The 54,925-nt window shown below is 46.7% G+C and carries 60 protein-coding genes, 1 tRNA gene and 5 pseudogenes; 50 read left to right on the forward strand and 16 right to left on the reverse strand.

From position 1 onward, the window contains the following. Window positions 1-271 precede the first annotated feature (271 nt). The 6 genes and pseudogenes from pstC to ACZYR9_RS14650 all read left to right on the forward strand — a co-directional run bounded on the left by pstC (window position 272) and on the right by ACZYR9_RS14650 (window position 6,786). On the forward strand, window positions 272-1,207 hold the full coding sequence (gene pstC / locus ACZYR9_RS14625; protein ID WP_488979230.1) for a phosphate ABC transporter permease subunit PstC: 936 nt from the start codon (window positions 272-274) through the stop codon (window positions 1,205-1,207). Then, on the forward strand, window positions 1,204-2,061 hold the full coding sequence (gene pstA / locus ACZYR9_RS14630; RefSeq protein WP_488979231.1) for a phosphate ABC transporter permease PstA: 858 nt from the start codon (window positions 1,204-1,206) through the stop codon (window positions 2,059-2,061). The genes pstC and pstA overlap by 4 nt, the downstream gene beginning before the upstream one ends. A 2-nt stretch (window positions 2,062-2,063) precedes the next feature. Beyond that, window positions 2,064-2,825, forward strand: coding sequence for a phosphate ABC transporter ATP-binding protein PstB (pstB, locus tag ACZYR9_RS14635; RefSeq protein WP_488979232.1), 762 nt, complete (start codon window positions 2,064-2,066; stop codon window positions 2,823-2,825). Between the two features lie 33 nt (window positions 2,826-2,858). After that, window positions 2,859-3,518 carry a phosphate signaling complex protein PhoU gene (gene phoU / locus ACZYR9_RS14640; protein ID WP_488979233.1) on the forward strand — a complete coding sequence of 220 codons (660 nt, stop codon included), beginning with the start codon at window positions 2,859-2,861 and terminating at the stop codon, window positions 3,516-3,518. Window positions 3,519-3,579: 61 nt separating this feature from the next. After that, window positions 3,580-4,740, forward strand: a pseudogene (locus tag ACZYR9_RS14645) (arsenic transporter); the annotation flags it as partial. A 225-nt stretch (window positions 4,741-4,965) separates the two neighbouring features. Next, window positions 4,966-6,786 carry a GGDEF domain-containing protein gene (locus ACZYR9_RS14650; RefSeq protein ID WP_488979234.1) on the forward strand — a complete coding sequence of 607 codons (1,821 nt, stop codon included), beginning with the start codon at window positions 4,966-4,968 and terminating at the stop codon, window positions 6,784-6,786. Here ACZYR9_RS14650 and ACZYR9_RS14655 read toward each other — a convergent pair. Further along, the gene (locus ACZYR9_RS14655) at window positions 6,762-7,526 is read right to left on the reverse strand and encodes an HAD family hydrolase (protein WP_488979235.1); all 765 of its coding nucleotides are present in this window, start codon (window positions 7,524-7,526) and stop codon (window positions 6,762-6,764) included. The two genes, ACZYR9_RS14650 and ACZYR9_RS14655, sit on opposite strands and share 25 nt — an antisense overlap. A gap of 198 nt (window positions 7,527-7,724) precedes the next feature. Here ACZYR9_RS14655 and polA point away from each other — a divergent pair, with 198 nt between their 5' ends. From polA to ACZYR9_RS14680, 5 genes are all read left to right on the forward strand, one after another. Continuing rightward, window positions 7,725-10,424: a DNA polymerase I gene (polA, locus tag ACZYR9_RS14660; protein WP_488979236.1), complete on the forward strand. Its 2,700-nt coding sequence runs from the start codon at window positions 7,725-7,727 to the stop codon at window positions 10,422-10,424. A gap of 20 nt (window positions 10,425-10,444) precedes the next feature. Further along, window positions 10,445-11,299 carry a DNA-formamidopyrimidine glycosylase gene (gene mutM, locus ACZYR9_RS14665; protein ID WP_488979237.1) on the forward strand — a complete coding sequence of 285 codons (855 nt, stop codon included), beginning with the start codon at window positions 10,445-10,447 and terminating at the stop codon, window positions 11,297-11,299. Between the two features lie 103 nt (window positions 11,300-11,402). Then, window positions 11,403-12,083, forward strand: a complete 681-nt coding sequence (gene ytaF / locus ACZYR9_RS14670; protein WP_488979238.1) for a sporulation membrane protein YtaF — start codon at window positions 11,403-11,405, stop codon at window positions 12,081-12,083. Between the two features lie 37 nt (window positions 12,084-12,120). Next, on the forward strand, window positions 12,121-12,717 hold the full coding sequence (gene coaE, locus ACZYR9_RS14675; protein ID WP_488979239.1) for a dephospho-CoA kinase: 597 nt from the start codon (window positions 12,121-12,123) through the stop codon (window positions 12,715-12,717). Then, the gene (locus tag ACZYR9_RS14680) at window positions 12,714-13,289 is read left to right on the forward strand and encodes a lytic transglycosylase domain-containing protein (RefSeq protein WP_488979240.1); all 576 of its coding nucleotides are present in this window, start codon (window positions 12,714-12,716) and stop codon (window positions 13,287-13,289) included. Before coaE ends, ACZYR9_RS14680 begins: the two co-directional genes overlap by 4 nt. A gap of 87 nt (window positions 13,290-13,376) precedes the next feature. Here the strand turns inward: ACZYR9_RS14680 and ACZYR9_RS14685 are convergent, their stop codons facing one another. After that, window positions 13,377-13,601: an alpha/beta-type small acid-soluble spore protein gene (locus ACZYR9_RS14685; RefSeq protein WP_488979241.1), complete on the reverse strand. Its 225-nt coding sequence runs from the start codon at window positions 13,599-13,601 to the stop codon at window positions 13,377-13,379. A 97-nt stretch (window positions 13,602-13,698) separates the two neighbouring features. Between ACZYR9_RS14685 and nrdR the strand changes: the two genes are divergently transcribed. Both nrdR and ACZYR9_RS14695 read left to right on the forward strand, forming a co-directional pair. Continuing rightward, on the forward strand, window positions 13,699-14,181 hold the full coding sequence (gene nrdR, locus ACZYR9_RS14690; RefSeq protein WP_488979242.1) for a transcriptional regulator NrdR: 483 nt from the start codon (window positions 13,699-13,701) through the stop codon (window positions 14,179-14,181). A gap of 167 nt (window positions 14,182-14,348) precedes the next feature. Beyond that, window positions 14,349-14,421 (forward strand) — tRNA-Ala (locus ACZYR9_RS14695). 688 nt (window positions 14,422-15,109) lie between these two features. On the opposite strand, the gene ACZYR9_RS14700 is transcribed toward ACZYR9_RS14695, so the two are convergent. Together ACZYR9_RS14700 and ACZYR9_RS14705 are read right to left on the reverse strand one after the other, a co-directional pair. Continuing rightward, window positions 15,110-15,394 (reverse strand): hypothetical protein, encoded by a 285-nt coding sequence (locus ACZYR9_RS14700; protein ID WP_488979243.1) that lies wholly within the window; start codon window positions 15,392-15,394, stop codon window positions 15,110-15,112. Between the two features lie 37 nt (window positions 15,395-15,431). Continuing rightward, window positions 15,432-15,830 carry a hypothetical protein gene (locus tag ACZYR9_RS14705; protein WP_488979244.1) on the reverse strand — a complete coding sequence of 133 codons (399 nt, stop codon included), beginning with the start codon at window positions 15,828-15,830 and terminating at the stop codon, window positions 15,432-15,434. A gap of 111 nt (window positions 15,831-15,941) precedes the next feature. On the opposite strand from ACZYR9_RS14705, the pseudogene ACZYR9_RS14710 reads away from it, so the two are divergent. The 3 genes and pseudogenes from ACZYR9_RS14710 to ACZYR9_RS14720 form a co-directional block, all read left to right on the forward strand. After that, window positions 15,942-16,040, forward strand: a pseudogene (locus ACZYR9_RS14710) (transcriptional regulator); the annotation flags it as partial. Then, window positions 16,017-16,268 (forward strand): annotated as a pseudogene (locus ACZYR9_RS14715) (hypothetical protein). The pseudogenes ACZYR9_RS14710 and ACZYR9_RS14715, both read left to right, overlap by 24 nt. Before the next feature lie 104 nt (window positions 16,269-16,372). Next, a complete protein-coding gene (locus ACZYR9_RS14720; RefSeq protein WP_488979245.1) occupies window positions 16,373-16,837 on the forward strand; it encodes a DUF8821 family protein in 465 nt (154 codons plus the stop codon). A 265-nt stretch (window positions 16,838-17,102) separates the two neighbouring features. Here the strand turns inward: ACZYR9_RS14720 and ACZYR9_RS14725 are convergent, their stop codons facing one another. Beyond that, window positions 17,103-17,564, reverse strand: coding sequence for an Hsp20/alpha crystallin family protein (locus ACZYR9_RS14725; RefSeq protein WP_488979246.1), 462 nt, complete (start codon window positions 17,562-17,564; stop codon window positions 17,103-17,105). 240 nt (window positions 17,565-17,804) lie between these two features. On the opposite strand from ACZYR9_RS14725, the gene ACZYR9_RS14730 reads away from it, so the two are divergent. From ACZYR9_RS14730 to ACZYR9_RS14745, 4 genes are all read left to right on the forward strand, one after another. Next, a complete protein-coding gene (locus ACZYR9_RS14730) occupies window positions 17,805-18,098 on the forward strand; it encodes a hypothetical protein (protein WP_488979370.1) in 294 nt (97 codons plus the stop codon). Window positions 18,099-18,173: 75 nt separating this feature from the next. Continuing rightward, window positions 18,174-18,422: a hypothetical protein gene (locus ACZYR9_RS14735; protein WP_488979247.1), complete on the forward strand. Its 249-nt coding sequence runs from the start codon at window positions 18,174-18,176 to the stop codon at window positions 18,420-18,422. A 13-nt stretch (window positions 18,423-18,435) separates the two neighbouring features. Beyond that, window positions 18,436-18,669, forward strand: a complete 234-nt coding sequence (locus tag ACZYR9_RS14740; protein ID WP_488979248.1) for a hypothetical protein — start codon at window positions 18,436-18,438, stop codon at window positions 18,667-18,669. A 28-nt stretch (window positions 18,670-18,697) separates the two neighbouring features. Further along, complete coding sequence (locus tag ACZYR9_RS14745) at window positions 18,698-18,934, forward strand: hypothetical protein (protein ID WP_488979249.1); 237 nt, start codon at window positions 18,698-18,700, stop codon at window positions 18,932-18,934. A 104-nt stretch (window positions 18,935-19,038) separates the two neighbouring features. On the opposite strand, the pseudogene ACZYR9_RS14750 reads toward ACZYR9_RS14745, so the two are convergent. Beyond that, window positions 19,039-19,860: pseudogene (locus ACZYR9_RS14750) on the reverse strand (alcohol dehydrogenase catalytic domain-containing protein); the annotation flags it as partial. 260 nt (window positions 19,861-20,120) lie between these two features. Between ACZYR9_RS14750 and ACZYR9_RS14755 the strand changes: the two are divergent. Together ACZYR9_RS14755 and ACZYR9_RS14760 are read left to right on the forward strand one after the other, a co-directional pair. Beyond that, the gene (locus ACZYR9_RS14755; protein ID WP_488979250.1) at window positions 20,121-20,306 is read left to right on the forward strand and encodes a LacI family DNA-binding transcriptional regulator; all 186 of its coding nucleotides are present in this window, start codon (window positions 20,121-20,123) and stop codon (window positions 20,304-20,306) included. Window positions 20,307-20,477: 171 nt separating this feature from the next. Further along, window positions 20,478-20,861, forward strand: a pseudogene (locus tag ACZYR9_RS14760) (substrate-binding domain-containing protein); the annotation flags it as partial. 104 nt (window positions 20,862-20,965) lie between these two features. Here the strand turns inward: ACZYR9_RS14760 and ACZYR9_RS14765 are convergent. Continuing rightward, window positions 20,966-21,055, reverse strand: a complete 90-nt coding sequence (locus ACZYR9_RS14765; protein ID WP_488979371.1) for an armadillo/beta-catenin-like repeat-containing protein — start codon at window positions 21,053-21,055, stop codon at window positions 20,966-20,968. A gap of 214 nt (window positions 21,056-21,269) precedes the next feature. Here ACZYR9_RS14765 and ACZYR9_RS14770 point away from each other — a divergent pair, with 214 nt between their 5' ends. The 7 genes from ACZYR9_RS14770 to ACZYR9_RS14800 all read left to right on the forward strand — a co-directional run bounded on the left by ACZYR9_RS14770 (window position 21,270) and on the right by ACZYR9_RS14800 (window position 30,465). Next, complete coding sequence (locus ACZYR9_RS14770; protein WP_488979251.1) at window positions 21,270-22,283, forward strand: TAXI family TRAP transporter solute-binding subunit; 1,014 nt, start codon at window positions 21,270-21,272, stop codon at window positions 22,281-22,283. A 66-nt stretch (window positions 22,284-22,349) separates the two neighbouring features. Then, window positions 22,350-24,323 carry a TRAP transporter permease gene (locus ACZYR9_RS14775; protein WP_488979252.1) on the forward strand — a complete coding sequence of 658 codons (1,974 nt, stop codon included), beginning with the start codon at window positions 22,350-22,352 and terminating at the stop codon, window positions 24,321-24,323. Window positions 24,324-24,462: 139 nt separating this feature from the next. Then, window positions 24,463-25,200, forward strand: a complete 738-nt coding sequence (locus ACZYR9_RS14780) for a GntR family transcriptional regulator (protein ID WP_488979253.1) — start codon at window positions 24,463-24,465, stop codon at window positions 25,198-25,200. After that, window positions 25,197-26,405 carry an iron-containing alcohol dehydrogenase gene (locus ACZYR9_RS14785; protein WP_488979254.1) on the forward strand — a complete coding sequence of 403 codons (1,209 nt, stop codon included), beginning with the start codon at window positions 25,197-25,199 and terminating at the stop codon, window positions 26,403-26,405. Before ACZYR9_RS14780 ends, ACZYR9_RS14785 begins: the two co-directional genes overlap by 4 nt. A gap of 89 nt (window positions 26,406-26,494) precedes the next feature. Continuing rightward, a complete protein-coding gene (locus ACZYR9_RS14790) occupies window positions 26,495-27,679 on the forward strand; it encodes a mandelate racemase/muconate lactonizing enzyme family protein (protein ID WP_488979255.1) in 1,185 nt (394 codons plus the stop codon). A 44-nt stretch (window positions 27,680-27,723) separates the two neighbouring features. Further along, a complete protein-coding gene (locus ACZYR9_RS14795; protein ID WP_488979256.1) occupies window positions 27,724-29,172 on the forward strand; it encodes an aldehyde dehydrogenase family protein in 1,449 nt (482 codons plus the stop codon). Window positions 29,173-29,415: 243 nt separating this feature from the next. Beyond that, window positions 29,416-30,465, forward strand: a complete 1,050-nt coding sequence (locus ACZYR9_RS14800; RefSeq protein WP_488979257.1) for a YeiH family protein — start codon at window positions 29,416-29,418, stop codon at window positions 30,463-30,465. Window positions 30,466-31,032: 567 nt separating this feature from the next. Here ACZYR9_RS14800 and ACZYR9_RS14805 read toward each other — a convergent pair. Next, window positions 31,033-31,524, reverse strand: coding sequence for a phage lytic cycle repressor MrpR family protein (locus ACZYR9_RS14805; RefSeq protein WP_488979258.1), 492 nt, complete (start codon window positions 31,522-31,524; stop codon window positions 31,033-31,035). Window positions 31,525-31,743: 219 nt separating this feature from the next. Between ACZYR9_RS14805 and ACZYR9_RS14810 the strand changes: the two genes are divergently transcribed. Then, window positions 31,744-32,301 (forward strand): NUDIX domain-containing protein, encoded by a 558-nt coding sequence (locus ACZYR9_RS14810; RefSeq protein ID WP_488979259.1) that lies wholly within the window; start codon window positions 31,744-31,746, stop codon window positions 32,299-32,301. Between the two features lie 49 nt (window positions 32,302-32,350). Here the strand turns inward: ACZYR9_RS14810 and ACZYR9_RS14815 are convergent, their stop codons facing one another. Further along, on the reverse strand, window positions 32,351-32,566 hold the full coding sequence (locus tag ACZYR9_RS14815) for a hypothetical protein (protein WP_488979260.1): 216 nt from the start codon (window positions 32,564-32,566) through the stop codon (window positions 32,351-32,353). A gap of 436 nt (window positions 32,567-33,002) precedes the next feature. Between ACZYR9_RS14815 and ACZYR9_RS14820 the strand changes: the two genes are divergently transcribed. Beyond that, window positions 33,003-33,368 carry a group I truncated hemoglobin gene (locus ACZYR9_RS14820; protein ID WP_488979261.1) on the forward strand — a complete coding sequence of 122 codons (366 nt, stop codon included), beginning with the start codon at window positions 33,003-33,005 and terminating at the stop codon, window positions 33,366-33,368. Window positions 33,369-33,471: 103 nt separating this feature from the next. Next, the gene (locus tag ACZYR9_RS14825; protein ID WP_488979262.1) at window positions 33,472-34,455 is read left to right on the forward strand and encodes a zinc-binding dehydrogenase; all 984 of its coding nucleotides are present in this window, start codon (window positions 33,472-33,474) and stop codon (window positions 34,453-34,455) included. A gap of 116 nt (window positions 34,456-34,571) precedes the next feature. Here ACZYR9_RS14825 and ACZYR9_RS14830 read toward each other — a convergent pair whose 3' ends face one another. Next, window positions 34,572-34,766: a CDGSH iron-sulfur domain-containing protein gene (locus ACZYR9_RS14830; protein WP_488979263.1), complete on the reverse strand. Its 195-nt coding sequence runs from the start codon at window positions 34,764-34,766 to the stop codon at window positions 34,572-34,574. Window positions 34,767-34,910: 144 nt separating this feature from the next. Between ACZYR9_RS14830 and ACZYR9_RS14835 the strand changes: the two genes are divergently transcribed. Then, entirely contained in the window at window positions 34,911-35,240 is a 330-nt protein-coding gene (locus tag ACZYR9_RS14835; protein WP_488979264.1) for a winged helix-turn-helix transcriptional regulator, read from the forward strand. A gap of 58 nt (window positions 35,241-35,298) precedes the next feature. On the opposite strand, the gene ACZYR9_RS14840 is transcribed toward ACZYR9_RS14835, so the two are convergent. Next, complete coding sequence (locus ACZYR9_RS14840) at window positions 35,299-36,003, reverse strand: polysaccharide deacetylase family protein (protein WP_488979372.1); 705 nt, start codon at window positions 36,001-36,003, stop codon at window positions 35,299-35,301. A 160-nt stretch (window positions 36,004-36,163) separates the two neighbouring features. After that, window positions 36,164-37,180 (reverse strand): aldose 1-epimerase, encoded by a 1,017-nt coding sequence (locus tag ACZYR9_RS14845; protein WP_488979265.1) that lies wholly within the window; start codon window positions 37,178-37,180, stop codon window positions 36,164-36,166. 464 nt (window positions 37,181-37,644) lie between these two features. Between ACZYR9_RS14845 and ACZYR9_RS14850 the strand changes: the two genes are divergently transcribed. The 13 genes from ACZYR9_RS14850 (at window position 37,645) to ACZYR9_RS14910 (ending at window position 48,967) form a co-directional block, all read left to right on the forward strand. After that, the gene (locus ACZYR9_RS14850) at window positions 37,645-37,977 is read left to right on the forward strand and encodes a metal-sensitive transcriptional regulator (protein ID WP_488979266.1); all 333 of its coding nucleotides are present in this window, start codon (window positions 37,645-37,647) and stop codon (window positions 37,975-37,977) included. Window positions 37,978-37,989: 12 nt separating this feature from the next. Then, complete coding sequence (locus tag ACZYR9_RS14855; protein ID WP_488979373.1) at window positions 37,990-38,190, forward strand: copper ion binding protein; 201 nt, start codon at window positions 37,990-37,992, stop codon at window positions 38,188-38,190. 46 nt (window positions 38,191-38,236) lie between these two features. Further along, a complete protein-coding gene (locus ACZYR9_RS14860) occupies window positions 38,237-38,392 on the forward strand; it encodes a hypothetical protein (RefSeq protein WP_488979267.1) in 156 nt (51 codons plus the stop codon). A 488-nt stretch (window positions 38,393-38,880) separates the two neighbouring features. Next, entirely contained in the window at window positions 38,881-40,107 is a 1,227-nt protein-coding gene (locus ACZYR9_RS14865; RefSeq protein ID WP_488979268.1) for a GTP-binding protein, read from the forward strand. Window positions 40,108-40,140: 33 nt separating this feature from the next. Then, window positions 40,141-40,290 (forward strand): 50S ribosomal protein L33, encoded by a 150-nt coding sequence (gene rpmG / locus ACZYR9_RS14870; protein WP_488979269.1) that lies wholly within the window; start codon window positions 40,141-40,143, stop codon window positions 40,288-40,290. Window positions 40,291-40,372: 82 nt separating this feature from the next. Then, the gene (locus ACZYR9_RS14875; RefSeq protein WP_488979270.1) at window positions 40,373-40,759 is read left to right on the forward strand and encodes a (2Fe-2S) ferredoxin domain-containing protein; all 387 of its coding nucleotides are present in this window, start codon (window positions 40,373-40,375) and stop codon (window positions 40,757-40,759) included. Window positions 40,760-40,834: 75 nt separating this feature from the next. Further along, complete coding sequence (locus ACZYR9_RS14880) at window positions 40,835-41,521, forward strand: response regulator transcription factor (protein ID WP_488979271.1); 687 nt, start codon at window positions 40,835-40,837, stop codon at window positions 41,519-41,521. A 4-nt stretch (window positions 41,522-41,525) separates the two neighbouring features. Further along, on the forward strand, window positions 41,526-42,605 hold the full coding sequence (locus ACZYR9_RS14885) for a sensor histidine kinase (RefSeq protein WP_488979272.1): 1,080 nt from the start codon (window positions 41,526-41,528) through the stop codon (window positions 42,603-42,605). Window positions 42,606-42,754: 149 nt separating this feature from the next. Further along, window positions 42,755-43,855, forward strand: coding sequence for a GntR family transcriptional regulator (locus ACZYR9_RS14890; protein ID WP_488979273.1), 1,101 nt, complete (start codon window positions 42,755-42,757; stop codon window positions 43,853-43,855). 81 nt (window positions 43,856-43,936) lie between these two features. After that, entirely contained in the window at window positions 43,937-44,632 is a 696-nt protein-coding gene (gene araD / locus ACZYR9_RS14895; protein WP_488979274.1) for an L-ribulose-5-phosphate 4-epimerase, read from the forward strand. Between the two features lie 16 nt (window positions 44,633-44,648). After that, on the forward strand, window positions 44,649-46,319 hold the full coding sequence (locus ACZYR9_RS14900) for a ribulokinase (protein ID WP_488979275.1): 1,671 nt from the start codon (window positions 44,649-44,651) through the stop codon (window positions 46,317-46,319). Window positions 46,320-46,484: 165 nt separating this feature from the next. Beyond that, window positions 46,485-48,260, forward strand: coding sequence for a stalk domain-containing protein (locus tag ACZYR9_RS14905; RefSeq protein WP_488979276.1), 1,776 nt, complete (start codon window positions 46,485-46,487; stop codon window positions 48,258-48,260). A 224-nt stretch (window positions 48,261-48,484) separates the two neighbouring features. After that, window positions 48,485-48,967 carry a hypothetical protein gene (locus tag ACZYR9_RS14910; protein ID WP_488979277.1) on the forward strand — a complete coding sequence of 161 codons (483 nt, stop codon included), beginning with the start codon at window positions 48,485-48,487 and terminating at the stop codon, window positions 48,965-48,967. 43 nt (window positions 48,968-49,010) lie between these two features. Here ACZYR9_RS14910 and ACZYR9_RS14915 read toward each other — a convergent pair whose 3' ends face one another. Then, window positions 49,011-49,961 carry an SPL family radical SAM protein gene (locus tag ACZYR9_RS14915; RefSeq protein ID WP_488979278.1) on the reverse strand — a complete coding sequence of 317 codons (951 nt, stop codon included), beginning with the start codon at window positions 49,959-49,961 and terminating at the stop codon, window positions 49,011-49,013. A 119-nt stretch (window positions 49,962-50,080) separates the two neighbouring features. Between ACZYR9_RS14915 and ACZYR9_RS14920 the strand changes: the two genes are divergently transcribed. Then, the gene (locus ACZYR9_RS14920) at window positions 50,081-50,359 is read left to right on the forward strand and encodes an alpha/beta-type small acid-soluble spore protein (protein ID WP_488979279.1); all 279 of its coding nucleotides are present in this window, start codon (window positions 50,081-50,083) and stop codon (window positions 50,357-50,359) included. Window positions 50,360-50,528: 169 nt separating this feature from the next. Then, on the forward strand, window positions 50,529-51,824 hold the full coding sequence (locus ACZYR9_RS14925) for a diguanylate cyclase domain-containing protein (RefSeq protein WP_488979280.1): 1,296 nt from the start codon (window positions 50,529-50,531) through the stop codon (window positions 51,822-51,824). A gap of 51 nt (window positions 51,825-51,875) precedes the next feature. Here the strand turns inward: ACZYR9_RS14925 and ACZYR9_RS14930 are convergent, their stop codons facing one another. Beyond that, a complete protein-coding gene (locus ACZYR9_RS14930) occupies window positions 51,876-52,004 on the reverse strand; it encodes a DUF6254 family protein (RefSeq protein WP_488979281.1) in 129 nt (42 codons plus the stop codon). Window positions 52,005-52,196: 192 nt separating this feature from the next. Between ACZYR9_RS14930 and ACZYR9_RS14935 the strand changes: the two genes are divergently transcribed. Beyond that, a complete protein-coding gene (locus ACZYR9_RS14935) occupies window positions 52,197-53,411 on the forward strand; it encodes an MFS transporter (protein ID WP_488979282.1) in 1,215 nt (404 codons plus the stop codon). 44 nt (window positions 53,412-53,455) lie between these two features. On the opposite strand, the gene ACZYR9_RS14940 is transcribed toward ACZYR9_RS14935, so the two are convergent. Next, window positions 53,456-53,635, reverse strand: coding sequence for a hypothetical protein (locus tag ACZYR9_RS14940; RefSeq protein ID WP_488979283.1), 180 nt, complete (start codon window positions 53,633-53,635; stop codon window positions 53,456-53,458). A 208-nt stretch (window positions 53,636-53,843) separates the two neighbouring features. Here ACZYR9_RS14940 and ACZYR9_RS14945 point away from each other — a divergent pair, with 208 nt between their 5' ends. Beyond that, window positions 53,844-54,320, forward strand: coding sequence for a DUF2062 domain-containing protein (locus tag ACZYR9_RS14945; protein ID WP_488979284.1), 477 nt, complete (start codon window positions 53,844-53,846; stop codon window positions 54,318-54,320). 15 nt (window positions 54,321-54,335) lie between these two features. On the opposite strand, the gene ACZYR9_RS14950 is transcribed toward ACZYR9_RS14945, so the two are convergent. Continuing rightward, complete coding sequence (locus ACZYR9_RS14950) at window positions 54,336-54,767, reverse strand: MarR family winged helix-turn-helix transcriptional regulator (protein WP_488979285.1); 432 nt, start codon at window positions 54,765-54,767, stop codon at window positions 54,336-54,338. Window positions 54,768-54,925 lie beyond the last annotated feature (158 nt).

The following is a 54,925-nucleotide window of genomic DNA, read 5'->3' on the forward strand; positions in this document are numbered from 1 at the left end:
AGGGCTGAGAAGTTTGCTTTCTCGTTATTTAGAGCTTTGTTAACCTTTTGGAACCGCCGTATGCGGACCCGCATGTACGGTGGTGTGAGAGGTCGGGGGCTAGGCGCCCCCTCCTACTCGATTTATAAGCATTCTTTTGTAATAAAGTAAAAATTTATATCATCCTACGCGAAAATTTTACATTAGCTTAACAATTGTATGGTTTTGCCCTTACATTTCTACACTATGATTAAGAAGTTCATTTGACTTAGGATTGAGGGGGTATAGGCTGATGGGTTTAGTTTCCGACCAGCTATCAGAACAACAGAAAGAAAAAAGAGATAGGAAAAACGTCCGATGGACAAAGAATCAAAATCGTACCGATCACTTGATGAGGTGGATCTTTATCGCCAGCGCCGTTCTGGTGTCGGCTATTATTTTCTCTATTATCGCCTTTGTAGGTTGGCAGGGCGTTAAAACCTTCACGGACGTGTCCCCGATGGAGTTCTTTTTCTCAACCGACTGGACACCGTCCCAGGATAAATTCGGAGCATTTTCTTTTCTTTACAGCACCATTGTGTTAACGCTTCTCTCCGTTCTGATGTCTGTACCTCTTGCACTTTCAGGAGCTTTATTCATGGCCAAAATCGCTCCTAACTGGGTGCGTGAAATTTTAAGACCGGCAACGGATCTGTTTGTAGGCATTCCATCCGTCGTTTACGGCTTAATCGGCCTGACCGTGATCGTTCCTTTTCTGGCCCAATTTAATGAAGGGTTCGGCTATGGCATTTTGCCTGCAGCCATTATTTTGGCTGTGATGATTTTACCTACAATCCTTTCAATATCGGAGGATGCCATTCGTGCTCTTCCGGACCGGCTGGAGGAAGCTTCTCTTGCCTTGGGAGCCACGCGCTGGCAAACCATTTGGAGAGTTATGCTTCCTGCGGCAAGACCAGGCATCCTGACGGCTATCATTCTTGGTATGGGACGTGCTATCGGAGAAACCATGGCTGTATTTATGGTTATCGGCAATTCGCCGCAGATGCCCAAATCGCTCCTCGATTCCGCAACGGTGCTGACGACCGCCATCGTAAAGGATATGGGGAATACCCATTACGGCAGTACGTGGAATAATGCGCTCTTTTTGATGGCGTTAGTACTGCTGATCATCTCTTTGGTTTTGATCCTTATCATCCGAATCGTGGCTAAGAGGAGTGAATTGAAATGACAAGTAAAATGACAGACCGCTTGGCAACACTGTACTTTTGGGTGACAGGCTTGGCGATCATTCTTATTCTTGCGTGGTTTCTTTTCAGAATATTGGGCGATGGGCTTCACATGCTTACATGGGATTTTATAACGGGGAAGCCCTCGGAATTAATGGCCGGCGGCGGTGTTGGCCCGATGCTTTTTAACTCGTTTTATATTCTTTTTCTATCGCTGCTTTTTTCGCTGCCGATCGGCATTGGCGCGGGTATTTATTTGGCTATTTATGCAAAGAAAAACCGTTTTACGGATTTAGTGCGGATCTCAGTCGAAGCCTTGTCTTCGGTTCCTTCTATCGTCTTCGGCTTATTCGGTTTCCTGCTATTCGTGAATTGGATGGATCTGAAATTTTCCATCATTGGCGGTGCAGCCACATTGGCGCTGCTTAACCTGCCGATTCTCGTGCGGGTAACGGAAGAAGCGATCCGTTCCGTACCGGAATCGTATTGGGAGGCTTCTCTTGCGCTCGGCTCCACTCGCTGGCAGGCCATTCGCAAGGTTTTGATTCCGGCATCGCTGCCAAGCCTCATTACGGGAATTACGCTGGTTGCAGGAAGAGCGTTGGGTGAATCGGCGATTCTCATCTATACGGCAGGTTTATCGGTATCCCGGTTCTTCCCTGATTTTAATCCTCTTAGCATGGGAGAAACCTTGGCTGTTCATTTGTGGTATGTACAATCCGAAGCGATCGTTCCTGATGCACAGGATATTGCAAAGGGAAGTGCGGCGCTGCTGCTGATCGTAGTGCTGTTGTTTAACCTGTTGATTGCTATTCCAAGCCGTATTCTGCAGAAAAAATTATCCGGGGGGAAATGATCATGTCCGAATCGCATAAAATTAAAGTAGACCAGCTAAATTTATATTACGGCGAAAATCACGCTCTGCATAACATTGGTCTTACAATAGAAAAGAACTCGATTACTGCTTTAATCGGACCTTCCGGCTGCGGAAAATCCACTTTTCTGCGTACGTTGAACCGGATGAACGATTTGATTGATAATGTTCGCATTACCGGGAGCGTCTTTGTGGACGGACAAAATATTTATGGTTCGGATACCGATGTCGTTTCCCTTCGCAAGAAAGTCGGTATGGTATTCCAGCGTCCGAATCCGTTTCCTATGAGCATCTACGACAATATCGCATATGGGCCAAGGATCCACGGGATCAAGAAAAAAGCGGTACTGGATGAAATCGTAGAGAGAAGTCTCGTTCAAGCGGCTCTCTGGGATGAAGTAAAGGACCGGCTTGGCAAATCGGCATTGGGCTTATCGGGAGGGCAGCAGCAGCGTCTTTGTATTGCCCGATTGCTTGCGGTAGAGCCGGATGTAGTGCTTATGGATGAGCCTACCTCCGCACTGGACCCCATTTCCACTCTGAAGGTGGAGGAGCTTACCCAAGTGCTGAAAGAAAAATATACGATTATTATCGTAACCCATAACATGCAGCAGGCAGCGCGTATCTCAGATACGACTTCGTTTTTCTTGAATGGGATTTTGGTGGAAACGGATAAGACCGATAAAATCTTCACTACTCCTTCCGATCAAAGAACGGAAGATTATATTACCGGACGCTTCGGTTAATAAGACACGACCAAAAAAGGGAGAGTGTAAAGTATGGATAATCGGATCAACTTCCATCAATCATTGGATAATCTGCAGCAGGACCTGTTACATCTGGGAAAGCTAGTAGAACAATCGATCCATCAAGCGGTGGATGCCCTGGCGAGAATGGATGAAGGCTTGGCCAGACGAACGGTAGAGCAGGATGATCAAATTGATGATCTGACTGCAAAAATCGAAGAAAATTCGTTGAGATTGATTGCGCTGCAGCAGCCGATGGCCAGTGACCTCCGCATCATTAGTATGGCGATCAAAATTGCAACGGATCTGGAACGGATCGCGGATCATGCTGTGGATATCGCCAAAATCTGCATTCGGATGAACGGTCAAGAGCTGGTCAAACCGCTTGTGGACATTCCACGAATGGCTGAATTGAGCAAAACGATGCTTCGTGAAAGTCTGCTCGCTTATACGGAGCAAAACATTCACCGTGCCGCGGCACTGGCGGAGAAGGACGATGAGGTCGATAAGCTCTACAGTTATGTGGTGAATGAACTCATCGGGCTGATGGGCAGCGATTCAAGCCAAAACCGTCAGCTTTCCCAGCTGATGCTGGCTGCATTATTCCTTGAGCGTGTGGCGGACCATACGACGAACATCGGGGAAGGCGTCATCTACATGGTTACAGGAAAACGTAAAGATTTGAATATTTAAAAAACAGCCGGTTTTCCATAGATATGGAAGCCGGTTAATTTTTTATCCCGCTGGAGCGGGCAATGACGTGTGGATCGTAACCGATATGGTCTGGAATGCTACATTGGCCTTTGTCGCCATTATCATGATTTCACTGCTGCTGGATGAAATCGGTTTTTTTGAATGGTCCGCGCTGCATATGGCCCGGTTAGCCAAGGGCAACGGTAAGCTTATGTTTGTTTATGTCATCCTGCTGGGAGCCGCAGTATCGGCTTTCTTCGCTAATGACGGTGCGGCGCTGATCTTGACGCCGATCGTTTTAGCTATGGTCAGGGCATTGAAGTATGACAAGAGCATGATCCTTCCTTTCGTGATCGCCAGCGGGTTTATTGCTGACACGACTTCGCTTCCGTTTACGGTAAGCAACCTGGTCAATATTGTGTCGGCGGACTATTTCGGCATCGGCTTTATTGAATATGCCAGCCGAATGATGGTTCCCAACGTGTTCTCGCTTGGCGCAAGCCTTCTTGTGCTTTACTTGATGTACAGAAAACAAATACCTGCATGCTATGATGTCTCTGAGCTGAAAAAGCCCGCGGATGTCATTAAGGATGTCAAGCTGTTTCGCTTTTCCTGGGTTGTGCTGGGGCTCTTGCTGTTAGCGTATCTGACAAGTGAGTTCCTGAACATTCCCGTATCGATCATTATCGCAACGGTAGCCCTCATCTTTATTGCAGCGGCGCGCGGAAGCCGCACCGTCCAAGCGGGACAAATTCTCAAGGATGCGCCATGGACGGTGGTGGTGTTCTCTATCGGGATGTATGTTGTGGTTTACAGTCTTAAAAATGTGGGTTTGACCGATACGCTTGGATGGGTTATAGAGCAATTCACGGAATATGGCTTGCTTGCCGCCACATTAGGCATGGGCTTCTTGTCCGCGGTACTGTCTTCGGTTATGAATAATTTGCCGACCATCATGATTAACGCCTTGGCGATCCAAGGAATACATCCGACCGGTACGATGCGGGAGGCCCTGATTTACGCTAATGTGATCGGATCCGATCTGGGACCGAAAATCACGCCGATCGGTTCATTGGCCACCTTGCTTTGGCTGCATGTGCTTTCGAGAAAAGGAGTTGCGATTACATGGGGCCAATATTTCCGCATAGGTATCGTACTGACCATTCCAACCTTATTCATCACGTTAATCGGTCTATATTTGTGGCTTGTATGTATAGCGTAATTCATAAAAATCAGGCCAGAACAGATGGAAAAGATCTCGAAAACGCTTTGCTCTCATTGATTGTTACCCGTAGGAGAATTTACTATTACGGGTATTTTGTCTGCCCGGCTTAACGGCTGTATCGTACTGTACAAAGTTTAACAATTCGACAGCTTGAATTTAACATTGGGATGAAATACCTATGTTATTCTTTAGAAAAAGAAACCGGATAAGTAGGGATGGATCATGTCAATAGATATTATGGCTGAAGTAGAAAAGAAAAACCGGGAAAACCGGCGCACAGAGCTGCTAAATATAATACAAAACCGAACGATACTGTCAGTATATCAGCCTATTGTTTCGTTGAGCGACGGACATATCATAGGTTATGAGGCTCTAACCCGGGGGCCGGAACACAGCATGCTTAATTCACCGCTGAATTTGTTTACCGCGGCGGAAGAGGAGGGCCTGTTATATCCCCTGGACCGGCTGGCGAGAACCAAAGCGATTGAGGGAGCCTTTACCGGAACACAGGATCAACTCCTGTTTCTGAATGTATCGGCCGAGATTTTGAACGATCCGGATTTCGTGCCGGGAAAAACTCTGGAGCTCTTGGAAAAACGCGGACTATCTCCGGGAAATGTTGTTTTTGAAATTACGGAACGGAGCTCCATTGAAGATTTTGCAGCAGCCAAGCACATTCTCGACCACTACAGGAAGCAGGGCTACCGTATTGCTATCGATGATGCCGGCGCGGGTTATTCCTCGCTTCAAGCGATTGCAGAGCTGCAGCCTGATTTTATTAAAATGGATCGTTCGCTTGTACATAACCTTCATCGGAACAAAACGAAAGAGTACATTCTTGAGACGATGCTTACTTTTGCGCAAAAGCTGGGTGTTTATTTGATTGCTGAAGGTATAGAAACGCATGAGGAGCTGATGAAGCTTACACGCATGGGGATTCATTACGGACAAGGCTACTTGCTGGGCCGCCCCGGAAGGGAGGAGACCGTTTTGCCCTCCGAGCTGTTTGATCATATTATGCTGCACCGTAAAGTTCTTGAATCGGCTGGCGGCGTCTGGACGATCGGTGACATCTGCGTACCGTGTCAAACCTTTGAATACAGGACTTCGATTTCTGTCGTAGCGAATTATTTTAAGCGTAATACAGATACTGTAGGTGCAGTAGTCGTTAATGAGAATCGGCCGGTCGGCTTAATTATGAGAGATCGGCTGTTTCAACAGTTGGCGGGCCAATATGGCTATTCCTTATTTTGGAACCGACCGATCGATCAGCTGATGGACCCTCACCCGCTCATTGTGGATGAGCAGGCTCCGATAGAACAAGTATCTCAGGACACGACCTCTCGAGATATCCAAAACTTTTATGATTTGGTCATCATAACATCGGAGGGGCATGTGAGGGGGACGGCCTCCATTCGTTCCATTCTGGAGTGTATCACCACCGCAAAGATGGAAAGGGCGAAGGTGGCTAATCCCCTCACCGGCTTGCCCGGAAATATGCAGATTCACCGGGAGATGAATAAACGGACCCTCGATAACGAGAGTTTCTCTGTTATCTATGGGGATATTGATTATTTTAAATGGTTTAATGACCGGTACGGATTTCACAGGGGAGATCAGCTTATCCAGTTTACTGCAGACTGTTTTCAACAGGCGATTGGTTTGCTTGGTACCCCTTATGATTTTGTAGGTCATATCGGGGGCGATGATTTTATCGCCATTACCGGCAGCACTTCCCCCGAAAAGCTTTGCGAAGAAATGCTTCGGCGTTTTGATCTGGGAGCAAAAGCTTTCTACGATTATGATGACTGGATATACGTTGAGGACCGGCAGGGCAGACGCATGGAAAGTGAAGGGGTTACTTTGTCGCTTTCTCTTGTGATTTGCCATTCGTGCGCAGGTATAAGTCCGGAGCAAATTTCCCGCACCGCAGCCATGGTAAAGAAGCGTTCAAAGGCACACCGCGGCAGCGTCTACTTCTGTGATTTTGTTGGTATGCCTTTCGAAAAAAAGAGTGCTCAAGGAAACAAATCAGACAACTGATCCAATCTCCGGATCAAATATACCTTTCGCTTGCCCAGCCGCTGCTGGGTTATTTTTTTGGTGTCTGGATCTGATGAGAATTCTGATGTGTTTAACCAGACGGCGTCCAGACCCGCTTTTACTGCGCCGCATACATCGTGTTTCCAGGAATTCCCGACCATGACGGCTTGCTTGGGGGAGAGCTGCATCATTTTGAGCGCTCTTTTGAATAAATATGGAGCCGGTTTTTTGTCGGCCGGCTTCAATGCAGTAAATACATTCTCGGGGGGAAAGAACGTGTCGAGATTAAACCGCTTGAGCATCTGCAGCACTTCAGACCGGGGACTATTGCTGATAATGGCCAGCCGGTAGCTGCGGGACAACGTCTCCAGCATCTCCCGCGTACGCGGAGGCATGGTTTTGGCTTCCAGCTGAAGCCGCCTGATTTCCTGTATAAAGCCGCGCGTTAAAGCGCCGGTTACCGGAATGTGCATCGCTTCCATCGCTTCCTTTAAGCACTGCTGCTGGAGCTCATCGAGCTGCTTGAAGGTGATCCTCGACTTTTTTTGCTGCTGCCATCTGCAGATGTACTGGGTCCACACTTGCTCTGCCTTTGGTTTCTCATCCTGCGACCATCTGCCGGTGAAATGCTCCCATGCAAGCCGAAAGCCTTCCTCGAAGCTTAAATTTTGCTGCACTAACGTTTGATTTACATCGAAAAAAATAATGCGTTTGCCGGTCAGTCGTACGGTTTCATTCATAGGACGGTTCCTCCGATCTCCCTTTCATGCTTTGTACTTGCCGTTCATGCAGACGGGTAGGGATCAAAGTTACTACATTTTATGCGGCAACAAAGGCGCACACTCCTTTTTTCAGGAAGGAAGCTAAGGTTTTTTTCTGTGGCCGTCCTATGCTATCATGTAAGAAGCAGATAGTTTCACGAAAATGGGGTGTAGTCTTTGTCCAAGTTGATTTTGATTGATGGCAACAGCATCGCGTATCGCGCGTTTTTTGCGCTGCCGCTGCTCAGTAATTCGAAGGGATTGCACACGAATGCGGTCTACGGCTTTACGACGATGCTGCTTAAACTGATAGAAGAACAAAAACCGACGCATTTTCTTGTGGCGTTCGATGCCGGGAAAACGACGTTTCGACATAAAGGCTACGCAGATTACAAGGGGGGAAGGGAAAAGACCCCTCCCGAGCTTTCCGAGCAGTTTCCCGTTTTGAAGGAGCTGCTGGAATCGTTTGGCGTCCGGCAATTTCAATTGGACGGCTATGAAGCCGATGATATCATTGGCACACTAACGCGTACCGCGGACGGGCAGAACGGTATGGAAGTGCTTGTAGTGACCGGCGATAAAGACATGCTGCAGCTTGCTTCAGATAACGTAAAGATTGCGCTGACACGCAAAGGGATCAGCGAGGTGGAGCTGTACGATCCGGCTTATATCGAAGAAAAATACGGGCTGAAGCCGGTTCAAATTATTGATCTCAAAGGTCTTATGGGGGATACCAGCGATAATATTCCCGGCATCCCGGGTGTGGGAGAGAAGACGGCCCTGAAGCTCCTGCACGAATACGGATCGGTGGAAAAGGTGCTTGAGAATGCATCGAACATCAAAGGAAAGATGGGCGAGAAGGTCGCCGCTCACGCTGATGATGCGCGGATGAGCAAGGAGCTGGCGACGATTTTCCGCGAGGTTCCGGTAGATATTCCTTGGGACGATCTGGCGTACGGCGGATACAATGAACAAGCTTTGGGGGACATGTTCCGCAAGCTGGAATTTAAATCGCTGCTGGAGCGGCTGAACCTGCCTAATGGAGGAGGCCAAGACGTTTCGGCGGACGCTGCAGGCTCGTCCCAGGCAGAGGCTAAGATTCAAGCTATTCAGGTTACGCCGGAGGGGCTGGGAGAACTGGTCGAAGTGCTGCCCGGCGTTCGGGCGCTGCACGTTGAAGTGATCGGGGATAACCCGCATACGGGAGAAGTGCTCGGCTTGTCCTTTTATACCGAGACAGACGCCGATATGGAACCGACAGGCTATTATTTGCCGTTTGAGCTTCTTAAACAGGAGACGGATGGGGCTGACAGCGTGCGTCAGTGGTTGGCGGACGAGAAGAAATCCATCGCCGTATACGATCTTCACCGCGCGGTGGTGGCACTCTTTTGGCAGGGGCTGGAGCTGCGCGGCGTAAGCTTTGATGTGCTGCTTGCCGGTTATTTGCTTGATCCTACGGAGTCTGCGCTGACCTTGCACGGACTTTCCGCCCGTTACGGCAAGTCTGCGATCCCCGCCGATGAGGACGTATTCGGCAAAGGCGCCAAATTCAAGCTTCCGGAGGCGGATGTTCTGAGCAGCTTGATGTGCCGTAAGGCATTAGCTGTGCAGCAGTTGGCCGAGACACTGCAATCCGAGCTTGAGTCCAGCGGAATGAATGAGCTGTTTCACGAGCTTGAGCTTCCTTTGGCGCTGGTGCTTGCCTCGATGGAACGCAAAGGGATTAAAGTGGACGTCGAGGAGCTCAAAGCTTACGGCGCGGAGCTTGGCAAACAGCTGGAGAAGATCATGCAGTCGATTTATGATGAGGCAGGGGTGGAGTTTAACATCAACTCTCCCAAGCAGCTGGGGGAAATCTTGTTTGAGAAGCTTCAGCTTCCGGTGATCAAGAAAACGAAGACAGGCTATTCTACCGATGCGGAAGTGCTCGAAAAGCTCGAGCCCTATCATCCGATGGTCGGACATATTCTCCATTACCGGACGTTGGCCAAGCTGCAGTCCACTTACGTGGAAGGCTTGCTCAAAGAGGTCCGCCCGGAAACCGGGAAAGTGCACACTTACTATAGACAGACCATTGCAGCCACCGGCCGTCTGAGCAGCCAATATCCGAATCTGCAGAATATTCCGATCCGCTTGGAGGAAGGACGTAAAATCCGCAAGGTCTTCAAACCCTCAGAATCCGGATGGCGTATTCTGACCGCGGATTATTCGCAGATCGAGCTGCGTGTGCTGGCTCATATCTCTCAGGATGAGAAGCTGATCGAAGCGTTTCGCGAGAACATGGACATTCATACGAAAACGGCGATGGATGTATTCGGCGTGCCGGAGGACGGCGTCGATTCGAATATGCGCCGCCAGGCGAAAGCCGTCAATTTCGGCATTGTTTACGGCATCAGCGATTACGGTTTGTCTCAGAATTTGAATATTACCCGCAAGGATGCGGCGAAGTTTATCGAGCAGTATTTTGCCGTTTTCCAAGGGGTTCGCCAATATATGGACGATATTGTCAAGCAAGCGCGTGAGGATGGGTATGTGACCACACTTCTCCACCGCCGCCGGTATTTACCGGAAATTAAGGCTTCCAATTTCAATCTTCGTTCGTTCGCTGAACGGACCGCAATGAATACGCCGATCCAAGGCACTGCGGCGGATATTATCAAGCTGGCCATGGTGCAGCTGGACAAGCGGATGAAGGAAGAGGGAGTCAAGAGCCGGCTGCTGCTTCAGGTGCACGATGAATTGGTGCTCGAGGTGCCTGAGGATGAGCTGGAGACCATGAAGAAGATGGTTGCCGAAGTGATGGAAAACGCGCTCGAGCTCGATGTACCGCTGAAGGTAGATGTGGATGACGGAGTCAACTGGTACGAGGCGAAGTAAACGCAGGGAGGGAAGACATCATGCCAGAGCTGCCGGAGGTAGAAACGGTCCGGAGGACGCTGAATCAATTGGTGATCGGAAAGACGGTGGAGCGGGTTTCGGTTAGGCTGCCGCGAATTATTCAGTATCCTTACGATATTGAGGAATTTCAAATGCTCCTGAGTGGAGAAACCATCCAGTCGGTGGAACGCAGAGGCAAATTTCTGCGGCTTATGTTCGACCATTATACGCTCGTCTCGCATCTTCGCATGGAAGGCAGATATGGTCTGTATCGAAGCGATGAGCCGATGGAGCTGCACACGCATGTCGTGTTTTATTTTACAGACGGCACCGAGCTGAGATACAAGGATGTGCGCCAATTCGGTACGATGCATCTTTATCCGAAGAATCAGGATTTGCTTGAAGTTCCGTTAAAAAAGCTGGGGCTGGAGCCTTTGGACGAGGCCTTTACATTTGAGGCGTTCCGGGACAGGATCGGGTCGCGTCCCACCAAAATTAAGCCGCTGCTCTTAAATCAGGAATATATTGTGGGGATCGGGAATATCTATGTGGATGAATCGCTGTTTCTGGCCGGTATTCATCCCGAGAGGGAAGCCCGCAGCTTGAACAAGCTTGAGATGGCCAAACTGTATGAGGCGATCGTGACGACCTTGAAGGAGGCCGTGGCTGTAGGCGGCTCTACCATTAAATCGTATGTGAACGGTCAAGGCGAAATCGGCATGTTTCAGCATCAGTTTAAAATGTACGGCCGCAAAGACGAGCCCTGCTTTCAATGCGGACACCACATCGAAAAAATGGTTTTAGGGGGACGAGGGACCCACTATTGCCCCCAATGCCAGCCTTTAAAACGCAGAAGGAGTAAACGGACTTTATAGCTTAAAGTGTTATGCACTATAGGAAGGATGCCCGTTATGCACCCCCCGCCCAGATCCTCCATATAGTATGGAGTAAAGTTGATCTGATGAGGGAGGAAAGAGCATGCTGCCTGTCGTCTCATTGATGCTATTGGCGTTTGCCGTCAGTTTGGACGGATTCGGAGTCGGAGTGATGTATGGACTTCGTAAAATTCGTATTCCCCTGCTGTCGATTGTCATAATATCGTTTTGTTCCGGCCTGATTATTTATACATCCATGCAGGTCGGCGTGCTGATGAGTCGATTCGTCGATCCAGAGGCCGCCAAATATGTCGGAGCTTTTATCCTAATGGGCATCGGCGTGTGGGCGGTATATCAAATGTTTTCGGACAAAAAGGATGAAGAGACAAACGACGAAGCCGAGAGAGCGCCTATTGTGGCAGAACCTGCATCCGTACCGGCCAAAGCCATATGGTATATTGAGCTGAAAAGGCTCGGGCTTGTCATCCAAATCTTACGGACACCGTCCATTGCCGATGTCGACCGGTCGGGCAATATCTCGGCATACGAAGCTGTACTGCTGGGCGTCGCTTTGTCTCTGGATGCGTTTGGTGCCGGGATCGGGGCCGCACTTCTTGGATTCACACCGTGGCTCACCGCGGCAGTCATTGCATTGGCCAGCGGTATGTTTCTTGGCTTAGGCCTACAGATCGGATTCCGGTATGCGGAGCTGAAGTGGATTCGCAAGCTTTCTATTTTACCCGGATTTCTACTGATCTTGATGGGCATCATGAAATTATTGTAACGGTTACTGCACTTATTTTGGTTTAGGGGGAGACCCATTGAACATCGGATTAACCGGGGGCATCGCCTGCGGCAAAAGTACAGTGGCTGCTATGCTTGTCCGCCGCGGAGCGCTGTTGATCGATGCGGACCGCATCGCCAGAGAAGTGGTGGAGCCAGGCACCCCCGTCTTAACTCAAGTCATCGAACGATTTGGAGCCGACCTTCTGAGAAAGGACGGCTCCCTAGACAGGAAAAAGCTTGGAGAACGCGTCTTCGGAAATCCGGATGCGTTAAAGGATCTCGAAGCTTTGCTGCATCCGCCGATTCGTGCGGCGATGCGCGAGCGGATGCAGGCTTACGAGACGCAGTATCCGGACAAGCTGGTCGTTGTGGATGTTCCGCTTTTGTACGAATCGAATTTGCAATCGATGTACAAGCAGGTTATGGTAGTTTATGTGCCTCGGCGCGTTCAAATGGAACGTTTGATGAAGCGGGACGGGTTAACCGAGGAACAGGCGATGAAACGGCTGAACTCACAAATGCCGATTGAAATGAAAAAAGAATTGGCCGATATCGTTATTGATAATTCAGGTACGATGGAGGAAACAGATCAGCAGATTGAACAATTTTGGTCGGAGAGGGGACTATCATGAGCTTTTTACGCAAAAAGCGAGTGTTCGCCCTGCTTCTGCTGACGTTTTTGTTATTTTTGTTTCTAGGCACGAATATCTTGGGGCGTTTTATGTACCCGATTCATTATAAGGATGAAATTCGCCAAAGCGCAGAGAAGTACCAGCTTGATCCTTTTCTAATTGCTGCCGTGATACGGGTAGAAACCAACTATAAGCCTGATGTGACCTCCAGTAAAGGCGCATACGGTCTTATGCAGTTGATGCCGGATACCTCGGATTGGATTATAGAGAGAGCTTCATTTCCTAGTACGTTCAAAAATCGGTTGGACGTGCCTGAAGTTAACATTGAGTTGGGTTCATGGTATTTGAACTGGCTGTTTAAGCAGTTTAACGGCAATACGTTTGCCGTCCTTGCCGGTTACAATGCAGGACACGGTAAAGTAAGCCGTTGGCTGCAGGAGGGAAGATGGGACGGAACGCTCGATAATAGCGAGCAAATTCCTTATGGCGAGACCAAGCGCTATGTACAGCGTGTCACGTATTATTATGACAAGTATTACAAAACCTATGCGGAGGATTGGGGAATCCGTTGAACTTTAAATAAAAGAAGTGCCGGACAAGGACTCCTTAAGGGGAGCATTGTCCGGACTGCTTCTTCTCGTATGCTTCAAAACGTGTTATTATTTGAATTGACCAGCGATTTGCTGCTCGGCGATTTGCACCAGGCGGCGGGTAATATGACCACCGATCGCACCAGTATCACGAGTAGCCATGTTACCGTAGTAGCCATCTTGAGGAATGGCAATACCCAGCTCTTGAGCTACTTCGTACTTCATTTGATCCAAAGCGGCATTTGCTTGAGGCACTACCAATGCATTGCTGCTGCGGGATTGACCTGCACCCATGTCTGTTCACCTCCTTGTCGTTGGTAAACCTATTATGTGCGTTTACACGAATCTCATGTCAGGGAGCTGTTGGGAATTATGGAAAGGAGGAAAACCGATGAAATGTCCATATTGCGATTATCCCGGCACCAAAGTGTTAGACTCGCGTTCTGCAAATGAGAATAAATCGATCAGACGCCGCCGCGAGTGCGAGAAATGCCAGAAGCGCTTCACCACTTTCGAAATGGTTGAAGAAACCCCGTTAATTGTCATTAAGAAAGACGGCAGCCGTGAAGAATTCAGCCGGGAGAAGATGCTCCGTGGGCTTATCCGCGCTTGCGAGAAACGGCCGGTGTCCGTGGAAAGATTGGAAATGATCGTCTCCGAGGTTGAGAAGCAGATGCGTAACACCGCCCAGGCTGAAGTAGACAGCCGCGAGATCGGCGAGATCGTCATGTCTGAATTATATCCCGTTGACGAGGTAGCCTATATTCGTTTTGCTTCCGTTTACCGGCAGTTTAAAGATATCAATATGTTCATGAAGGAGCTAAATGAGCTTCTCTCCAAGCATCAAGTAGGCGGGAACGGCGGCCGAAATTAACATTCGAAAAAAATGTTGACAAGCCCCTTCCCGTTGTGGTATCTTTATTTTTGTCGCCGCTAGAGAACATGACGACAAAACATCACGGTGCCATAGCACAGCCGGGCGCACGTCGTTACCGGTTTGACTACCCGGAAAATTGAATACCAGCAGCACTTTTATGGTGTGGGGAATTAGCTCAGCTGGGAGAGCGCGTCGCTGGCAGCGACGAGGTCAGGGGTTCGAGCCCCCTATTCTCCATAAGAGTTTGGCGGAAGAACGGCAGAGTTGTCGTTCTTTTTGTTTATAATCATGCTACCGTACTCTACGCATGTAGAGTGCTGTGTGTCGCTGGTGAGGGTAAGATAGATAGGAAAATTAATACAATTAAATTATTTATGGAAGTAATCGAGGTCAGGGGTTCGAGCCCCCCAGGGTCCACCAACCATTTAAACCAAAACGGCAGATATGTCGTCTTTTTTGTTGTTAACTCCATTAAATGGGTCTCTAAAATTAACTGTGTAAACTCTCCAATCAATCTATTATTCATTCTGGATTATCTAACTGGGGACAAATCTTGCTCCAGTTCTCGGTATTCTTCCCTGACCGAATTGGCCCCCATTTACCGTAACGTGATTCGCAGGGTTTCTTTAGGAGTGTTTACACCAAATTCTTGACAGACTCCATTAAATTCCCACTGCATCTCCAAGACGATGGTAAAGCAGCCTTTTTCCAAACGCATTTTGTTTTTGCATACTAAGTGATTCTTAGGTATTGCTTGTCCAACGAATGAACGGAAACATGCACACGGCCAGCGCAATTGCTTTTATTGGCAATTTCGCACCCAACTCACGATTACCTTATTACTTCAAAGATGAAAACCTGTAGGCACTGTTCCTGATGAAAGGTTGCCTACAGGATGATTGCAAGGAAATTGCCGACAATTATGTTAGTTGTTTTTTGTAATTTTAATGTTTAATCGAGGAGGTTCCTCGTCTGTTGAAACATGGATGAAACCGGTGGCTAAAGGCACTTCTTCATGTTGTAGAAAATTTATTTCTGTTGTTTCTTCCTTTTTATTTACATTATAAGAATCTTTTTCTAGCCCCCTTTGTTTTATAACGTTAATTACCTCATCTAATTTATTTAATAATTCTTTGCCGATTTTTAGTTGATAGCAAATGGTCGTCGTGATTACGCAGAGCAAACAGAGAACTAAAATTTGCATAAGCATAAAAACCCTGCCTTTTTAGAGTTTCTAATTATTTGCCTCAAGGGGTTCCAGTTGGAGGTGCATCAATTGGCGGATAAGTGCTTACAAAGTTTGTAGCTGTTGTGCTGTAGTTGTCGCTGACAAGCTTGAAGACTTTCCATACAATTGTAAAAGGCGGTTCAAAAGGACCTGCAAGGAAATGACCACAGTCGTCTGTGATTGCATGTCCAATCGGTGTCAGATCGCACGTGAAACGCGGATCGCCACTATTTGCGCGGAAAAATTTCACGATTGCACAAGGAACAGGAAGACTAGTCTGATCATCGACGACAGTACCGCAGATTACTTTTCTTGGGTCATGAGGCAATCTAATTGTTAAGTCGAGTTGTTGCTCATTATGCGGAAAATCGCCAAACTGTGTTGGCGAAACAACGTTGCGAATTAATCGATATCCCATTTTTTTCACCTCCTTGTCTTCAGATGCTGTCTCGTATGAAATGCAGTGAAGCTTGGTCATCGACTCTAGCTTAATTTATAGAAAAATAGGTTCTAATTATATAAGTATATTTATAGACTAATCGCCTATCCACTCAGAGAAATTCAAGGTTGGGTGGCTTTCTACAGCAAGTTCTGGAGTGCGAATATGTTGCGCTTGAACCAACTATTAACCTTATCTATGGATTTTCAGTTCACGGCTTCGATTGAAAAGCTTTGGTCCGCCTTAACCGACTCAAGCAAGCTTGCCAAGTGGGTGGCCAATATCCAAACCGGTGAGGGGATGGAAAATAATTTCATCTCGAACAAACGGGAATCTCAAACGCTCAAGCACTCAATGGAGCTAAGTATGGATGGGGGAAATGGTACGGCGAGCTTTGAAAAGGTGTTGGAGCAGTAACCGCATTCGGCAATACAAATAAGATGGTGCAACGAAACGGCTTTGTTTTTGATGAAATGTGGATTCCTCTTGTTTAGGAAAAAAGGATACAAGGAGAGATGGAATTGTCTTGCATCGTTGATTTCAAAAATGTGTCTACGGTTGGTTTTGATTCTTCACCTGTAGCAGAAGCTCTTGCTGGTTTACGTGCTAATGAAGCCCGATACTTTATGAACAAATACAAGCATGAATTTACGGTTGTGCCAGCCAGCGAAAGTCAGGAGACCCTAGATTATGTGAATCGAATTTTGAAAGAAGAACGTCATATTGAGTTTTCAAGCAAGCCTTTAGAAACGTCGCGTTTTCAAGTGGAAAATATCAAATGGGCCTTCGTCTTTTATGAGGATGGTCTAGAGGTCAACGTCATGTATACGGCTGATGATCCTAAGAAGCGGGCCGTTGGTTTTAAGCTTTCTGAGGGGATGGAGGTACCTAAGGAGTTAGAAGAAAAGTTTAAGTTTGCTAGACAGAAGTCTAAACTAGCTGGAACAATTCGAGGCTCGTTTTTTGTAATTAAAGGAGAATATTAAAGTAAGCTACAATCTCGCTCCACCCGATTTCCAGCTTTTATTTATGAGTGTTCGCCCGCGCGGAGGAGTGCAGCGTACCTCGTCCCCGGTCTATTTTGTTTTTTTAACCTGGGGCGGCATTTGGTTGAGTAATGATCCATCGAGTAAACTCATTCCTTTTGAAAAGGTACAGGGAATTTGGGCATACCTCTATGTTTCAATGGCTTGCCAAATGCGGGAAAAGTCGCACAGTACGAGCTGACAGCCGATTTAAAGAAACCAAGAGCTAATCGATGATTATTTTTTCATTAGATCTGTAGGTTCTGGGAATTCTAATGACAATGGTGCCTTTAGCGAATTTGGCTGTAATGTTCGTCTCCGGTCCGACCGGCTCAGGCAAAGTAATCGTTCGGTCAAACTTACCGTCGAACCTCTCTCTATGAACGGTTTTCAAATTACCGTAAACGCCATTCAAAACACCCGTAATGTTTAAATTATAATCAGCGACTGATAACTCCACGTCTTCTTTTCGAACTCCCGGAAGATCCATTACGATAATCCATTCCTGTTGACTTTGAAAGATGTCCACAGGAGGAAATAAAGGTTTGGACGGCGCTTCGGCCGATGAAGTCGTCAACTGATCCATCATTTGTTTTGTATAGTCGGTATCAAATACATCGTCCCAAAAGGAGCCTTGTTGAAACTGTTTGGCAAGCTCCATCCATTTTTTCATTTTTTCAAACTCCATACGTTCTTTCCCCCTGCTTCAGGTCTCGATGATCGATTGAGTTATAGAATGAAAATCATGTCATGGGGTGGGCTATAACTATAGCACTAACGATATTTTATTAGAAATCTAGTCATTAAATGCTTAAAACTCACAAAAATTTGCAATAAATATATACCGGTCCAATATAATCGGGCTGATTTATGTATGAAGTTTATGGTCTCTTTCATATTCGTCGATGAAGGGGAATATATATATGGAATGGAGGCTGCGTTTAAAATATCAGCAAGGGAGGTAAGCAAAGTGTCCTTTCCTGTTCCCCAAATTGTGATCAATATTAATATCATTAAAGTCAACTCCTTCGAAAATGCGTCAGCTATAAATGTCGGTCAAAACTTATTGGCGGAATGGCATAATTCTGATAAAAAGAATATGGGTTTAGGACAGAATATGGGGGACGGAAGCAGCTTTTACGGAACTAGAAGCTTTGTGGATGATCGAGACCAAATCGATTCAGCCTCGTCATTTGAGTCGGAGCGGACACCGTTACCTTAAATGAATGATTTTACATGCTAAAGGCATCATCGTTGCTGGCTATAAATGATACGTCAACAATAGAAAGGAACATGGATGATGTTCTTCAAACCTACAAGTGTAAATATAGGCTTTATGAAAATTAATAATACGGATCAGTTAAGCAGCATTTCTTTTGGATCGACCTTTAAATTTAATCGCAATGTAAGCGCAAAAAAAACACAGGGTTTTGGTCAGCAGCACGCGGATTTGACCCTTCAATTTGATACGGTTCAGATGGTGTTGGATGAGGACGTATTAGATAATCCAGCGATAAAAAACAACCGGTTATCAACAATATTGTGAAGGGGGATACACAATGACCTTTGCTCCGATGGAGATCAATATGCTTGGTTTAAAAATCAATGCTATAGATAATTCGGCGGTCGTGAATATGGGACCCAGTCAGCATATTGATTTGTTTGTGTCATATAAACGAAACCAAGGGATTGGGGAACAAAACGGAGATCTGTCGCCGATAATTTTTCCGCTTTCTTGGGTTTCCGATGCGGATATAAGTGATTCAAAAACGGTGAAGAACAGTATTGTATGAGTTGATAACCAAATGAGGGGTGACAGCTATGCTTTTCTTTACTCCAACTGCAGTTAATATACTGGTTGCTAAAATCAATGCGGTTGATAATGCATCGGTAGTCAATACAGGAGCGATTCAGATTATCGACAAATTAGTATCCTATAAGCGGAATTCGGCGGTAGCGGAGTTAAACGGAGATCTTTCTCCATTAAGCTTACCAATCTCCAGCATTGTCGATCCGGATATAGTAGATAGCGCGACCGCTAAAAACAGTGCAGTCTAAACAAATTCAAATCATCAAAAGCCGGTCACTTCAACCTAGAAGCGGAGCGGCTATTTTTCATTTTAAAGACATTTGAAATAATCAAAGCAATGTCAATTCCCCCTTAAATGGCCGAGCATGAATTGATTATACTTGGACCCATAAACGCCATTCAGCTGGATCGTGCCGAATTTTTTCACTGCATTCATTGGGATTTGAATTGCGCTTAAGGTTCCTCCAACGAGTTTAGCCTTCCACTCTTCCTCTTCCAATGGTGTCCTTTTGCCATCCATTCCAACACAATCAATGACCACATCCGCCCCGCCGCTTGTATGTTCTCTAATATGCTTGTCCATATCGCTGAATTCTACAAAGTTGAACAATTCAACGTTATTCATTTTTTTGCATGATACAAGCGGTAAGGAAGATGATCAATGGCAATAACCCTTTTTGCGCCCTCATCGAGGAAAACTTTTGCGCCATAAGGCCAACAGGGCCGCAGCGAAGGACCACAACCGTATCCCCTTGCTTCATGACCGAATTGTCCACACTCCAATAAGCCGCAGGCAGCACATCGGACAAGAAGAGAAGCTTTTCATTTTCCAATTTGACAAAAGGCATGAAGCTGCCGTAAGGTGCATGCAAAAAGTTCAGCTTGTCCCCCTGGATGTCGATATCGACTTCCGGATTGGAATTGGAATTATCACACTGGCTGCATGAGATATTAAAAGGCAAAACAACCCGATCACCTTTCTTCACCCGGGTTACCTCGGTTCTTTAACGATGTCCATCGATTCATGACCACTCACTTACTCCGGGTACAGCGGGGATGGCTCCCTGATAAATGTGAAGATCAGAACCGCAAATGGCCGTTGATGTAACCCGGACAATAATATCGTCTTTCTTCTGTAGCGTCGGATCGGGTTCTGCTTCACTTGCATATTCATATGGCCATGAAAAGTAATGGCTTTCTCACAAACATCCTCCTAATATGGAATTGTTGGCTCAGACCCATATCTTCCGGTTTTGATTTTAAGGCGCGCTTTATTTTGGTAATGATGCTGTAGAAATATACCTAACGGGCATACAGATTGACGTCATATTATTGGCTAGGTATAATTACGAACGAATATGATCTTCTTCAGACCGTTTTTGACCTGAAGAGGATTTTTTAATGATTACAGGCAAAAAGGGAGGGGACTGCACATTGAAGAGAACGACGCTTAAAGAGGTGGCGGTACTCGCTGGGGTATCTACGGCTGCGGTTTCTAACGCATTAAACGGTAAAAGATACGTTAGCCAAGAAACGAAAGAAAAATCAATAATGTGCCATACAGGAACTGAATTATCAGCCAAACATTCTGGCGAAAAGTTTGCGTGTAAAGGAATCTAGAATTATTGGCATTTTAATTTCCGATATTGCAAACCCCTTCTTTGCGAATGTCGTTCGCGGGATCGAAGAAGAGCTTTCCCAAAAAAATTACGGCATCTTGCTTAGTAATACCGATTCTTCCGTAGAGAAAGAACGTAAGTATCTAAAGATGTTAATCGGCCCCAAAGAGTAGACGGGCTGATCGTTTCATTTGCAGGCAATACGGGCGATTATTTCAAGTCGATCGATAAAACCGGCATACCTATTGTTTTTTTGAACCGTTGTCCGGAATTCATGAATTCCGATGTTATTATGACCAACAATATCCATGGGGGTTATTCGGCCACCGAGCATTTAATCCGTCATGGTTATAGCAAAATTGCGATTATAACAGGTCCGCCAAGTATTAGCACCGGTAAAGATCGTTTGACCGGCTATAAGAGTGCTTTGGAGGATTATGGGGAAGCCGAGTCGGAAGAACTTATCAAGCAAGGTCAATTTGACATTCAAAGCGGCTATGACAAAAGGAAAGAACTCATGGAGCAGGAATTGAAGCCGGCCAAGAGAAGCGGGTGACTATGATCACTTTTCAAGGATGAGTCGTAACAGTTGCAAAAAAAGATTTAGACATAAAAAATTTGACTGAATCGCGTTATAATGGCTTCCATATATAACGAGGTTCATTTTTTTATGCACAAATGGGATAAACACCAACATGAATTGGTGGTTAATGAATTGGACTTCGATTGTAATAACGGATAAAAATATATTCATTATTGACAAATGCCAAGTAGTATTAAATAATAAAGTGTATACAGAACATCGTACATTACATACAATTTGATCGAAGCTTTAAAAAATTCATTTTTAATTGGAGGTGAAGGGAAAGTTCTCTCTATTTATGGTCGGGGTGTAGGGCAAGAAACAGGTAAAGAATTTTTTCAGGAAGGAATGAAAGCGTTTTAATAAAAAGGAGGTAATCTTTTGAAAAAGTTTGTGTTCATGTGTTTGGCGGTGGTGCTTACCATAGCTGCAGGATGTTCCAATTCTGCATCCAACGGTCCTGATGCTAATCAGGCGTCAGGTTCAGATAAAGGGAATTGGCCCAGAGGAATAACTGTAGCTACCAGTTCTATTGGTGGAATTTATCATGCGTGGGCAGGTGCTTGGTCAAGTGTAGTTAGCAACCCGGTAGGAATACCCATGTCGTTAGAGGTTACCGGCGGCGGGGTGGATAATGCCAAGCTAGTTGAGAGCAAACAAGCTGATATTGGTTTGGCTGCGGATGGGATCATTTATGCCGGATTAGAGGGTACAGAGTGGACTAATGGTTCGAAGCATAGTAATTTAAGGGCTCTATTCCCTATGTATCCAGGTTTTTTTCAACTTCACACCTTAACAAAAACAGGGATCAAAAGCATTCACGATCTTAACGGAAAACGATTCGTACCTGGCCCTGCCGGAAGTTCGGCCGATTCGTATTGGAGAATGGTACTAGATCATTTCGGAATTAAAGCCAATATCATCAACAGCGGGTACGCAGATGCCACAGGACAGATGAAAGACGGATTAGTTGACGTTATCGGGCTTGCTCCTACCGGAGTTCCGCATCCATCGACCTCGGAAATCGCAGCGACGGATGACGTTACAGTTTTCGGGATCAGTAAGGAGGATATACAAAATCTGCAAAAAAAATATCCTTATATGCAGTTGGGGCAAATTCCGGCCGGAACGTATAACGGACAAAAAGATGCGGTGGATACGGTTGTTTTATGGAATGTGATGTTCGGACATAAAGACATGCCCGAAAGTCTTGCTTATGAAATTGTAAAAGCAACCTACAGTAATCACGAAAAGCTGGTGAAGGGGCATGCTTCGGCAAAGGATACTATGGAAGAGAATATCATTAATTTAAGCGTGCCACTTCATAAGGGAGCTTATAACTATTTTAATGAAAAAGGATTGGAAGTGCCCAAACAAGCCATGCCTCTGGAATAAAAATATTGATTACTATTTTCAAAAAAATTGCATTCCAAAGAGAATCTAATTCTGGGGTGAGAGTGCATGACTAAAGAAGCAAATACTCAAGAATCAAACAACAAAGAAAGTATTCCAGAATTTACTGAAACCTCTGAAGAAACAGGACTTTATCGTAATCTTCAAGGTTGGTCTAATCAATTTGTATATTGGGTTGGCATCGCATTCGCGATTTTTGAATTAATTACATTGATATGGAAGCCTATTGATCCGTATTATATGAGAAGTGTGCATCTATTTTTTGCATTGATCCTCATTTTTTCTCTAGTCCCTTTTAGAAGAAGCTCCGCTACAAATAAAATTGCTTGGTCTGACTATCTGTTTATCATTATGAATGCGGTAGTATTGGGATATTTGTTAATTGAGTTTAAAGAATTGATCTATAGGATCACTACAACTCCTACAACCATGGATGTCATCATCAGTTTGCTCCTGGTCATTCTAGTGTTGGAAAGCGCACGAAGACTGCAAGGCTGGTCACTTCCGATTATTGCAATTATTTTTATCGTATATGCTTTAGCGGGAAACTTCCTTCCAGGACTATTATGGCATAAAGGTTATGATCTCGACCGGACATTAGGGTTTATTTTCAGCACGAATGGTATCTTAGGCATACCTTTAGGTGTATCAGCGACTTATGTGTATATATTTATTTTATTTGGGGCATTTTTGCAGGTTTCCGGTGCATCTAAGGTTATTATAGATTTTTCACTCGCATTAGCTGGAGGACGTCGTGGGGGACCGGCGAAAGTGGCTGTTATATCTAGCGCATTATTTGGTACTATTAGCGGAAGTTCAGTAGGTAATGTGGTGACTACCGGAACGTTTACTATTCCTTTGATCAAACGTACAGGTTATTCAGCCCGGTTTGCAGGTGCTGTGGAAGCAGTAGCTTCGACTGGGGGGCAGATTATGCCGCCAATTATGGGAGCGGGTGCCTTTATGATGGCGGAATTTTTAGGAATCCCATATCTTTCGGTAGCTTTAGCTGCAACGATCCCGGCATTGCTTTATTTTTGGTCCGTTTTTGTTATGACGGATTATGAAGCGGTAAAGCGTGGGTTGGTGGGCTTGCCAAAAGAAATGCTGCCGGATTTTAAGAAGCTGCTTTTGAAAGAAACTTATTTATTAACACCGATACTTGTTTTGTTATTTGCATTGTTCGTGCTTCAAATTACTCCACTAAAGGCTTCCTTTTACGCCATGATTTCAATACTTATTATTAGTGCTTTTCGTATAGCGACACGGTTTAATCTGAGAAAAATATTGGAAGCTCTTTATTTAGGATCCAGAGGTGCAATGGATATTGCGGCTACAACGGCTGTAGCGGGCATCATCGTCGGAATCATTTCTTTAACGGGGCTAGGTACAAGATTCTCCATGATCATTATTTCGTATTCCAATGGAAATCTATTGTTAGGACTTATCTTAGCTATGATTATTACGATTGTTCTTGGTATGGGACTGCCTACCGTTGCCGCCTATGCGATTGCCGCTTCTGTGGTTGCTCCGGGATTAGTGGAACTAGGCGCAAATCCGATAGGAGCACATTTGTTTATTTTGTATTTTGCAGGATTATCCGCCATTACGCCGCCTGTCGCTTTGGCCTCCTTTGCAGGAGCTGCAATTGCACGAGCCAAACCGATGGACGTTGCTTTCACTTCAATGAAACTGGCGATAGCCGCCTATATTATACCGTTTATGTTTGTATACGGTCCTTCATTATTGATGCAAGGAAGCATGTTTGATGTGTTATTAACCTTAGTAACATCACTCATTGGTGTTATTGCTTTTTCAGGGGCAGTGCAAGGATGGTTTATCCAAAAGGCAAGTGTTATGATTAGAGCCATGCTGCTAATCGTCGGATTATTATTAATTAAACCGGGTCTCATAACAGATTTTTTAGGTCTGGCTTTGTTGATTTTAGTTATTATAATACAAAAAGGTACTGGGAAGTTTGCCCAAAAGCGCAATATGGAAAGCACTATAAATTCAGAATAAAATGAAAATTCAGCTCTTTTTTTGGCATTGCTATTGACAAATCTAAGCAGGAGTATACAATTAAATTGTATACAGTGTTCCGTGTTTTGGTTAATTGCAAATGCTAACTTTTATATAAAAAAGAAAGAGTTGATGAGAAATGATGGAAAGACAAGAGAAGCTTGCAATAGCAAAGGTTCCGCCCTTATATTTACGGATTTATCAAATTCTTAAGGAGGCCATAGTCCGTGGTGATTTTGCTCCCGGTGAACAAATGATTGAAACCAAACTTGCGGAAGAGTTAAAAGTCAGTCGTACACCGATTCGAGATGCTTTGCGCCAGCTGGCAAAAGACGGGTTAATTCTTCCCCAGGAGAACGGGATAGCGATTGTTTATTCTCCTACGGTCTTTGATGTAGCGGAAGTGTATGTTACGCGAGCCGCTTTGGAAGCGCAGGCTGCAGCCATCTTAGCCAATAATATTTCAAATCAGATGATCCAGGAGCTTCAGGATATTGTCTCGATTTCCGAAGAGGCACATGAACGAGGTGACGTTAATCAGGTAGTGAACTGCAATACGCAATTTCACGAAAAGATTATTCATGCCAGTCAAAATGAAAAAATTGTGCAAACGATCGGTGCCATGCATTTGCTGATTGTACAAGTACGCAGAACTTCATTAATTAAAGTGGAGCATCGATCTACATCTCTTCAAGAACATAACCAGATCATTCAGGCATTAAAAGGAGGAGACAGCCTAAGCTTGCAACAAATCGTTTCCCAGCATATCTTGAAAGCGGGAGGGAGACTGGTTCAAGTTATGGGTATTCCTACTAAGCCAAATCTAAGCATTCAGTATCTTTTGAAAAATATTGAAGCCGAGGTGAATGTAAAATGATAAACCCTTATTTACAAAATTTGAATTTTGAACTGAGTTTAAACATGAAGTTTGGTAAAGGAAAAATTACGGATTTAGGCCCTTATTTAAAAGAAAAAGGTTGGCAGCGCATATTGATCACTACGGACTCCGGTCTTTTAAAAAGCGGTCTATTACAGCCGGTGCTCAATCAATTGCATGAAATGGGAATGGACACCCTTGTTTTCGATCAGGTAGAACCGAACCCTAAGGATACCACAATCGAGAATGCCACGCGCATGGCTATTCATCATCAGGCCCAGGTCGTTATTGGGATTGGCGGGGGCAGTTCGATGGATACGGCCAAAGCCGCAGCCATGCTTGCAACCAATGAAGGAAGTGTACAGGATTATGACGGTTTCAATAAGGTCCGATTGGATCCTTTGCCGATTATCGCTATTCCGACAACTGCAGGAACAGGCAGTGAAGTCACAGCTAATGCTGCGATTACCGATTCAAAAAACAAATATAAAATGTCCATTCGATCTCCCAAAATCATTCCAACATTATCCATCTTAGACCCCGATCTCCTCAGAACAATACCTTCTTTCATCTGTGCGACCTCAAGTGTTGATGCATTAACTCATGCGGTAGAAGGGTACTTATCGAACCGTTCTACCACTTTTACTGACCTCATCGCTCTATCATCAATTGAAATCATATCGGCCAATATTCGTCCCTTTTATGCAGATTCGAGTCAAACTGATGCAGCCGCAAATATGCTGTATGGAAGCATGTTGGCCGGTATAGTAATAACCAATACCGGAACGGGAAATGCTCATGCTTTGGCTCGTGCCTTGGGTGGAGAATTTGATGTGGCTCATGGACATGCATGTGCGTTATTTTTACCGCCGGTCTTACGATTTAATTCCATTGCCCGCCCCCAAAAATACATGAATATGGCGAAGGTCATGGGACTGGTAGAAGACGAGACTTATATAACACCTGAAATAGCAGCAGAAAAAGTTGTTAATTATATTGAGAAGCTCTTGGATGACCTTCGAATTCCTAAATATTTGAAAGACTTGTCTATACCTGTGGAATCGTTTTCGACTCTGGCGGATATTGCGCTTAGCAACTCCGGACCCAACCCTCGTAAATCTACCAGAACAGACATGATGAAATTGCTGGAGGAAACTTATGCGCCAAGAATCGCCAAAGAGGTAGTGGGAACGGTGACTCTATAAATTTATAGCTAGTTTATTGATACTTCTCGGTTTCATAAGAATTGAAACATAAATCGTTTTAACAAGAAACGAAGGAGGCTTTATTAAAAATGAAAATTACTGATGTAGAAGCGATTAGTTTAGTTGTGCCTATGAAAGAGAAAATTCCGGCTCCGATCAGTCTGCCCTATGCGGATCAATTGGAGGATATTGTTTTTGGACAGTATCGAACAACAATAGTTAAAGTGCACACCGATGTAGGTGTAACCGGTATTGGTGAATGTATTGTACGGCTGACGCCTACGGCGACAAGAGATATTATCGAAACGATCAAACCGGTATTGATAGGCCGTGATCCTCGTGATGTAGAAGTGATCTGGGAGCTCATGTATGGCATTATGGTCAACCGTGGACATACAAAGGGCTTCTACATAGAGGCGATCAGCGGGATTGATATTGCCCTTTGGGATGCCGTAGCCAAATATCAAGGGGTTCCGGTTTGGAAATTATTAGGAGGATTGCATAACAGTCCAATTAAATGCTACGCATCTTCCTTGCGCTTCCGGGGATTGGAAACCAGTATGCAGGAAGCCCGGGATTATGTAGCCATGGGTTATGATTCGATGAAAATTAAAATCGGGAAAAATCCGAAACAGGATATCGAACTGGTGCAGGCCATCAGAGATGCAGTAGGGCCTGATATCACTCTTATGGTAGATGCCAACTGCGGTTACGATGTAGCTACGGCCATCATGGTCGGACGAAAATTAGAAGAGGCGAACATCTTCTGGTTTGAAGAACCCATTATGCCTGATGATATGGACGGGTATCGAAAGCTGTCAAACACCCTCAATGTCCCTATAGCTGCGGGTGAAACCGAATTTACACGGTACGGCTTCCGGGATCTGATTACTAAAGGCGGAATAGCGATTATACAGCCGAATGTCTCCCGGACCGGAGGATTCACAGAATGTAAGAAAATTGCAGCCATTGCCAGCGCACATCATGTGACTTATGCTCCGCACACCGGAAGTACGTCTATGGTATGTTTAGCCGCTTCGATGCAAATTGCCGCTTATGTACCAAACTTCCTGATTTATGAGTATATGAGAAGCGATTGGAACAAAAATCAATTGAATCCGCTTCGTCATGAACTCGCTACAGAGCCATTTGAGCATTTTGAAAACGGATACCTTTCCGTGCCTGATAAACCGGGTATTGGCATGGAGCTTAATGAGGAGACGGTACAGAAGTACCGGGTAGGCGCTGAATTTCCATTTGGGATAACAGTGTAAATATACAAGAGGAAGCAAGTTTACTCCAAGAAAGGGGTTAGAACATGAGTCAAGTCATTAAGATCATTAAAGAATCGGGAATGTTCATTGATGGTGAATGGAAATATCCCATAGACCGAAAAACTTTTGAAGTCTATAACCCATACAATGGTGAATTAATTGGGACTTTGCCGGAAGCTAATGCGGAGGATATAAAAGAGATTGTCGCTTCGGCCAAACGCGCTTTTGAGGCAGAGCTTTTATCGCCTCAAGAAAGATATAAGCTTCTTTCCAAAACGGCAGAGCTAATGGAAAGAGATATGGAAATCTTTATCCAGATCTTGGTTCTGGAAGTAGGGAAAACACGTAAAGAGGCGCTCGCAGAAGTAAAAAGTGCAATAGACGCCTTTATTTTAGCAGCTGAAGAGTCTAAACGAATCAAAGGAGAAGAAATCCCCATTTCAACTCCTTCAGGATCTTCACATAGAAAATTCGGGGTTATGTTAAAAGCTCCCTCAGGGCCGGTTTGTGCGATCTCTGCTTACAATGCCCCCTTAAACCAAGGGGCGCATAAAGTCGCTGCGGCTATTGCAGCTGGCTGCAGTGTTGTGTTAAAGCCTTCCCCGTTTACTCCTTTTCATGCCATTCATCTCATTGAAATTATGGTGGAAGCCGGGCTGCCTAAAGGTTTAGTACAGTTGATATACGGGGGCGTCGAAGCAGGAGAAGCTTTATTGGCAGCGGAAGAATTCTCGCGTTACATGTTTACAGGCAGTCTGCGGGTCGGACGTGAAATTTCTAAAAATGCTGGGCTGCGGCCAACCATTCTGGAAATGGGCTCTAACGCACCGAATATCGTACACCATGATGCGGATATTGACCAAGCCGTATCTGCGTGCTTGTCAGGATATGCTATTGCAGGTCAAGTATGTACGTCCGTTCAGCGATTATACGTTCACGAAGATATATTCGAAAAATTTGCGGGCCAATTTGTAGAAAAAGTAAAAAAGCTGCGTGTAGGTGATCCGGCAGATGATAAAACAGACATGGGACCGGTCCGAAATGATCAGGCAGCGGAAAGATTTGATTCTATCATGAATGAGGCCATTCATGGAGGAGCCAAAATTTTGATAGGCGGTAAGCGAAACGGGAGATTAATTGAACCCACTGTTCTTGCCGATGTTAAGCCTCACATGGCCGTTTATTGTGAAGAGATTTTTTTGCCGATTGTGAATTTAATACCTTATAACGATTTTGATGCCATATTGGCAGAGTCAAATAACTCACCTTACGGCTTGCAAGCGGGCGTATTTACATCGAATCTCCACTTGGCGTTTAAAGCAGCAAAAAAATTAAAGGTCGGCGGTATAATGGTTAACGATGCTTCTCGTTACCGTGTAGCTCAGATGGCCTATGGAGGCGTCAAGGGCAGCGGTGTGGGTAGAGAAGGTTTACCGTATGCTATCGATTTGCTAATGGATGTTTGTAATGTTGTATTTAATGTGGAAAACTAATCCGGCAAAAGCCATCATTATATTTAGAGTCTCATAAGGATAAAAATACTAAAATCAAATAAGGAGATAATTCTTCGGGATTATCTCCTCCTTTATTAGACTGTGATAATTCAGATACTTTTTCTTTCCTATAAAATATAAAGCATTTTGATGAATGACATAAGAATGTCCAATGACCGTTTGAGTTAACAATGTTATATATTAAGTCAAAGCGGTCTTATATCACCGGAAGGGTGCATGCCAATGTTGAATATCGTGACACGTTCTGCGGCAAAACCGGCTTTGAACGATTCACCTGAAAAATGGAAGGGACTGTTGAAAGGGATAGCTTTGACACTCATACTTGCAATACTTGCAGGGCGCCTAGCTGAATTTCCGGTTTTCTCCATTATGGGTATTATGATTATTTCCATCATGTTTGGCGTGATTTGGAAATCTACGATGGGAGTGCCCAAAGACGCTGGTATCGGGATCGCTTTCAGCAGCAAGTTCTTGCTTAGAGCGGGGATTATTTTGATGGGAATTCGTCTGAATTTTAATCAAATTCTGGAGGCTGGTCTTCCGGTTGTAATGATCGATGTCATCGTAATTGCGTTTACTCTTTCGGTTATGCTGTACTTAGGTAAACTTTTAAAAGTGGATCCATACTTATCGACAATGATTGCTGTAGGTACGGCTGTTTGCGGTGCAGCGGCCATCGTAGCCGTTGCACCTTTAATAGGTGCAAAGAAGGAAGATACGGCAATCTCGGTTGCCTGTATTGCTATATTAGGTACTTTAGGAGCTGTTGTTTATATAATTCTCTACCCCTACTTAGGTATGGATCCCTATTTATATGGCGTATTTGCAGGGGCTACGCTGCACGAATTGGCACATGTTATAGCAGCGGGGGTTCCCGGTGGAGATGTAGGGAGTGAGACCGCGATTCTCGTTAAACTCGGCAGGGTTGCCTTATTGATTCCTGTTGCGCTGATACTTGGTTACATATACAGATCCAGAGAGTTAAACGTAGAAGCGGACAGCAGGAAATGGACTCATTTGCCTATTCCTTGGTTCATATTTGGCTTTTTGATCATGAGTTTAATCAATACAATGGGATATATGCCCGAATCGGCTGTTCACTTTCTGATCGCCGTCAGTGTGTTATTATTGTCTGCTGCTATGGCTGGTTTAGGGCTGAATATCAACTTGGCGGATTTTAAGAAATTGGGGAAAAATGCGATCGTTGTAGCTGTTATCGGCTTTGTTGCTTTGGCGGTTCTCGGGCAGCTGCTTCTTGTGGTCTTTTATTGAATATAAGCTTTATACAAAATGGCTGCCTATCCGTTAATGGATGGGTAGCCTTTTTTGGTTTTTATAGATTAAAAGTGTGAATCCGTGTGATTAAACCATTGTTCTTGTTTGAATTCCTTATAAAAAACAAACACGCTGGCGCAAACAAGCATCCCGAAAATGATTTCATTAAGAAGCATTCAAATCACCCCTACTTATTTAATAATTCCTAGTGGAAAACTATGATTTAATTTTAAACAAATTTATGATTTTGTCAAGTGAGATTTTAATTATCCGAAGAATAAACTTCTCATGACCCTATTCTGCTTCCGATTGCAATTATCATATCTCCTAGGCCCGTGACTTAAGAGCAGACGGTCCATCTCTGGGGATAAATTCTTATTACAAAAAAAGGGGTTAAGGAAAGAACATTTCCTTAACCCCTTTGACGGCATTACAATACCGTTTTGTTTTGACAGCCAGTCCGCTAAAAGATACAGGGCCCACGATATCAGCCCTAGTATTGCTAGTGCGATTTTCTGTTGTTTCAGTGTAAGCATGATGACACTAATGGGACAACGTAACGATTCAAGCAAACGCCTTTTGAGTCAAGTCCAGCCTTACTGTAGTCAAATATGAAATTTGAGGAAGGGAAAAGAAAGTAGCCAATGTACGAAGTCTGGTGTATATCGTACGTAAAATAACAGAGTCCATCTCAATAATCATACATTCATTAGCTATGTAATCCTTTAGACAAACTCTAATGAGATAGGGGCTATCTTTTAAGGGTACAGAATTTCGCTTGGCGGGGTCGTAATCATTATAAAATAAGTATTGGGTCTGCTTGACCGCGTTTTGATAGAGTTCAGCGCATCGTTCGCTCACTTTTAGAGTTCTGGATTGCCCCAGACCATCTTTTACAGCCAGGATCCGGCTGGGCATATCCAAAGAATCTTTTTTAAGATAAACGATCTCATGAATTTCTACACCTTCCATGAGCAGACGAATGATGATGGCATCCTGGGGATTCAAGCATTGTCTTTCAATAAAGTACAGCTTTTCTAATGTGAGGTTTGGCATAAATTAAATATGTTCACCCTTTCGATTTTACAATATATGGTGTTCCGAAGTTGTATTATACAGGATAGAAACAAAAATGGAAACAGATGTAAAATGAGAGGTTTTGTCGTTATTTGCCGTGGATGAAACACGGATATTCATTTGATCCGTTATAGAGTATAATAGTCGCTGTGCAAGGAAGTTTTTTTCGCTCATTTATTGCAAAAGAGGTGTGTGTTCGTGGAAGCAAAATTTTGTATGTCGTGCGGCAGTGCATTGGAGATAAGAGAGATTGAAGGAATTTCAAGAAGGGCTTGCCCCGATTGCAGCTTCGTTCACTGGGGAAATTACAGTATTGGTGTCGGCGCGCTTGTTGTTAAAGATGAAAAAGTGCTGCTTGTTCGCAGAGCCCAAGATCCCGGAAAGGGATATTGGACCAATCCCGGAGGGTATATTGAGCAGTTTGAGAAGATCGACGAAACGATCCAAAGGGAAGTTTTGGAGGAATCGGGAGTTGAAGCCATAGTAAAAAGCGTTGTAGCAGTCCGGGATCAACCTAGAAATATACATAATGTCTATATTGCGTTTATGATGGAATATGTAAAAGGAGTGCCCGTACCGGACGGAGTAGAAGTGGATGCGGCAGGATTTTATACGCTCCAGGAAATGGAAGGAATGAATGTGGCGCCCTTCACGCGCTGGCTCGTCGATGTAGCCGTACAAGCCAAAGCCCAAGGACTTGTAGCTGATGAGCATCCGATTGTTCCCCTTGCAGGAAATGTATTATTCCGGGTTTGAAATAGAAGTACGCCACTCGCGGATGATTCCGTCGGGTGGCGTTTTGTCTTTACGATGGACTTGAACGATGTGTGCCGTGTACACCATGTGCGCCGTGAATGCCAGGCCAGCTTGGATGATAACCGCCGGTATAGCCTCCGAAGTAACCCCCGTAATAACCGCCGATCGGATGTGCTCCTGCTCCAGGGTAGTACGATGGATAGGGGGATGAATACATCGTTATTGGATAAGGAGCATATCCATATGCATAAGGCATAAAAGCCATCTCATCATCTCCTCTTGGGATTGGATGATATAACTTATGCATCACCAAAAGATCATGATGCTTGCCCTAATGATACTCAATGAAAAATGTCTACAAAGCTTTTAATGACCAGGAAAGGTAATGCACCGATAGAAACCAAAGCAAAACCTACACCTTTAGCGATTGATTTCATTGCCTCTATAACTCCCATAGTATCCTCTCCCAATCCTCTTCGAAAGTTTGTCCGTTATGTGAATATTTTAGAAAGATTCTGACAATTAGTCAATAAAAATTATTTTATAGGCTATCTATTTAATGCTAAATTTTATTGATCTAAAATGTTTTATTTTAATTTAAAAAATAATTCTTACCTTTTATAGAAAATGGAAGGCCGTATGATATTGCCGAGTTTTGGAAACCTAAATAACGTTGAATAAAGGAGAAGAGGTGCTGCCTGATGGCTGAAGAGTCGACTTTATATGCCAAGTTAGGAGGAGAGGAAGCCATTGCCAAAGTGGTGGATTATTTTTATGAGCTTATTTTGGCGGATGAAACGGTAAACTCATTTTTTATGCATACCGATATGGAAAAACAGCGAAGGCATCAAACCAAATTTATCAGCTTTGCCTTGGGCGGGCCAAATCAATATTCTGGATCGTCCATGGCCAAGGCCCATGCAGGCATGAATCTGCAGCCTGTTCATTTTGATGCCATCGTGAGGCATCTTCATGATGCCCTTGCCCGCTTTAACGTCAGCGAACAAGATATTGATCAAGTATTAAGTCATGTAGCCACCTTAAAAGACGATATCCTTTTCAAATAACGTTCCGATTGCCAACAAAGCCCGCCCTGCCCTTTCTCTTCATTTTTTAATCAATGTAAATTCTGGTACAATGAAGAAGAAAACGGAATAAAAGGAGCAGGCTATGAAAGCATTAGTATTGAACGGACCCGGGAAGCCGGATACATTGACCATATCGGAATTACCTTTGCCTCAGCCCGGAGCGGGTGAAATTCGGGTGCGTATACAAGCGGCGAGCTTGAATCCGATCGACTATAAGGTGTCGTTAAATGAACATCCCGATTGGGTATATCCTTTTGTCCTTGGTGTGGACGTAGCCGGGATAGTTGATGAGGTTGGAGAAGGAGTAACGACATGGTCTGTGGGAGACCGGGTTGTATATCTCGGGAACTTCACCAAACCGGGCGGATTTGCAGAGTATAGTCTCACAACAGCACGCACGGCGGCCGCGATTCCGGAGGGAATGTCGTTTGTGGAGGCGGCCGCTTTCCCATGTGCCGGGCTTACGGCTTATCAAGCTTTAGTAAGAAAAATGCACATGCAAGCAGGGCAGTCGATCCTCGTCCATGCCGGCGCCGGCGGTGTCGGCGGCTACGCGATCCAATTGGCCAAAGCGTTAGGCGCATCCAACATTATTACAACGGTCTCACCCGGGAATTCTGATTATGTCAAGAGTTTGGGTGCAGATGTTGCGATCGATTATAACAACGACAATGTGCATGATCGAGTTATGGAAGTCACCCAAGGATTAGGGGTCGACCTTGTTCTAAATTCGATCAACCGGGCAACGGCTCAGGCGGATTTGTCCATGCTGGCGTTTGGCGGCCAATTGGCGTGCATCGCCGGCGCTCCTGAGACGGTTGCCGATTTTCAGCCTTCCCACAAAACCTTCTCCGTACACAAATTGATGCTGGCCGGTGCTCATGTATCAGGGAATACTTTTGCCCAAAGAGATCTGGCTCAAATGGCTGATGAATTTATGAAGCTGATGTTGGATAAAAAAGTGGATCCGATGGTAAACGAGGTTATATCTTTAGAAAACGTGCCTGAAGCCCTTATCCGATTATCTCAAAGACATGTACGCGGAAAAATCGTAGTTGAGCTGTAATCTGTTTTTTATATATCAAAAAGATCGGACTGCCTTTGCAGCCCGATCTTTTTTGCTTTTGAATGAGCGATTCAGATCTTCGGAATAGGTTGCTCTCTGCCAATCGCTTCGGGCGGTTAAGCTCTAACCTTACTTTCAAATTTTCCCTGGTGCGCTCCGGTACAGAACGGTTTGTTGTCGGATAGACCACAGCGGCACAAGTATATCGTTTGTTTGGTTTGAAGCCGGCTGCCTTCGCCGTCAAGGAGTTGGATTTCTCCGTTAACGACTAAGGGCCCATGATCTGAAACCGTTATCTTAACATCGGACATGTATATCCCCCCTTTTTTTTATTTGACCCGAGTAATATTCCAATTACTTATAGTAATTAAATATAATTAAAGAAATAAATTGTTTTATGTGAGCTTGTTGTCTGGATATTTTTTGTTATAATAAATAGACAGGTGGTGAATAGTATGGAACAATCTTCATTGTGCCCCAAATTTGAAAGAGGTATGCAGATTATAAGCAAGCGTTGGATCGGATTGATTATTCATCAGCTACTGTTGGGTCCCCAGCGGTTTTGTACGATCGAGGACGCACTTCCGAATATCAGCGGAAGACTACTGTCGGAGAGATTAAAGGAACTTGAGCACGAGGGAATCGTGAAACGGGAGGTTTTTCCGGAAACGCCCGTTCGTATAGAATATTCACTAACATCCAAAGGACTAGCCTTGGAACCGGTCATCAGAGAAATCGAGCATTGGTCTAAGCATTGGATAGAACTAGAGACGTATTCCCATTGATCTATCCTTAAACCAGCCCAAAAACCTTATCCCATCAGGGATAAGGTTTTTGGGCCGGTTAGTTTTCTACAGTTGTTGATTTTCGGAAATCAAGCAATTCGGATACCGTAACGAAGCGGTATCCTTTCTCTTTTAATTGTGGCAGGATTTGCTTTAACGCTTCAAGGGTCTGGCTTTTTCCTTCAACGTAATCATGAAACAATATAATGTCGCCATTTCTGGCATTTTTGAGTACCTTGTTGACGATTTTAGATACCCCTGGCTTATTCCAGTCCTCCGTATCCTGATGCCATGACCACAATACGACCAGATAACCCGATTTTTTCGAGGCATTAACCAAGTTTTCCCCATAATAACCGCCGGGTGGGCGAAAGAGGTTGGGTTTATGCCCCGTAGTATCGAGGATAATTTGTTCAGCCTTTAAAATTTCTTCCTGAACCCTTTCTCCGGCAATTTTCTTTTTGAAATAAGGGTGGCTATAGGTATGGTTTGCGATTTCATGGCCTTCTCTGAGTTCCCTTTTGACTAATTCCGGATGTTTTTCAACACGCTTGCCGACGACAAAAAAGGTGGCTTTAGCTTCATATTGGCTCAGAAGGTCCAGGATCGCCGGGGTATCCGATGGATCGGGACCATCATCAAACGTTAAAGCGATAATTTTTTGATCGGTCGGCACTTCCCAAACGATATCTCCGCGCGCTTCATAGTATTCGCGCCCTTTCATTTGCGGCTTCGCCTCGGCATCATTCCATAGCGTGGCCATTAAACAAGTGACGATAATGATGGATTTGCTCCATATGCGCATGGTATCCCCTCCAAACGTTAACAGGATTATTATGCCATGCATACCGCCCTCTTATTTTTCCTTTATTTTCCTGGACGAAGAAGGAGTCGGATTGAACCGGCTCCTTTTATATAAGACTTTAGGCTTTGCTTTGTTCTTTGATGTAAATCCGGCTGGTTTGTTCCCAAAGATCCCCCGGCTCCAAGCTGTATAAACCGATCAGATCAGGATCTAAAGGAGCATTCAGATTGGGTGCATTCACCAGATTCACCTGGGGCTCAGGGCAGAAAAAGCCCTCCGTGGCATTGTTGTTCCAAATCATCCACTGCTTATAACCTGTTCCCGCATCGTAAACCAAGGTGATTCCTTGTTTTACGTCGGTCAGTTCCATCCTGTTGCGTCCGTTTTGCGGAGCTGCCGTGTAATGGTTGTCCATCGGTTCAAAAAACGGTGACAGCCCGCCTGCTTTCATCTGTTCCTCCTCCGGCGTCAGCGGCTGAAATTGTCCTGTCGGGAGCATTCGTTCATTGAGCTCCCAACGCTTGCCGATGGTCAGCTTAAAGCGGTAATCCGCCGCGGTGCTGCCCTGAGCGAAGGGGGCATTTATGGCGGTGTGAAAGGCAAGCAGGCAGGGCATCCTATCCTCTCCGTCATTGCGTACGGTGACATGCTGGAACAACCCAAGCCCGCTAAGCGAATAGCGAATTTTAATGGTGAAAGCATGCGGCAGATACCGGTAAACCGGATGGTCTTTGTTCACCTGAAGCGTCAGATTTACATGGCTTTGCGCATCGTCCGCCGAGAACCCTTCGGTCTGCCAAGGAATGTTATGTACGAATCCATGAAGATGATTTCCTGTCTGAGGTTCGTTTACCGGGAATTGGTAGGTCGCTGCGTTCCAGCGGAACCTTCCGTCTTCGTAGCGGTTTGGGGGAAATAGTACGGGAATGCCATGAACAATCGGATTCGCTTTGAACGAGTCCATTTCGTCCACTGCCGGTTCGTGTAAAAAACGGTAATTATTTTCCGTGTCCCGAAAGGCAATCAGATTGCCGCCGATTTCGGGCAGAACCGCTGCTTCGTATTTGCCGGCTCTGAGCCATACGGCTTTCTCTCCTTGGTATGTCCCTTCATACGCTTGTGCGTTGCGTCCCATGTTCTCCTCCTGTTGGTAAGAGTATAAGAGCTATCCTGAGCATTATTATATAATACATTACAAAATTGGAATATCATATGATAAGAAAAAAAGCTTCTTGATGAAGATGTAACGTGTTACTTCTCATTTGGACGCAAAGGTTTGTGTTGAATCAGCATCGACCCTTATAAAGTGAATGTATACATGTTAATCTATCTAAAAAAGGAATGCGGAGAGAGCTTTGGATTGCGTAAGCTGACGATTAAAGACTTGGCAAAGCATGGTGGGAGTTTCCGCCGCGACGATCTCTAGGAGGACGATGAAGCCTCTGAAGGAAGCGGGACGCCCACGTAATGCCTTACTCTGAACTCTCGGCCATAAGCGGGATTCAAACGCTTATTTCTGTGGTCCTGGCTGGAGGATACGATACGAGCTTGACATACCCCATGGGGGTATTATATTCTAAACGTAGGAGGAGATGCGCCATGGATCAAGTAAACGAAAACGCTGAGGACATCTCGTGTTGTTCCGATACGGAGGAGCGCAAGAGTCATCACTCGGATAAGACGAAAAATAATTTGATCAGCCGGTTAAATCGGATTGAAGGGCAAATCCGGGGTGTGAAAGGCATGATAGAGAAAGATACGTATTGCGATGATGTGCTGAATCAGATTGCAGCGATTCAATCAGCCTTGAACGGTGTCGGCAAGCTTCTCCTGGAAAATCACATGAAAAGCTGCGTGATCGAACGGATCCAATCGGGTGACCATGAAGTAATCGATGAAATTTTGGTTACCATGAATAAATTGATTAAATAAGGAGTGGTAATGATGCAACAAGCTACGCTGCGGGTAGAAGGAATGTCCTGCAATCATTGTGTGAACTCCATTGAAAAAGCGATAAAAGAGCTGGGGGCCGACGGGAAAGTAAACCTGGCCGGCAAATCCGTTACCGTAAATTTCGATGAGAGCAAGCTGACAATAGAGACGATTAAAGAAGCCATTGAAGATCAAGGCTACGATGTGCTTTAAGCCGTCATCGTGGTATTAGGCATAAGCCGCACTCCGGGAGGGGCGTATGCCCGGCGGCCGGAAAAAAGAATGCCAAGCAACGATTAAGCTTCCAAGAGAAGCCGATCAGCCGATCGGCTTCTCTTGGTTTAAACGGAGAGACTTAGCTTCTGCAGATCGTTCTGAAACAAAAGGGCAAGGAAAGCTGCTGCCTCTAACGTAAATCATCCATTATTGCAGGGCTTGCGGACACAAGATTCGTTAATTCACAATATGGCACTCGATTTCTCATGAATTTCGCCAATTAGCGCCTCCTCACTCTGTTAGTATCGTCGAATCGCATTGTTTTTCATATAACGTCTCCTGTGTCCGTAAATGTAATCGCGCACTTACTCGCAGCCTGAGCGGCAGCGTTCGACAGATTTCTTTTGTCTTCATTAGACTTAAACTCGGGCTTCTTTATTTATCGTAATAAATACTATTTACATAAAACCTAAGTTGATATACAATGATTTTTGATCTAACAGTAAGAATTACTTTTAAACGAATGGAAAAGTTGTGAGATTCAGCAACGCCATGACAGCTAATCGTGCAATACAGGAATCCGCGAATAATTATCAAAGGGGACTCCGGACTTTACAACCGTTTAACCTTGGTTTATATTAGTAATAATTACGATTAAATGACAAGAATAATTAAAGGAGCTTGGTTATGCCTGAAAAAGAAAATAAAATTCCCGTCACGGTGCTCAGCGGTTATTTAGGCGCCGGGAAAACAACGATATTGAATCACGTATTGAATAACCGTCAAGGGCTGAAGGTCGCGGTCATCGTGAACGACCTGGGCGAAGTGAATGTGGATGCCGATCTGATTAAGGACGGGGGCGGTCTTTCGCGTACGGAAGAGAAGCTGGTGGAAATGTCGAACGGTTGCATTTGCTGTACTCTGCGGGAGGATTTGCTCAAGGAAGTGGAGCGCCTGGCGCGGGACGGCCGCTTCGATTACATTCTTATCGAATCGACGGGAGTGGGCGAACCGGTTCCCGTGGCGCAAACCTTCACTTATATTGATGAGGAGCACGGCATCGATTTGTCACAATTTTGCCGGCTTGATACGATGGTCACGGTAGTCGACGCTTACCGGTTCTGGCACGATTTCTCTTCCGGCGAAACGCTGCTCGACCGCCAGCAGGCGGTAGGGGAAGACGATACCCGGGATGTGGTCGACCTATTGATCAGTCAAATTGAATTTTGCGACGTGTTGATTTTGAATAAATGTGGTATGGTGAAGCCCGAAGAGCTAAACGAGCTTGAACGAGTGCTGCGCAAGCTGCAGCCGCGGGCCAGGCTGATCCGGACGGATCATGGTCAAGTGAATCCGCACGACATTTTGAACACCGGCTTATTTGATTTTGATGCGGCCAGCGCCTCAGCCGGATGGATTCAGGAGCTGGAGAAGGAGCACCATACACCGGAAACGGACGAATACGGCATTTCGTCGTTCGTATATGAGCGCCGCAGGCCGTTTCATCCGGGGAGGCTGACGGAGTGGATGGCGGATTGGCCGGAGGAAATCGTTCGCGCCAAGGGGACGATCTGGCTGGCGAGTCGTAACGAGCTTGCCCAAAGCTTAAGTCAGGCAGGCCCTTCGATCCAATTCGGACCGGCAGGGTTCTGGGTCGCCTCATTGCCCGAAGATGAGCGTCAAGCGATGCTAGCCGAGGAGCCGGAGCTTTTGGAGCATTGGGATGCCGACTACGGGGACCGGATAAACCGGGTGGTATTTATCGGTATCGGTATGGATCAAGAGCGCTTCAATGCTGAACTGGATGCCTGCCTGCTGACGTCTGAAGAAATGAAATCCGATTGGAATAAGCTGAAGGATGAGCTGCCCAACGCCTCCTCCGAGCAGCTGGAAGCGGCATTTGCCCAAAAGTGACACCGTAATTTATAGCTGGAAGGAGCTATCCATATGAGAGTCATCGTAACCCTGGCCTGTACCGAATGCGGAGACCGTAATTATACGACCACCAAAAATAAGAGAAACCAGCCTGGCCGATTGGAGCTGAAAAAATATTGCCCGCGTCTGAACAAAGTGACGCTTCATCGGGAAACGAGATAAATACACCAAGTAGGGGCCGCCGACAGGAACAAGCATTGGGCGGGCTCCTCTTTTTTTGTACAATGTAAAAGGGGGGATGAGGATGACCACTTGGAATTTGTCGGGTACCCGGCATCATGTGCTGATTTGTAATGGCGGGAGCTGTATGCGTAAGGGTGGAGAAGAGGTGACCGTGGCGATCAGAGATGAAATCGCGGCGCAGGGTGCGGATGCTCAGATCCATACAACGAGAACACGGTGCAACGGGCGATGTGAGGATGCGTGCGTCGTCATCGTTTACCCTGAAGGCGTATGGTATAAAAAAATCACACCCGAGTTAGGCAGAGAGGTTGTAAAGCGGCATTTAGCGGGCGGCCCGGCGATAGAGGAGCTTATGTTATACAGCTTCGATGGGAATAGCTTCATCATGTCTAAGCAAGCAACAGAGGGAAGGGCCAAGAGCAAAGTCAAGAGGCATTCCATCGAATAATCCATATCATCTTTCTTTTGCAGGCGCTTTACAAAAAGCGTCTTTTTCCCGTATGGTTGGGATGGGGTGGTCAGAATGAAGACGGTACTGATTGTAGACGATGAGGCCAAGATCCGCGAGGTTGTCGCCTCCTATTTGCGTAAAGAGGGGTATCTTACGATAGAGGCGGGCTCGGGCTCCGAGGCTTTGGAATTAGCTGGAAAAGGAAACCTTGATTTTATGATATTGGATTTGATGCTCCCCGATATTTCAGGGGAAGAGGTATGCCGTCAGGTGCGCAGGTTCAGCCCGATCCCGGTTTTGATGCTGACGGCCAAGTCGTCGGGTGCTTCCAAAATCAACGGCTTGTCGTTAGGGGCCGACGATTATTTGGTCAAGCCGTTCGATCCGAATGAACTGACGGCCAGGGTGAGGGCCATTCTCCGGCGCTCCGGCGGGGATACCTTGCTTGCAGACCGTATATCCTTCCAGGAGGAGAGTCTGGTGCTGGATATCCCTAGCCAAAAGGTCTACGTTAACGGGACAGAAGTCAATCTCACGCCAAATGAGTACAAGCTTCTCCTGGTGATGGCACGGCATCCGCAGCGCGTATTCTCCCGGACGGAACTCGTGGAAAAGGTGCTCGGCTTCGATTTCGAAGGGGATGCACGAACCATAGACCAGCACGTCAAAAACTTAAGACAAAAGATTGAACATGATCCGAGAGAGCCTATTTTTCTTGTCACCGTGTTTGGTAAGGGCTACCGCTTTCAGGGAGGATAAAGAGATGCTGAATCGTCTATCCGTTCGATGGACATTGATTTTATTCGCTTTGACTGCATGTATTCTGCTGATTGCTTCCGCTACGCTGGCTTCGGGAATCCATTACCATTTTCAGATGTACCAAAATGAGCTTCCTGAGCATACAGGATTGACCTCTGATTGGGGCCGGCATTTGGAAATGGCGATTGTCCAGTCGATCCTATGGACCTTGCTTGATGCACTGGTTCTTGCCATGGTTGTCAGCACGTATGCGGCAAAAAAAATATCGGCGCCGCTAATCGAAATGAAGCAAGCCGCAGAAGCGATGGCACGAGGCCGATTTACCGCAAGAATCAGAAACCACAGCAGAGACGAGCTCGGACAGTTAAGCCAAGCTATCAATCATCTGGCGGAAAGACTGCAGCAGCAGGAGAAGCTCCGCGTATCCATGACCGACAACATCGCTCATGAGCTGCGTACGCCGTTGACTACCTTAAAGAGTCACATGATTGCACTGAAGGACGGAATCTGGGAGCCTACACCGGAGAGGCTGGAGTCCTGCTATGAAGAAATCGACCGGCTGGCAGGCTTGGTAAACGATCTTCAGGAGCTGAATGAATTGAAGTATCCCGAATTTGAGTTGACCTTCTCCGAGGTTCGGATGGATGAGCTGCTGAAGGCTTCAGTCGAGCTGATGAAAGCTGCCTTTGATGAGAAAAATGTGCACCTGGAGACCGGTCTGATGTCTAATGTGAGGATGAAGGCCGATCCCCAACGGATGAAGCAGGTGTTTGTAAACCTGTTGTCCAATGCCCTAAAATTTACGCCATCCGGGGGAAGGGTGCAGGTGAATTTATCTATAAGCAGCCATCACATTGAAATCAGTGTAGCCGATAGCGGAATCGGGATATCCCGGGAGGATCTTCCCTACATCTTTGAACGGTTCTACCGGGCGGACAAATCACGCGGCCGGGAGACAGGGGGCAGCGGAATCGGGCTGGCCATCGTTCGGACGATTGTAGAAGCTCATGGCGGAGAAATTTGGGCGGAGAGCAGCGGCGAAGGGAGCCGTTTTCAATTACGCTTTCCAAAGTCATTTAGATGATGAACCTGGAGGTTTAACATTCAGCCCGGCCTATCCGAATCAGAAAGATATGGCATTGAGATGCTTCAAATGCTTAGCGCGATCGTGTTGTACGTACAAAATTTAAGCTGTATAATAAAAGCAGCGTTTAGGTTTGAGAGGTGCCGATAGTGAGTAAACATCAGCTTCCGAAATACATGCAGTTAAAAATCGAGCTATTAGATTGGATCCAAAGCGGGCGGTTGAAACCCAACGATCAGGTGCCGACGGAATTCGAGCTATCGGACGCATTCGCAATGAGCCGCCAAACGGTAAGGCAAGCGATTGGAGAGCTCGTTTCAGAGGGGTGGCTGTACCGTATTCAAGGGAAAGGCACATTCGTAACCGCGGCCGCTCCCATTGGCCGTAAAGGCGAAGAAGCCATTAAGACGATCGGAATGATTACGACATACATATCGGATTATATTTTTCCGCTGATCGTCCGGGGGGCGGAAGCGGAGCTGCGCAGCAGAGGATATCGCCTGATGCTCTGCTCCACGGACAACGATAAGCAAAAAGAAAGCGAAAGCCTGGAAATGATGCTGAGCCATCCGCTTAGCGGATTAATTATCGAGCCGACAAAAAGTGCCGAAGGGAATCCGAACCTTCATTACTTTTTGTCATTGGACGTATCCGGGATTCCTTATATGATGATCAACGAACGATATTCCGAAACCGACTGCCCCTGCATCAAAGTCGACGATGAGAAGGGTGGCTATCTGGCGGCGGAGCATCTGATCAAGCTGGGGCACCGGCACATCGCGGGATTTTTCAAAACCGACGACCTGCAGGGCGTTCAGCGTCTGAAAGGGTTTATCCGCGCCCACCGGGAATATCAGGTTCCGCTGGCTCCAGACGCAGTGATCCGCTACAAGACGGAAGAGAAAACGACAACGCCGTTTCAGGCTGCCGCCAGGCTGCTGGCTTCAGCCGATAGACCGACGGCCTTTGTCTGCTACAACGACGAGCTCGCGGTCCTGCTTTTGGAGGCGGTAAGGCAAGCGGGACTTAAGGTGCCGGATGATTTGTCCATGGTCGGCTTTGACGATTCGTCGCTGGCTACGGCGACGGAGGTGAAGCTGACCACGCTGTTTCATCCCAAAACCGAAATGGGCGTCAAGGCGGCGGAGCTGCTGTTGGCCATGATTGAGAAAGAGAGCGGCCCCCTTCCCGAATCCGTATACGTATACGAACCTCATTTAATCCTTCGAAATTCAACACGGGAGCTCTAAATAAATAGGTAGTCAATTTGTACGTACAAGTATATAATAAAATGAGAAATTATATCCTTTCGTTGAAAGGGGCTGCCTTATTTGTTAGAACAACTTAAACGTGATGTGCTGAATGCCAACCTGGAATTACCCAAGCACGGGCTCGTGACCTTCACGTGGGGGAATGTAAGCGGTATTGACCGTTCCTCCGGTCTGGTGGTCATCAAGCCCAGCGGTGTTGCCTATGAGCAAATGAGAGCCGAAGATATGGTCGTGGTTGATTTGAGCGGAACGATCGTGGAGGGAGAGCTGAAGCCGTCTTCCGACACACCGACCCATTTGGCCTTATATAAGGCCTTCGCTTCGATCGGAGGGATTGTTCATACGCATTCGCCTTGGGCAACGATCTGGGCTCAAGCAGGCCGGTGTCTGCCGTCGCTGGGAACGACGCATGCGGACTATTTTTACGGGGAAATCCCCTGTACCCGGCCGCTGACGACAGCCGAAATCGAAGGAGCCTATGAGCTGGAGACCGGGAACGTCATTATCGAAACCTTTCGGAATCGGAACGTCGACCCCATGCAAATTCCAAGCATTCTCGTTCACTGCCATGCCCCGTTCTGCTGGGGGACAGATCCGTACAATGCTGTTCATAACGCCGTAGTGCTGGAAGAGACGGCAAAGATGGCCTATCATACCTTCCAATTGAATCCTAAAGCGGGTGCAATGGACCAGTCGCTGCTGGACCGGCATTTTTTAAGAAAGCATGGTGCAAGCGCTTACTATGGACAAAAATAGGAGAAGGTGGCCATCCATGAACAAAAAATACGCGATCGGCATTGATTTTGGAACAGAATCGGGACGCGCGCTGCTTGTCGATCTCTCGAACGGTGCGGAAGTGGCAACGCATGTCACTCCGTATACGCATGGTGTTATCGATGAAGAGCTCCCAGGCTCCGGGGTCCGGCTTGAGCACGACTGGGCGCTGCAGCATCCCGGCGACTATATCGAAGTATTGAAGCGTTCGGTGCCGGAGGTGATAAAGCAGTCAGGCGTAAGTCCGGACGATGTGATCGGGATCGGGATCGACTTTACGGCCTGCACGATGCTGCCGGTCGACCCCGAGGGAATACCGCTGTGCTTTAAGCCCGAACTTCAAAGCCAACCGCACAGCTGGCCCAAGCTGTGGAAGCACCATGCGGCTCAGGATGAAGCCAATCTAATCAATGAGATTGCCGAACAGCGCGGAGAAGCGTTCCTTCTCCGTTACGGGGGCAAGATTTCATCGGAATGGATGGTTGCTAAGGTATGGCAAATTCTCAATGAGGCGCCGGAAATTTATTCCCAAACGGATCGGTTTCTCGAAGCGGCGGATTGGGTCGTATCCCAAATGACAGGCCATATTCTGCGCAACAGCTGTACGGCCGGCTACAAGGCCATCTGGCATAAGCAGGAGGGATATCCAAGCAGGGAGTTCTTCCAAGAGCTGGATCCGCGGCTGACGAGCTTGACCGAAACAAAGCTTCGCGGCGAGGTAGTGCCCCTTGGCACCAAAGCCGGGGGGCTTACACCGGAAATGGCGGAGCAGATGGGACTTTGTCCGGACATAGCGGTCGCCGTCGGCAACGTGGACGCCCACGCGGCGGTGCCGGGGGTCGGAGTCGTTACTCCTGGCAAGCTTGTGATGGCGATGGGCACCTCGATCTGCCATATGCTGCTCGGCGAGAAGGAGAAGCAGGTGGAGGGGATGTGCGGTGTTGTGGAAGACGGGATCATTCCCGGTTATTTTGGCTATGAAGCGGGCCAATCGGCTGTAGGAGACATTTTTGCATGGTATGTAGAACATGGGTCTCCGGCATATGTGGCCAAGGAGGCTGAGCAGGAAGGCATAAGCGTACACGAATGGCTGGAGAAGCGGGCCGCGGCTTACCGGCCGGGGCAGTCCGGACTTCTTGCCTTGGATTGGTGGAACGGCAACCGTTCCGTACTGGTCGATACCGATTTGACGGGACTCATGATCGGATACACGCTTTCAACCAAGCCGGAGGAGATTTATCGCGCTTTACTGGAAGCGACGGCGTTCGGGACGCGGAAGATTGTCGATGCGTTCCACGATAATGGTGTAGAGGTTCACGAGCTTTATGCCTGCGGAGGCCTGCCTCAGCGCAATCGTCTCCTCATGCAAATCTATGCTGATGTGACGAACCGTGAGATTAAGATTGCCGATTCCACGCAGACGATGGCTCTTGGTGCGGCGATGTTCGGCGCGGTAGCGGCGGGATCGGCTCAGGGCGGTTATGATTCCATCGTGGAAGCGGCGGAGCAGATGGCGCGTATCCGCGAAGAAACATTCAAGCCGATTCCCGAAAATGCGGCTGTGTATGAACAGCTCTATCAGGAGTATATCAAGCTGCATGACTATTTCGGACGCGGCGGCAGCGACCTGATGAAGAAGCTAAAAGCGATCAAAGAAGAGGCGCACTAATTTTTGAAACTCCATGTTTACCTAAAGCCGTATTCCCTCGAAAAGCGGATTACGGCTCTTTATTGTTCGCAATAATCAAATTATTCGTCCGGTTCACTTCAACCTGTGCTCCCCGAGATGCGTTTGAGAATGAAGTAATGAATTCATGATTTTGGGGGGTTGAAGATGAAGACTAAAAATGTATTGGCGTGGATAACTGTGCTGGGTTTACTGGTACCCGCCTCCGCACAAGCGAACGATCCGCCGTCACCTGCAGCCGTTCACCTGAACGGAAACAGCCTGAAGCTGCAGCATGCGCCGATCGAGGAAAAGGACGGCTTTCTCATCCCGTTACGGGAGGTGCTGGAGGCGTCCGGATGGAAGATCACCTGGTACAATGAGGGTCAGACCATTACGGCAGATAAGCAAACCGGAAACCAAAACCGCTCGTTGAAGGTGAGTATCGGTTATGATCGCGGGGCATTTAATGGAAATATGCACGATTTGTCCGCTGCTCCCAGGCTGGTGGACGGAACAGCTTATCTTCCGGTCAACGCCTTGAGGCATCTGGATATGAAGCTGGATTGGGATGCGGCAAAGCGGGTCATTCTGATTGAAGACGCTTCTGATGCCCGCACGTTTGTTTATTTGAACGGCAGCCGGTATGAAGGAGAATTGTTCGGAGGCATTCCGAACGGAAAAGGAAAGCTGTACAGTGCAGAAGGACATCTGATATATGAAGGGGATATGTCCAACGGGCTTGCTCATGGTACGGGGAAGCTGTATAACCAAGACGGAAAACTGCAGTACAGCGGCAGCTTTGATCATGATCGTCTGCATGGTTGGGGCAAGGCGTACAGACCGGATGGCACACTGGAGTACTCGGGAATTTTTTCTTATGGTAAAAGAACCGGGAAAGGCTTTTCTTATCTGAGCAATGGTATGAAATGGGCTCCGGATTGGGATGACCAAGCGTTATCACCGAAGAAAACAGTCATTTATCCCAATGGAGTCAAGTTTACCGGCTCTTTCTCAGCAGGCCAGGCAGAGGGTGAGGGCAAGCTGGTCTCCTTGTTCGGGGAGATCATTGCAGAAGGGAATTGGAAGCAGGGACGCTTGGAGACGGATAGCGTATCTTCAACACAGTTGGCATCTGTGACTGACACTATCGATTACAGTCTGATTACGCGTTCTGCCGTGCTGCAGAGGTATGTAAGCAAAGCCTATGGCTTTGATGTGCGGCTTCCGCAGGCGTGGCTCGGCAAACCGCTTGAAATCAAGGAAGGCCCGGGTGAGGTCTCATTTTTCTATATCTCCCCTTCCCAGCCTGAACGAAAAATCCCTCTGCTTACCATCAAGCGGTATACCGGGCAGGAATGGCCGGCAACAAGCACCGTCGTACGTTTGAAGGAGAATAACGGTTGGATATTCGGCTATGGGATCGACCGTGAAGAGGAGGAATTGCCCGTGCAAGAAGCAGCCGATGCTTTTGCAATGCAGGAAAGCGCCAAGCAATTGCCGGAAGGCTTTGAGTTCCTCCAGCCGGAGGTCAGCCTTAGCGCACAAGATGGTAACCTATCGGATAAACCATTGTGGGAGAAATTCACACATATCGAAAAATGGACTCTGCAAACGGCCGGGGTTTATCCGGAAGGCATATGGTTAAACGAGAGCGATAAGAAGCTGATCGTCAACCGGCTTCAGGAAGTTTATGGTCCGACAGAGGCTGAACGGAGGTTTGGCTTCCAGAATAAACAAGTGGACGGAGGCTATGAACCCATTCCGATCGGTTATGCGTCCATCGCCATGATTGGAGATGATTTACAAGTAAAGCGGGAGCTGGACTCCGTCAGCAATCAGCTTCGGATTACGTTGGCGGGCAATGATGTCGAGGTTATGTACACACTGGATTCAGTAACCTACAAGATTGTGGATTACCAAATCATCAGGTCCAACTACTAGGCGGATTATGGAAAAGTCTCTAGGATCGACGTATCCTGGAGGCTGTTTTGGTTTGCAGGACCGCTATGAATAAAAAGTAACTGATCAAGCCGTAACGAAGCCTGTTTAACATTCGTGAGCAGGCTTCGGCGCGTTGTCAAATCATCGCAAGGCAGCGGCTGAATAGCATCAGTCATACAGAAGAATACTTACCTTAGATATCTGTATATTCCAAGGGAGGTATTATGAAAAAGCTTTTTCTTCTGGCTTCCATTATACTGCTGCTCTTTACTGCCCAACCGGTCCAAGCGGAGAACGTTGTACCATATGAAGAACAATGGCAGAGCACGGACTCCGGCAGTTATGGAGCCAACAGGTACAGATCGGGCAGAGGCTCCTACACAGGCGGAAGAACGGGAGGGGTGGCGCCCGGCGTGGGAACCGCTCCAAGGACGCCGGGCGATAATGTAAGAAATAACCCCAGAACCACCGTTCCGCCGGGAGGAGGTACAGCGGCACCAGGCCGCGGGACTGGCCTGGGCAGTCTGTTTGGCGGCTTTGCCGCCGGAGCTATATTAGGCAGTATTCTGAACCCGTTCGGTTTTTTCGGTGCGGGATACGGTTTCGGTACGCCGTACGGCGGCTTTTCGTTACTCGGACTTCTGTTCTGGGGAGCGATTTTGTTCTTCGTGTACCGCTGGTTTAAACGAATAAGAAGAAACAGCTAGCCTCCCAGGCTGTAAGAGGTGTTTGTCATTACAGCCTGCTGATTTAATCGAATGTAAACGATAATTGGATAGGCTCGGAGGCTTTCGTATCCATGGCCTGTGCATTGCCGTTAGGCTGCAAATACGGCTGGTATGCCGGGATATGATATTTATGAAGCAGGTCATGCAGCCGGTCAAGCGTTTCGTTTCTATACGGCTTGGGAGCGTATGCGGAACGGCTGTATAACTGTGCGAAAGGTCCCAGAAGCTTAGGATAATGCTCCCGCAGCGTACCGAAAAACCATGACTTTACTGCGCTCGTGTTCAACCGGAGCACCGATCCCATAATAAATTGAGCACCCGCGCCGGATGCATGCTTAACAACCTGCTCCAGTGAATTGGGGCTATCTGTGAGGAAGGGAAGGATCGGCGCCACGAATATGCCGGTTTCCACTCCTTCGTCGTTTAAGCTCCGTACTGCTTCCAGTCTTCGCTGCGGCGAGGGAGTCATAGGTTCAAAGTGACGCCAAATATTTTTGTCTAATGTGTTCAGACTGATATTGACGGAGCTGCCGGTAAGTTTTCGGAGTATATCCAGATCACGCAAAATGAGCGGGGAACGTGTCGTAATGCTGACCGGAATCCGGTAAGCCGCAAGGACCTCCAAGCACTGACGGGTGAGCAGCAAACGGCCTTCGAGCGGCTGATATGGATCCGTGGCCGTACCGATGGCTACTTTACCCAGCTTCTCCCGTCCGTTTTTCGAGCGGAGCATCCGGACAACCTGAGCTTCGAGAGCCTCGCGGGCATTATCTTTATACAAAATATGATGCTGAAACGTATCATCCGCATTCATGCCCAAAAAGGAATGAGTGGAACGTGCGTAACAAAAGCTGCAGCCGTGCTGGCAGCCGCGGTAGGGATTAATGGACCAGTCGAATGGCATGGACGGAGCTTTTACAGGATTGAGCATCTGTTTGGCTTGCATCGGTTCAAAAGTCGTTGGTAAAGCCAAAGCAACATCCATCCTTTCATCTGAAACAAGAACACATGTTCTATATTTTGATTATAAATAAGAACATATATTCTGTCAAATATTTAAACGATTTTGAGAAGGAAAGGAGTCATAATGAGATGACAAGAAGAAGAGGAAGAAGGCCTCTCGTTCCGGGAGCCGGACAGGGATTGGAGAATCTTAAAGCGGAAGTGATGCAGAGGGCTGGGTATGCGGTGAACAGGGACCGGCCGGATCTGGTGAAATACGAGGTGGCCCGTTCGTTAGGCGTACCCTTACGGCCCACGGATAACGGGAGCCTGTCTACGGAAGAGGCAGGAAAAATCGGAGGTCAGATCGGGGGGCGTATGGTGCGGGAAATGATCCGAATGGCTCAAGAGCAGTTGACCAAAAAATAATCAAACGCCAGCTGCTTCTCCTGACGTACAGTGTCAGGGACGCCGCAGGATCACGCCTACGGTATCTGGCTCCTTAAATCATTCATTTCTAGCAAAAATTGTTGAAAAAGATGCGTTGAAACCATATCATAGGACTATACCATCATTATCGACAAGGGAGGAGTTTTCCATGTTCAATGTATGGCTCAGACTCCTTCCTAAACATCGGTTCGGTTCCGACATTATTGAAAGCTTGACCCGTATGCTGCTCGTCCTGGGACTATTTTTTCTATTTATGATGACATTGATTAATGTTTTTTTGAATCGAATGAATGAAGAAGTCATGAAGTTGGAGAAGATCTCGAGAAATGTGCTGATTTTGCAACAAACGTTGATCGATCAGGAAACAGGACAGCGGGGTTACAGCTTGACCGGAGATGTGACGTTTTTGCAGTCCATCGAGAGTTTGTCATCGAATTATTTGGAAACGATGAGGGAACTGCAAGGCGATATCGCCGCATATCCTGAATTTATCGAACCTTTTAGACAATTATTGGAAGCCGGACTGTATTGGCAGGAAAAATACGGACCACGGCAGGCGGAAGCCTGGAGAAACGGACAGGCATTAACGTCCGAGGAGCTGCTGGGCGGAAAATTGATCATCGACGATTTTCGCAATCGGTCCATGGAGATCTCGCGCATGATTCACTCCAAGCAATCGGCCGTATCGGCAGCTTATACGTCCAGCATCACAAAAACGTTATTCGCTTCCATTATCGTATGTGCGATTGTCACAGGCTTGGTAATGTCTGACGTGGTTCAAAAGCTGCGGCGGATCATCCGTCCGATCAATGAGCTAAGCTCCGCTGTAGAAGGATATGCTCAGCAAAAGTTTGAGGTGTCTGTACCGCAGCTCAAGCAAAATGATGAGCTGGGCAAGCTTTTCGATCATATCGAGCATATGCGGCTGATGCTGAAGCATCATTTTGAACAGAGCCGACGGCAGGTGTATTTGGATGGGTTAACCGGCATCGGGAACCGGCGGTATTTTGACGAGTCACTGGATTTGGCATTGGAACGTTCGATAACAGAGGGAGAGATATTCAGCTTGATTCTGATGGACATCGACCGGTTCAAACGCTTTAACGATACCTATGGACATGCGCAAGGAGATAAACTGCTTAAGCATGTCTCCGGTGTCATGCAAAGCCTTCTGCCGGACCATATGGTGTTCGCCAGATACGGGGGGGAGGAATTTGCGGTTATTGTCCCCGGGAGCGGGAGAGGTATTGATGAAGCGATTGTCGTGGCTGAGAAGCTGCGAAGCGAGGTGGAGCGGCAAACGCTGGATTCCTTCCGGATCACGGCAAGCTTCGGTATTGCCTCTCTAAGAAAAGGCGATACCGCGGAGTCGCTTTTGGTACGTGCGGATCAGGCGCTATACACTTCTAAACATAAAGGACGAAATTGTGTCTCGACAAGATAGAAGGACGATTAAGGGACCCCACGGGCTGCGCCTCGGTGGGGTCTTCGGCTGCTATTGTTTCGGATGGTCGGCATCATACTCAGCCGAGTATTGCGCAAGAGACTTGATTTTACCGTGCGGCTGCTGAGTTTGCTTGCGGATTTTCCATTGGTTTTCCAGACGTCTTTGTGAATGGCTCATCCCTTGTCAGCTCCTTTGCGTCACGTCAAATAAAGTGGTCTTGCTTCTATAGCATGGCGGAGCTTAAGCAATTTTATGTTGGTTAAATACGGACAAGGCTGTGGCGGATATCATTGCATTGCGGGATTGATTGCTTTAAAGTGATCTACAGATGAGATCAGTATTTAAGAAGCATATGAACGGGTGGAGCAGATGAAGGCATTTTTTTGGACGGGGTGCTTGTCTTATTTGTTGATCGGATTAGCTCATGTCATTATGGGCTCTCTTCTTCCTGAAATTTTGGCTTATTACAGCAAGGATTACAGCGATGGAGGTCTTCTTGTATCCTTACAATTCTCAGGGTTTTTAATCGGAGTCCTTTCAGGGCCCGGGTGTGCCCGAACGCTTGGTAAACGGGGAGCGCTCCTGCTGTGTCTGTTCTTCTTGAGCGCTGCGCAGCTGGTCTTTTTCTCTCTGCCGGCTTGGGGGCTGGTGCTCGCGACCGCGCCTTTGGCCGGATTTGGATTCGGGATGGTGGAGGCGATCATCGGCACCTTGGTCATTCAACATATGGAAGGAAGTCAAAAAACTTCATCCATGACACGTCTGGAGGTTTTCTTCGGCCTGGGCGCTTTAGTCATGCCGCTTGTTTCCTCCGCCTTCATGGCTGCTGGCTGGTGGAGGGGCTCCTTCCTAAGCTTGAGTCTCCTTTCAATGATCGTTTTGGTTCTTTGGGCAAAGCTGCCGATGGGTAACATGCAGCGTCATATGAGCCGCCAGACCGGCGGCCATGCCGCAGTTAAGGAAGCCCGGACCCGGATGAGCATGAGCGGCAGCTCCTGGAAGCTGCTGATCTTGTTTTTGCTCATCTTTGTGGTTTATGTAGGAACAGAGATGAGCGTGGCCAACTTCATGCCGGCCATTCTTATTGAGAACGCAGGGGTTAAACCGGAAATCGGTGCGCTGGGAGTCACCTGCTTTTGGGCCGCTGTTACCGTTGGCCGGTTATTTGCCGCGCAGCTCGCGGAGAAGCTGGGTAAATCACGGTATTTGCTTATCAGCTCCATCGGGGGAGCCTTGATTTTGACCGGCTTTATCATGGTAAGCGGAGCAGTATCCAGCTTCGCATTAATCCTTCTTCTCGGACTTATGATGTCCGGCATGTTTGCCGTTGCGCTGGTTTATGCCAATGAGTTCTTCCGGGGAAGAGAGGAACGGATTACCAGCATGCTGATTGCCGCGGGAGGGGTTGGCGGCGCCCTCGTTCCTCTCTTGACGGGATGGCTTATGGAACGCCTATCCATTCAACAGGCGTTATGGGTCTTGGTTCTGTTCTATGTGCTGATGTTTGCTTTAGTGCTTCAAGCTTCCCGGCTGGGGGAAGGAAAGGGCGGCTCATCTGCTTCGGCCCCGGATTCCTTAAGTTAAGCGTAATAAAAAAGAGAAAACGGCCTGCCGAGGCCGTCTTTCATTCATGATGGCTCTTCCCTGTCGAGGTTCAGATCTTCAAGTGTATATCGATGGTTCCACAAAAATTCCATATCGTATTCTATGGAATCGCTTACAATGAATTGAAGCAAAACCGCCATAAACCCAGCGAGGATCGCTCCGAGCAACGCCAACCACATTAGAAGCTGAATCGTATGGTACATACAGACACGCTCCTTCTCGGCTTTGTTGCTATTATGGTATGAACGGTTATGGCAAAAGATGATTCTGATGAAGCGGAATGATGCAGACTTACCCTTGTCACAGACCGGTTCCGTAACTATAATGGAGAATAAGTACCATGGAAGCCCAAACGAATAGGAGCCATAGCTGCTCCTATTCGTTTTTATCAGAGGTTCAGGAGATGGAATAATGAAATGGACAAGAAAATGGAGATGGGCCCTGATCCGGTTAATCCGGGTGAAGTCGGCCGCACGTAATGTGTCTTTAGGTCTGGTTGTAGGTTTTATTCCGTGCTGGTTTCCTACGTTCGGTATCGGAGCTCTTCTTTCAGCCGCGCTGGCACGCTTGTTTAAAGCCAGTGTAGCGGCAGCTGTTCTTGCTGCGGCGCTCGGTTCTTTTCTCTGGCCGGTACTGTTCTACCTCAATTATAAAATCGGCGGGTTCGTATCTTCGCACTTCAGCAGACATGCTCCTGCAGATATCGACATTGATAAAGTGGAATATGTGGAAGCCGCAGAGAGTGTTCAAAGCTGGGCGCAGCTGGGCATTGATTTTACAGCAGGCGCCATCATCAACAGCGTGATTTTCACAGTCACAGGCTACTATGTTTTTCTGTTCGCTCTCACGAAATACCGTGTGCCGCTAATGAATAAACTGCGTTCTTAAGCGCAGTGCAGCGGTTTAAGATGTCTCTTCTCTGCTTAATATCTGATTGAAAATGCGGTTTAAATGACGTACATCCTCTTCGGGTAATTCTCCAAAGTATGCCTCAACCACTTTTTTCCTATGGGCCTTCAAGGCAGCGAGGATTTCTCTGCCTTTGTCCGTAATTTCCATCATGACCACCCTGCGGTCTTCCTCAGACCGGGTCCTTTCGGCAAACCCTCCCGCAATCAGCTTATCGGATAACGTTGTAACGGCCCCGGAAGTAATCCATAGCGCTTCGGCGATTTGGGATACCTTGAGGGGTCCCTCGCTATCCAATTTTTCCAGAATAATGGCTTGCGAAGCCGATACACCTTGCTCTTCAAATTTGGACCAGCTTGCTCTTATTCTTCGAAACAACTGTCTGAATGTTTCCTCCAACTCATATAAATCTTGCCGGCTTGTCATGGAATCCCCCTTTATACTTATCTACAGTATCCATTGTACCACGAATTGCCCAATTTCCCGAAGCCTACATTGGGAGAGGTATAAGACCTTGTCAAAATGCGGGAGGATTTTATACATGATGAATCCACTCAACCGGTATTTTTGTCAATTCAATGACG

The sequence above is a fragment of the Paenibacillus sp. F024 genome, from assembly GCF_057814255.1.

What these genes read in the sequence shown, in the direction of transcription:
- ACZYR9_RS14795 (WP_488979256.1), top strand. Translation starts at nt 27,724, where the DNA reads ATGAGTCAAGTCATTAAGATCATTAAAGAATCGGGAATGTTCATTGAT.
- ACZYR9_RS14700 (WP_488979243.1), bottom strand. Translation starts at nt 15,394, where the DNA reads ATGCTTATGCAAATTTTAGTTCTCTGTTTGCTCTGCGTAATCACGACG.
- pstC (WP_488979230.1), top strand. Translation starts at nt 272, where the DNA reads ATGGGTTTAGTTTCCGACCAGCTATCAGAACAACAGAAAGAAAAAAGA.
- ACZYR9_RS14935 (WP_488979282.1), top strand. Translation starts at nt 52,197, where the DNA reads ATGAAGGCATTTTTTTGGACGGGGTGCTTGTCTTATTTGTTGATCGGA.
- ACZYR9_RS14780 (WP_488979253.1), top strand. Translation starts at nt 24,463, where the DNA reads ATGATGGAAAGACAAGAGAAGCTTGCAATAGCAAAGGTTCCGCCCTTA.
- rpmG (WP_488979269.1), top strand. Translation starts at nt 40,141, where the DNA reads ATGAGAGTCATCGTAACCCTGGCCTGTACCGAATGCGGAGACCGTAAT.
- nrdR (WP_488979242.1), top strand. Translation starts at nt 13,699, where the DNA reads ATGAAATGTCCATATTGCGATTATCCCGGCACCAAAGTGTTAGACTCG.
- ACZYR9_RS14885 (WP_488979272.1), top strand. Translation starts at nt 41,526, where the DNA reads ATGCTGAATCGTCTATCCGTTCGATGGACATTGATTTTATTCGCTTTG.
- ACZYR9_RS14655 (WP_488979235.1), bottom strand. Translation starts at nt 7,526, where the DNA reads ATGAATGAAACCGTACGACTGACCGGCAAACGCATTATTTTTTTCGAT.
- ACZYR9_RS14900 (WP_488979275.1), top strand. Translation starts at nt 44,649, where the DNA reads ATGAACAAAAAATACGCGATCGGCATTGATTTTGGAACAGAATCGGGA.
- ACZYR9_RS14790 (WP_488979255.1), top strand. Translation starts at nt 26,495, where the DNA reads ATGAAAATTACTGATGTAGAAGCGATTAGTTTAGTTGTGCCTATGAAA.
- ACZYR9_RS14725 (WP_488979246.1), bottom strand. Translation starts at nt 17,564, where the DNA reads ATGGAGTTTGAAAAAATGAAAAAATGGATGGAGCTTGCCAAACAGTTT.
- ACZYR9_RS14880 (WP_488979271.1), top strand. Translation starts at nt 40,835, where the DNA reads ATGAAGACGGTACTGATTGTAGACGATGAGGCCAAGATCCGCGAGGTT.
- ACZYR9_RS14850 (WP_488979266.1), top strand. Translation starts at nt 37,645, where the DNA reads ATGGATCAAGTAAACGAAAACGCTGAGGACATCTCGTGTTGTTCCGAT.
- mutM (WP_488979237.1), top strand. Translation starts at nt 10,445, where the DNA reads ATGCCAGAGCTGCCGGAGGTAGAAACGGTCCGGAGGACGCTGAATCAA.
- ACZYR9_RS14940 (WP_488979283.1), bottom strand. Translation starts at nt 53,635, where the DNA reads ATGTACCATACGATTCAGCTTCTAATGTGGTTGGCGTTGCTCGGAGCG.
- pstA (WP_488979231.1), top strand. Translation starts at nt 1,204, where the DNA reads ATGACAAGTAAAATGACAGACCGCTTGGCAACACTGTACTTTTGGGTG.
- ACZYR9_RS14930 (WP_488979281.1), bottom strand. Translation starts at nt 52,004, where the DNA reads ATGAGCCATTCACAAAGACGTCTGGAAAACCAATGGAAAATCCGCAAG.
- ACZYR9_RS14680 (WP_488979240.1), top strand. Translation starts at nt 12,714, where the DNA reads ATGAGCTTTTTACGCAAAAAGCGAGTGTTCGCCCTGCTTCTGCTGACG.
- ACZYR9_RS14865 (WP_488979268.1), top strand. Translation starts at nt 38,881, where the DNA reads ATGCCTGAAAAAGAAAATAAAATTCCCGTCACGGTGCTCAGCGGTTAT.
- ACZYR9_RS14840 (WP_488979372.1), bottom strand. Translation starts at nt 36,003, where the DNA reads ATGGCCACGCTATGGAATGATGCCGAGGCGAAGCCGCAAATGAAAGGG.
- ACZYR9_RS14705 (WP_488979244.1), bottom strand. Translation starts at nt 15,830, where the DNA reads ATGGGATATCGATTAATTCGCAACGTTGTTTCGCCAACACAGTTTGGC.
- ACZYR9_RS14775 (WP_488979252.1), top strand. Translation starts at nt 22,350, where the DNA reads ATGACTAAAGAAGCAAATACTCAAGAATCAAACAACAAAGAAAGTATT.
- ACZYR9_RS14800 (WP_488979257.1), top strand. Translation starts at nt 29,416, where the DNA reads ATGTTGAATATCGTGACACGTTCTGCGGCAAAACCGGCTTTGAACGAT.
- ACZYR9_RS14905 (WP_488979276.1), top strand. Translation starts at nt 46,485, where the DNA reads ATGAAGACTAAAAATGTATTGGCGTGGATAACTGTGCTGGGTTTACTG.
- ytaF (WP_488979238.1), top strand. Translation starts at nt 11,403, where the DNA reads ATGCTGCCTGTCGTCTCATTGATGCTATTGGCGTTTGCCGTCAGTTTG.
- ACZYR9_RS14855 (WP_488979373.1), top strand. Translation starts at nt 37,990, where the DNA reads ATGCAACAAGCTACGCTGCGGGTAGAAGGAATGTCCTGCAATCATTGT.
- ACZYR9_RS14845 (WP_488979265.1), bottom strand. Translation starts at nt 37,180, where the DNA reads ATGGGACGCAACGCACAAGCGTATGAAGGGACATACCAAGGAGAGAAA.
- ACZYR9_RS14745 (WP_488979249.1), top strand. Translation starts at nt 18,698, where the DNA reads ATGCTTTTCTTTACTCCAACTGCAGTTAATATACTGGTTGCTAAAATC.
- ACZYR9_RS14735 (WP_488979247.1), top strand. Translation starts at nt 18,174, where the DNA reads ATGATGTTCTTCAAACCTACAAGTGTAAATATAGGCTTTATGAAAATT.
- ACZYR9_RS14875 (WP_488979270.1), top strand. Translation starts at nt 40,373, where the DNA reads ATGACCACTTGGAATTTGTCGGGTACCCGGCATCATGTGCTGATTTGT.
- ACZYR9_RS14920 (WP_488979279.1), top strand. Translation starts at nt 50,081, where the DNA reads ATGACAAGAAGAAGAGGAAGAAGGCCTCTCGTTCCGGGAGCCGGACAG.
- ACZYR9_RS14825 (WP_488979262.1), top strand. Translation starts at nt 33,472, where the DNA reads ATGAAAGCATTAGTATTGAACGGACCCGGGAAGCCGGATACATTGACC.
- ACZYR9_RS14925 (WP_488979280.1), top strand. Translation starts at nt 50,529, where the DNA reads ATGTTCAATGTATGGCTCAGACTCCTTCCTAAACATCGGTTCGGTTCC.
- ACZYR9_RS14820 (WP_488979261.1), top strand. Translation starts at nt 33,003, where the DNA reads ATGGCTGAAGAGTCGACTTTATATGCCAAGTTAGGAGGAGAGGAAGCC.
- ACZYR9_RS14650 (WP_488979234.1), top strand. Translation starts at nt 4,966, where the DNA reads ATGTCAATAGATATTATGGCTGAAGTAGAAAAGAAAAACCGGGAAAAC.
- ACZYR9_RS14805 (WP_488979258.1), bottom strand. Translation starts at nt 31,524, where the DNA reads ATGCCAAACCTCACATTAGAAAAGCTGTACTTTATTGAAAGACAATGC.
- ACZYR9_RS14945 (WP_488979284.1), top strand. Translation starts at nt 53,844, where the DNA reads ATGAAATGGACAAGAAAATGGAGATGGGCCCTGATCCGGTTAATCCGG.
- ACZYR9_RS14740 (WP_488979248.1), top strand. Translation starts at nt 18,436, where the DNA reads ATGACCTTTGCTCCGATGGAGATCAATATGCTTGGTTTAAAAATCAAT.
- pstB (WP_488979232.1), top strand. Translation starts at nt 2,064, where the DNA reads ATGTCCGAATCGCATAAAATTAAAGTAGACCAGCTAAATTTATATTAC.
- ACZYR9_RS14910 (WP_488979277.1), top strand. Translation starts at nt 48,485, where the DNA reads ATGAAAAAGCTTTTTCTTCTGGCTTCCATTATACTGCTGCTCTTTACT.
- phoU (WP_488979233.1), top strand. Translation starts at nt 2,859, where the DNA reads ATGGATAATCGGATCAACTTCCATCAATCATTGGATAATCTGCAGCAG.
- ACZYR9_RS14860 (WP_488979267.1), top strand. Translation starts at nt 38,237, where the DNA reads ATGCCCGGCGGCCGGAAAAAAGAATGCCAAGCAACGATTAAGCTTCCA.
- ACZYR9_RS14815 (WP_488979260.1), bottom strand. Translation starts at nt 32,566, where the DNA reads ATGGCTTTTATGCCTTATGCATATGGATATGCTCCTTATCCAATAACG.
- ACZYR9_RS14950 (WP_488979285.1), bottom strand. Translation starts at nt 54,767, where the DNA reads ATGACAAGCCGGCAAGATTTATATGAGTTGGAGGAAACATTCAGACAG.
- ACZYR9_RS14830 (WP_488979263.1), bottom strand. Translation starts at nt 34,766, where the DNA reads ATGTCCGATGTTAAGATAACGGTTTCAGATCATGGGCCCTTAGTCGTT.
- ACZYR9_RS14685 (WP_488979241.1), bottom strand. Translation starts at nt 13,601, where the DNA reads ATGGGTGCAGGTCAATCCCGCAGCAGCAATGCATTGGTAGTGCCTCAA.
- ACZYR9_RS14730 (WP_488979370.1), top strand. Translation starts at nt 17,805, where the DNA reads ATGGAGGCTGCGTTTAAAATATCAGCAAGGGAGGTAAGCAAAGTGTCC.
- ACZYR9_RS14785 (WP_488979254.1), top strand. Translation starts at nt 25,197, where the DNA reads ATGATAAACCCTTATTTACAAAATTTGAATTTTGAACTGAGTTTAAAC.
- ACZYR9_RS14835 (WP_488979264.1), top strand. Translation starts at nt 34,911, where the DNA reads ATGGAACAATCTTCATTGTGCCCCAAATTTGAAAGAGGTATGCAGATT.